Source organism: Acidobacteriota bacterium (assembly GCA_009861545.1).
Lineage (GTDB): Bacteria > Acidobacteriota > Vicinamibacteria > Vicinamibacterales > UBA8438 > WTFV01.
The window spans coordinates 115344-172606 of the sequence record VXME01000160.1 but is presented as its reverse complement, the minus strand read 5'-3'; the positions used below and the strand labels follow the sequence as shown (position 1 = coordinate 172606).

Sequence of the window (57263 nt, the reverse complement as noted above, 5' to 3'; positions counted from 1 at the left end):
CAACGGCCCGGTGGTCGAGGAAGGGCTCGGTCTCGACCGGTCGACGCGGCGGCAGGTGCAGCAGGGCCTCCAGGCGGCGGGCTTCGACCCTGGCGTCGCGGACGGCCTGTTCGGTCCGCGGACGCGGGTGGCAATTCGCAGTTGGCAGTCGGCGCGAGGCGCCCGGTCGACTGGGTCCCTGGACGGCTAGCGCCGAGAGGAGGCCCGAGGCCGAATTCGAGTTCGGCACACGAGGGATGAGTGTCCATGTTGTCGCGCCAGTTCGTCGTAGTGATCGGGGCAGTGTTGCTCGGCTGTTCCGTAGCGAATGCACAAACGTCTTCGAGGCTCACCTTTTCCCGCGTCCTTACCGATCCTGATCTCGGCCGGCTTGACTTCGTCCACGCCGTCGCAGATCTCAACGCTGATGGCCGCGACGACATCCTCGCGGGAGGGCGTACCGATTACTACGGCGGCGCGACTCGCGAGGAACGACTCACGAAGACGACGCTGCACGTGTTTGTCGGCATGGGCGACGGAGGCTTGAGGCACGCGCCGGAATTGGTCGAAGGGACGATCGACGTGCGCAAAGCGGTCGTAGTCGCGGACGATTTCAACGGCGACACGCGACCGGACCTCGCGGTCTTCGATGCCGGCGTCTACGTGGAAGATGGGGTCGGCGGATGGGACAACTACGGCAATCCGCCGCAGTTGTTCCTGAGCAGCCAGGACGGAGCGCTTCGGCCATCGGAAGCGCTGGCGGACGCGGTCAGGCAGGAACACGAATTGCGGCCGAGCCCCAGATACTCCGGGCTCGCAGACCTTCACGTCAAGACCGCGGCGTCAGGCGACATCGACGGTGACGGCGACATCGATTTGTGGGTCGAGAGCAGCGGTGGCGCCAACGTCATAGGCCACTTCATGGTGAACAATGGCGATGGCACGTTCACGCTCGACCCCGATCGCGCACCCTACGAGCTGCTCCACAACCCGCAACCGGAGTTCTGGCGGCACGTGGGAAACGACCTGGTGGACCTGGACAATGATGGCGACCTCGACCTCGCGCTCGGACAGATCCGGGACTTCGATCCGACCCACATCAACCAGTTCAGCATCGTCCTGGTGAACGACGGTACCGGGCACTATCCGGAACGCATTGAACTGCCGCATCCGGCGTTCTACGACGGCTACACGTCAGTCCCGTCGCTGACGCATTTCGACGTCAACGACGACGGGTTTCAGGACCTGTTGCTCGTGCACGAGCGCAACGGTGACACCCAGTCGGACGTGCTCTGGCACACGGGTCGCTACATTCAGATTCTCATCAATGACGGGACAGCGTCCGGCGTGCTCCGTCGCCGCAGACCCATGTCGTTTGTCGACGAGACGCCTACCCGGATGGGCGATCAGAGCGCCACCACTCTGGAGCGCTACATGGACGGCGCTCCACTGCACAACACCGCAGACCCGAGAATGCACGACGTTGACCGCGACGGCTGCGCGGATCTGGTCATGGCGCGAAGCCTCGGCCGCGTGGTCACCGAGTCGCCACTGGTGTACCGGAACAACGGGAGCGGCCAATTCCAGGCGATGTCTCCCGAGCCGTTCGCCGGATCGGACCGCCATTTCGGAACCTATGCCGTGCCTGCGGACGTGAACGGCGACACCGTGATCGACTTCGTAGTTCCGGTCCACCACAACGGGTCCGACAACCGCTACAGCACCGAGGATGACTTCACGACGTTCGTCACCCTGTTGAACACCACGTCAGCCGGCTCGATCCGCTGCGGATGACTGTCTGTCGACAAGGGCCGCCGGCATCGCTTGCCGGTTGCTCGACGGAGGAAAACGGTGAAAAGCCGGCTCCACGCGATTGTCCGCCGAACGAATAGGGACTTGGCCTGCGGGCTGCTCGCCGCAGCCTGCCTGCTGGCAGTTGCCTGCGGCGGGGATAGTGGCGGTCTCAGCGCGCCGTCGCCGGTCACGACGTCGAGCGTCTCCGTCACCTATCCCGAGAACCACGGCACGATCTACATCGGCGACGAGGTGCAGTTTCAGGCAAGCCTTTCGTCGAGCGGCACTGGCACACAGGCCGTCACCAATGCAGTCTGGGAGTCGGATGCCCCGGCCGTTGCGACCGTGTCGTCGTCGGGCCTCGTGACCGCCGTCTCGGCCGGCGAGGCGACGATATCCGCCCAGGTCCCGTCCGGCGGGCAAGGCTCGCTAAGCATCCGGGTCTTCCCGGAGTTCCATGGACATTGGGAGGGTGACCTGAACGTGACGAGCATAACCGTGCCGCCGGACTGGCAGGCATTGGACGAGGAGAACTGCAACAGCCTGCCTGACTGCGCTTCCTGGATACCCCTGACAGTCAACTTCACGCAGGACGGCGCAACGGTCACCGGGTCGGTGGCGAGCACGTTCACCGCGCCGCCGAACTACGAGTGGACCGTCCAGTCCGGGACGATCTCGATCGATGGGAGGCTCACCTTGACGTCCGACGAGGTCGCGTTCCGCCTGCCGAACGACACCGGCGAGATTCGGGCACGCTTGATGTCCTGGGAGTCACGGGCGGACACCCCCGGCGTCATGACCGGCACCACCGTCGTGCAATATTCGTCCGATACGCTGTCGGGCAACCCTGAGCTGGAAGGGTGTTTCGAGACAGACAACGTCATTCGGCGGTGCACCGGGTGGCGGCGGCAGCGTGGGGGGGCTAGTTCCAATGAGTCCCGCGGTCTTCTGTTTCGTACGGACCCAGCGATCACCCGGCCCTTCCGCGAACGGGACCGGTAGGTGTCGTGCTCAACAGCGTCACGGTCGCAATGAGATCGTCCGCGGTATCGAAAACGGTTGTCCGGTCCGAGGTTGCGCTCGAGCTCGTCGCCGCAGAACCCTCGAAGCGCAGGAACCGGAAGAACGACCGCAACGTCGACCGCACGGTCCGCATCGAGCCAGGAGAGAACCGTCCTCGTAGCGATGTGATGAACGCCACTACATCGGCCGGCGCGAGGCGAGCAGGGTCGAGCGGGTCCGCGCCAAGAGCGGCCCGGACGAGCATCCGGACGAGCCGGGCGCGGCCACGCAAAGTCTGTGGACGCAGACCGCGCGTACGTCGTTGGTGCTGGGTAGAACGCCTCGACCAGATCGTCGAGGGACCACGAGCTGGGAACGGTCATGAAATGCTCCTTTCCGGCCAATCAGGCCGGACAGAGCATCCCGACTATGCGAAGTCTCGGGGACCGATCAACTGACGCAAATCATTGGTTCTACAGGTACTTGAGCAAGCGGAACCCGGAGCAACTCCGCATAGTCCCGAGCTCCGCATAGCCCCGCTTTGGCGGACAGCGAGGTAACTCAGCCGAGGATCCCTTTCTCCTCCGCGTAGCGGACGGCGTCGAGCCGCCGACGGACGCCGGTCTTGCGGTATATGTTCTTGAGGTGGTAGCGCACGCCGCCGTCCGTTATCCCCAGAGCGTTGGCGATTGTCTTGTTTCGGTGGCCGCGGCGGACTTCCGCCAGCACGTCCAGCTCTCGCGGGGTGAACTCCTGAGGTCGGGCGCGGGATGGCTCGCCGAAGTGCGACAGCACGGCCTCGGCGTTCTTCTGCAGACTCACGTCGAGACCCGTGCCGGGCAGACGTCGCAGCAGCGTGCGGGCTGTCTCTCCCTGGCTCACCAACGGCCGGACGTAGTCCACTCTGCTCATGAGGCGCAGGAACTCGACCAGTCGTGAGAGTGCGCGGTCCTCGCGACCCGCCCGGTGGGCAACCGTGACCGACAGCCCCAGGGCCCGCATCGCCGTGCGGGTCATTCCACGTTCCGATGCGGTGACCCACAGTGCGCTCGCCAGCTCCTCGGCGCCCCGAAGGTCGTCCTGCGCGACCAGCAGGGCCACGCGGGCGCACGACAGCGCCTCCATCCTGCGCCAGGACTGGCCGTCCAGATCGAGCAGTTCCGAAGTCTCACAGGGCAGGGCGTGTTCCTGCCAGACCTGCGCCGCCTCTGCGGTCCGGCCAACCCTGACCAGATAGTAGGCCAGCAGCGCCGACAGATAGGTCTCCAGGCTCCGGGCGCCCATCCTCCGGACGTCCTCGACCGTTCGGCCCAGGAACTCGATTACGGCTCTGCCGTCGAACTGCTCGAACGTCAGTTCCGCGCGGACCGCTACCGCAACCGCATAGATCTCGTTCCAGATTCCCCGCAGTTCGGTGAACCCCTGCAACTTGCGCTGCTGAATCGCCTTCACCCGGTTCCGCTCGAGATCGAGCTCGATGGCGAGGACATCGTTGCTCGTCGCCAGCCGGGGATCGGAAGGAAAGAAATCCCTCGTGGCCCGCCGGGCACGCTTGTACCATTCGATCGCCCCCTGCACGCGCCCTTGGACCATGTCCACCATCCCGAGGTAGATGCTCGCGAAAAGGTCCCCGTACCGCATGTCGTCTGCGAAACGGGCGCGCACCTTCAGTCCGTGGCGGCGGCTCTCCTCGAACTCGGCCCGATGGCAACAGGAGATGCAGCGCAGGAGATGCCGGGCGCTCGAAACGAAATGGCGGCGCTCGCCGGAACATTCGGCTGCCGCGCCGGCCGGCACCAACGAGTCGAGCGCACCGTGCAGAAAACGACACGTGCCGCCGGCGAGCACCGCCTGCGTCAAGACCCGGTCGACGGTGAGCGCTTCGGGATCCCCACCCTTCCGGTCGCGGGTGAAACCGTCAGTCTCCACTGCGATGGTCTCGTACAGCGCCGACGCTTCTTCGTGCCTCGACGCGAGCCTGAGATCGATGCAGCGCAGCAGTCCGAGGCGCGGAGACACCGCCGTGATCCTCGATGTCAGGAACCGGCCGGCTGCGGCCAGTCCGCCTATGCCCTCGCGCAGCCACAACCCGAACGCGCCGACATTCTCGATGAGCTCGCCGACGAGTCGGTAGTCGCCCGCCCGCGTGGCATGGCGCCAAGCCAGTTCCAGGTGGCCGTGTCGTGCGAGCACGCGCGCTATCCTCGTATGCAGGAAGCGCTTGCGCACCGGATTCTCGACCGCGAATCGACTGGCGCAGTACTCCTTGACCAACGGATGCAGACGCCACTCCGCATCGTTCCCGTCGACGGGCAGCCGAAGGCCGTCGAGCGAAGGCAGCGCGGAGACGCACAGGCGGGCGTCGCTCGAACCCAGCACCTCGTCCACGATGTCGGCATCGATCCAGTCGAAGACGGCCAGGTTGAAGAGAGACCGGCGGTCCTGGTTCGACAGCCCTCGGAGCAACCGGACGCCCACGTAGTTCTCGGAGAGTCCGACGATGTCCCCGCCAAGCGGCTCCACGCTGGCGGCGCGTCTGTTCTTGTCGACCATGAGCGCTACAGGCCATCCGGCCGTGCGCTCTTCGACTGCGACAAGTTGGCGGCGCGTTAGCGCCTCGTCGAAGAACCGGGCAATATCCGGCCGCGACAAGCGGAATTGCGATGCCTTGAGGACAATCGCGCTGCCGTCGAGGAGGCTCGGCGCGAGGTCGAGCCCCGGATTGGACCGGAACGCCATCGCGATGTGCAGGTTGCGGGGACTGCCCTTCAGAAGCAGACCGACCGATTCGACGGTGCCGGGCGGCAGCAGATCCACCTCGTCGAGTACGAGCAGGCACGGATCCGCGTGCAGCTCGATCGCACTGGCCAACATGCCCAGTCGCTGCATGAACGGCGACGACGACCAGGCGTCCTCGTTGCCGATCGCTGCGAGGTTCAGGCCCGCGTGCTCGAATGCGCGAGCGAGGTAGTGCCCGAACACGTCCGCGTTGTCGTCCTGGTCCAGCGAAAGCCAGGCGGCCACTACGCCCTTTCTCCTCTTTCTATGACTGACGTCCGCCAGCGCGGTCGTCTTGCCGAAGCCGCCGGGCGACTGAAGCACCGTCAGCCGCCGCTCCAGCACCCCGTCGATGCGCCGCAGCAGCGGTGCGGGGCGTACGTAGTCCGGGGGCGGCGGCGGCGGAATCACTCGCGCGCGCAGCAGCCAATGTGGAAGGATGCTGGGTCTGGCGGCGTTCGAGCCTTCGACGCCGCCTGGAGACACTGTGGACTCAGACGTTCGCGACATCGGGAACAACGACTTCCGGGCGCAGCAGCACTTTCTCTCTTACCCCTGAGGTTTAGACGCCCGCCGACCGAACCCGGTCGGCGCACGCGGAAGGGTGCTCGAATCCGTTCCGCTTCAGGCCGATGCGTTCCAGGAACCGCGCAACGTTACAGCACGGCGTGCAAGAACGACGGAGGTAAGCGAAGCCGAACACGGGCAGCCGGAGTACGGGAATACGAGAGTCGCTTGCTGCCGGTAGGAAGACAGGTGCGCCGGGTGTCGCAGAAGGCCTGCGAATCGTAGTGCGCGCGATCGCTCTGCAACTGCGCGATTGCCGTTGACAGGTGGGTTCGATGCGAGGGGAGGGAGGCCGGTCGAGCATGCAGTGCTACACTCGCTCCGCATCTCGCGAAAGTCCTCATGCACGACCTCGGCGTCCTGCGCGACCTGGCGATCATCGCCGGGCTGGCCCTGCCGGTCGTGGCTCTCGCGCATCGACTGCATCTGCCGCCGCTCGCGGGCTTTCTCGTCGTGGGCGTTCTCATCGGTCCGTCCGGCACCGCCCTGATTCCGGATCCGGAGGCGGTCGCGGCGCTGTCCGAGATCGGCGTCGTGCTGTTGCTGTTCGAGATCGGCCTCGAGCTGTCGCTCTCCGACGTGCTGCGCTGGGGCCGGTCGGTCGCGATCGCCGGCGGGGTGCAGATGGCCGGCATGCTGGCGCTGGCGGTCGCCGCCGGGACGGCCCTGGACATCCCCTTGGCGCGAGTGCTCTTCTACGGCGCCCTGGTTGCGATGTCGTCCACCGCGGCGGTGACGAAGCTGTATGCGGACCGGGGCGAGCTCGACACGCCGCACGGGCGGGAGGCGGTGTCGATCCTGCTCTTCCAGGACCTCTGCATCGTCCCGATCATGGCGCTGCTCCCGCTGCTCGCCGGGACCGCCGGCCGGCCGGGCGCGCCGTCGGTCTGGATGCAACTGCTGGTCAGCCTCGGTGCGATGGTCGCGCTGGTGGTCGGGGGGCGGTTCGCGGTGCGCTGGACGCTCGATCGGGTGGTGTCCGAGCGGAACCGCGATCTCTTCACGCTCTGCGTCGGCTTCTTCGCGATCGGCACGGCGCTGGTGAGCGCCGCGGCCGGTTTCTCGCTCGCCATCGGGGCGTTTCTGGCGGGGCTGATCATCTCCGAGTCGGAGTACGGCCAGCAGGCGCTCTCCGACGTCATTCCGTTCCGCGTGCTGTTCAGCGGCGTCTTCTTCACGTCGATCGGCATGCTGCTCGACCTGTCGCTGCTCGTCGAGCGGCCGCTGATCGTCGTCGGTGCGGCGGTCTCGATCGTCGTCCTGAAGACCGTCGTCGCGACCGGTGCGATCATGCTCCGCGGCCGGCCGCTCGACATCTCCCTCCGGAGCGGCCTGGGGCTGGCGCAGGTCGGCGAGTTCTCGTTCGTGCTGGCTGCCGCCGGACTCCCGCTGGGCCTGTTCGCCGGCGACGACTACCAGACCTTCCTGTCGGTGGCGGCGCTGTCGCTCATGGCGACGCCGTTTCTCATCGGGTCGGCCCGCGGTGTGGCTGAGGCCGTCGCGACGCGGCTCGCCGGTTCCGCGGGGCGCGCGCCAGGGCGCCGGACGGAGCACGAGGACGAGTCGGCCGCCGCCGGCTTCCGCGACCACGCCGTCGTCATCGGCTACGGCCTGGCGGGACGCTATCTGGCCCGCATGCTGCGCGCGGCGGGGATTCGTTGCGCCGTCATCGACCAGAACCTGGAGCTCGTGCGGCAGGCGCGCACCGACGGAGTACCGGCCGTCTACGGCGACGGCACCCGGCACGCGCTGCTCGAGCGCGTTGCGGGAGCCCACGCCCGCATCATCGTCTTCGCCATCCCTTCTTCGATGGAGGAACGTCGGGGCGTTGCCGCGGCGCGTGAACTGGCGCCCGCCGCCCGCATCGTCGTTCGCACCCGCTACGTGCGCGCCATCGACGAGCTCCAGCGGCTGGGCGCCGACGCCGTGGTGGTCGAGGAGTTCGAGGCGTCGCTGGAGCTGTTCAAGCGGGCGCTGGAGGGCTACGAGATTCCGGCCGGCCGAATCGCGCACGAGCTGGATGCGGTCCGCAGCGAGCACTACGGGCTCCTGCGCGGGACCGCCGCCCCGGACCTCGCGCTGGACGCGCTCCAGCACCTCGGCATCCACGACGCGCTCGAGCTGGTCGAGGTCGAGGACGGCTCGCCGGCCATCGGCGAGAACGCGCGGACGCTGGACCTCCGTCGACGGACGGGCGCCATCCAGGTGGCCGTGGTGCGAGACGGCGCGCCGATCTACCGCCGCGACGACGCCTTCCGCTACGCGCCGGGCGATACCGCGATCCTGGTGGGCGACCGGGAGGCGTTGGGCACGGCGGCCGCCTTGTTCCGTGGCGTGGCTCCTTGACGGCGGCCGCGCTCGGACGCCCGCGGCGCACCGTCGTGGCGGCGGGGATCGGTGGTTACGATTGCGCTGCGTCCGGACGCGGATCGCCTGCTACGTTCAGTTCCCGGCACGTTCGCGTTGCTGCGGATCAGCCGCGGGGCGGGAAACGCTGCGTTCTTCCTTCATCGCGTCCCACTCGTCGAGCGACCGGGGCCAGTCACCCCTGAGCAGCCTGGACATCGCGCGGTCGGCGAGCAGCTTGCCGCCGGTCTGGCAGGCGGGGCAGTAGTTCGACTCGTTGCTCGCGTAGGCGATGCGCTGCACGGGCGACCCGCACGTCGGGCACGGCTTGCCGTAGCGGCCGTGGACGGCCATTTCGGGATGGAACGCCGTCACCTGTTCCGGGAACCGGTCGCCGGTTTCCCGCCGCAGCCGCTCCGTCCAGGCCCGCAGGGTCGTCCGCGCCGCTTCGTGCAGCCGGGCGATCTCCGCCGCCGTCAGGCGGTGCGTCAGCTTGACCGGCGAGAGGCCGGCGGCGTGCAGAATCTCGTCGGAGTAGGCGTTGCCGATGCCGGAGAAGAGGCGCGGGTCGGTCAGGCTCCGCTTGAGCGTGTGGTTCTCGCGCACGAGCGCATCCCGGAAGGCGCCGGGATCGCAGGCGAGCACCTCGATGCCGCCGCGATCGTGCTCGCACAGGCCGGCGCGCCCCGCAACCAGGTGCAGCGCGGCGCGCTTGATGGAACCGGCCTCGGTCAGCAGCAGGGTGCCGCTGGAGAAGTCGAACGCGGCCAGGCCGAGCTTGCGCGGGATCCGCGTCCCGCGGTCGCGCCACCGCAGGCGGCCGGCGATCATCAGGTGCAGAACGAGGAACAGCTCGCCGGACAGGCCGATGACGACGCGTTTGCCGAGGCGCTCGACGGTGCGGACGGTCCGTCCTTCCACGGCGTCGAGGGGCGGCGCGACGGAGCGGAGAACGAACGGACGCAGCAGCCGGACACGCTCGATCCGCTCTCCGACGAGGCGCGCCGCGAGGCACTCGACGTAGACCTCCACATCGGGAAGCTCCGGCATGTGCGCAGTGTATGATGCTCGCGCCAATCACCATGGAGTACCGGATCCGCGAGTACGGGTTGCAGCAGGGCGCACTGGAAATCGAGTACATCGAGGAGTACTTCGGCGAGTTCCCGAGCAGGAAGACGGCTACCGAGGTGGTTCGGCGGCTGGACGAGCGCGATCACCAGATCCTGATGGCCGAGGCGCCCCTGCCCGACGATCCCGGCACGGTGGTGCCGGTTGCCTACAAGGTCTCGCACGAGATCCGCATCCACGAGACGGAGCCGAAGCTGGCCGATCTGGTGGCCCGGCTCCAGCCGACCGTCGAGTTCCAGGATCGCAAGGTGCTCTACAACTGGCTCGGCGGGACGCGCCGCGACTGGCGGGGGCGCGGGTTCTTCCGGGCCCTTACCGAAGAGCAGGAGGCGTGGGCCCACGACAACGGGTTCAGCGAGATCGTCGTCAAGACGAAGAACTGCTTCTACGACATGCGCAGCACCCTGGACCAGTTCGAGTTCAACGTGATCAAGTTCGAGCCGGACGCCGCCGACAGCCGCGAGTCGAAGGTCTATCTGAGCAAGCGCATCGGCCTGGAGGTGCTCGACCGGCACCGCAGCCGGCGGCAGGTGGTGCGGTCGGCGTAGCCGTGCCGATCCATCGCATCCGGGTCGCCGCCGTCGACGATCCCCGCCTGGACGACTTCCGCATCGTCTCTGACCCGGCGCTGATGCGTGATCGCGGGCTCTTCGTTGCAGAGGGGCGGCTGGCGGTCGAGCGCCTGCTGGCGTCGCGCTTCCGCGCGCGGTCGCTGCGGGTCATCGACGGCGCGCTGGATGGGCTGGCGCCGGCCCTGGCGGCCTGCGGCGACGAACGCCGGCCCGACGTCTACGTCGCCGACGCCGCGCAGTTGCGGCTCGTGACCGGCTTCCGGTTCCATCGTGGTTGCCTGGCCCTGGGAGAGCGTCCGAGGCCCGGGACACACGGCGCCGGGCTTCCGCGCGCCGCGCCGGGACGTCCGCTCGTCGTGCTCGAGGGCGTATCCGACCCGGACAACGTCGGCTCGATCTTCCGCAACGCGGCCGCGTTCGGCGCGGCCGGGGTGGTGCTGTCGCCGACCTGCGCGGACCCGCTCTACCGCAAGGCGATCCGGACGTCGATGGGAACGACCCTGCAGCTCCCGTTTCGGGTGGCGGGCGATTGGCCCGGCGTGCTGGCGCGGGTCCGGGACGATGGAGCGCGCGTGGTCGCTCTGACGCCGCTGGAACCGGCGACCGAGATCGAGGCGTTCGTGCGCCGCGGGCGCGGCTCCGCTGCCGGGCTCGCTCTGCTGCTCGGCAACGAGGGCGACGGCGTCAGCCGGGACGCGCTCGATCTGTGCGACGAGCGGGTCAGGATCGACATCGAGCCGGCCGTCGATTCGTTGAACGTGGTGCACGCCGCGGCGATAGCCCTGCAGCGCATCCGTGCGGTCACCGCGAGCCCGCCGTGAACGCCCGGGTTTCCCGGCGCCCGCGTCGAGCTCGACCGGCGCTCAGGGCAGCAGCCGGACCTCGCGATGACGGAAGCAGCCCACCAGGTGGTCGTTGACCATGCCGGTGGCCTGCATGTGGGCGTAGCAGATGGTGGGGCCGACGAAGGTGAAGCCCCGTTTCCTCAGGTCCCTGCTCATCGCGTTCGATACCGGCGTCTGCGCCGGCACTTCCTCCAGCGTCGTCCAGGCGTTCTGGGTCGGGCGGCCGTCGACGAAACCCCAGACGTAGCGGTCGAAGCTGCCGAACTCCTCCTGCACGGCCAGGAACGCGCGGGCGTTGTTGATGGCCGAGTCGATCTTCAACCGGTTCCGGATGATCCCGCCGTCGGCCAGCAGGCGCTCGACGTCGCGTGCATCGTAGCGGGCCACCGCCCGCGGGTCGAAGCAGTCGAAGGCGCGGCGATAGCCTTCCCGCCGGCGAAGAATCGTCAGCCAGCTCAGGCCTGCCTGCGCGCCCTCCAGCACCAGCATCTCGAAGAGGCGCCGGTCGTCGTGCAGCGGCACCCCCCACTCCTCGTCGTGATAGGGGACGTAGAGCGGGTCGGACGCGCCCCACGGGCAGCGGGCGGGCGGCCTCGGGCTCATGGAGCTGCCGGCGACTCCCCGCGGGCGAGCCGGTCCCTGGCTTCCTCCACCGCCCGGTGGAACACGAACAGGGCGTCGGCGTTCTCCTCGCCGTCCGTGAAGTTGTAGGTCCTTCCACCCCGCACCTTGAGCCGCAGGTTGTGCGCCATGTAGTCGACCGCGAACTCCTCGAGACCGTCCAGGCGGACCTCGAACGCGTCGTCGTCGTCGGTCTCGTAGGCGATCCCGCGCGTCGTGGCCACCAGGTGGCCCTCGCAGTCGCCGAAGCGGTGCTTGTGGACGACCCGGATGCGCTGGTCCAGCCGGACCTGCCGGAAGCGCACGTCGATGTTCGTCAGCCGGTCGGTGATCTCCACGTCCTCGGCATGGCCTTCGTAGCCGGGAGCCGAGACGTTGATGCGGTGGCGTCCGGGCTCGACGTCGTACGATTCGAACGGCGTCGTGCCGGCATAACGGCGGTCGATGAACACCTCGGCGCCGTCCACGTCGCTGGTGACGCGCAACCCGATGGAAGGCGGGGGCGCCGCTGCGGGCTCCGGCTCGGGCTCGGGTTCCGGCGCCGGGGCGGGGCCCCCGGGGGGGGCCCGCGCCGCGGGGGGGTTGGGGGGGGGGGGCGCCCCGGGGGGCGCGGGGGGGGGGGGGGGGGGGGGGGGGGGTGGGGGGGGGGGGGGGGGGGGGCGGGGCGGGGGGGGGGGGGGGCGCGGCCGCCCCCCGCCCCCCCCCCCCCCCCCGCGGCCGGTTCGGGCTCCGGCGCCACCGGTGCCGCCGGGGCGGGCCGGGACGAGGCCGGCGCGTCGGCGGCCACGCGGCGGTCGGCGTCCTCGGACGGTGTCAGAATCCCCGACTGGTACAGGTAGTAGCCTGCGCCGGCGGCCAAGGCCAGCGCGACGAGCAGGAACAGCCATCCCCGGCCCGAACGGGGTACTGGTTCGGGTTCGCTCAGCAGAGGCATCCGATCATGCTATTAGATCAGGGCGAGGTGTGCAGATGAAACTTGGTGCGTTGCTTCGAGTGCGGCGGGGCGCCCGCCGCGGATTCCATCGACTCGTCTGGCTGGCGGCGGTCCCCGTGCTGGGGTGGCTGTCTGCGCCGGCGCTGGCCGCTCAGGCCGGCGAGCCCTTCGTCACCCCGCTCACGCTCGAGGAGATGAGCGGCAAGCAGGCGGTCTTCGAGACCGATCGCGGCACGATCGCCATCGATCTGCGGCCGGATCTGGCTCCCAACCACGTCGGTCTGGTGATGCAGCTCGCCGGGGACGGGCACTTCGACGGCACCACCTTCCACCGCATGGTGGCCAACGGCATCGTCCAGGGCGGCGACCCGTTCACGGCCGATCCGGAACGCGCCGCGGAGTACGGCCAGGGCGGTCTCGGCCTCGTCGACGCCGAGTTCAGCGACGCCCGGCACGTGCGGGGCACGGTCTCGGCGGTGCTGGTTCCCGCACAGCCGGGCAGCGGCGGCTCGCAGTTCTTCATCTGCGTCGTCGACCAGCCGGGGCTCGACGGGCAGCACACCATCTGGGGCCAGGTGGCCGACGGGATGGATGTCGTCACCCGCATCTCCCGGACGCCGGTCGACGCCGCGGGCCGCGCCGCCGAGCGGGTCGCCGTGCACCGGGTGACGATCCGCGACAAGCCCCCGCCGGAAATCCCGCCGTTCACGACCGAGACCGACGCCGAGCTCGCCGCCTTCCGAGCGGTCCTGAACACCACCCACGGCCGCATCGCGATCGACATGTATCCGGACCGCGCCCCGAACCACGTCCGCAACTTCCTGCGGCTGGTCGACTCGGGCGTCTACGACGGCATTTCGTTCCACCGGGTGGTGCCCGGCTTCGTCATCCAGAGCGGCCACCTGCCGACCCGCCGCGAGCCGCTCACCGACCGCCAGCAGCGCTTCGTGCAGAACATGCAGCCGGAGTTCAACGACACGCGGCACGTGCGGGGCATCGTGTCCATGGCGCGCCTCGACGATCCGGCCAGCGCGTCTACGTCGTTCTTCATCGTGACCTCCGCGGCCCCGGCGCTCGACGGCGTCTACACCGTGTTCGGCGTCGTCGTCGAGGGGCTCGACGTCGTGGCGCGGATCGAAGCGGTGCCGACGGAAGGGGAGACGCCGGTCGACAGGGTGGAGATCCTCGATGCGGAGGTAGTGCGCCGGTAGCGGCTTCGATGTTCACCAGTAACCCGTCCTCCGGTCGCCGTGGAGGTGGCGACGGTCGGAGTGGATCGAACGCGGATGTGGCCCCGCGGTAACTGCAAGCACTATACTTGGTCGATGGAATGGCCGCCCTGGGTCACGCCGGCGATGATTCTCGCCGCCGCGCTGTGGATCGTTCGCGAGATCCGGACCTTGGGCGAACGACTGGCGCACCTGGAAGGCCGCATCACGGGTTGGCAGGACCGCAACGCGGGTGCCCCGACGATCCGGAGCGACGGTAGCGGTTAGCGGCCGCCGGTAGGGCCGTCAGCTCTCGGCGGCCAGCAGGTCCCGCGCCAACTTCTCGTACAGATCGACCGACTCGACCAGCTCGTCGATCCTGACATGCTCCTCCGCCGTGTGCGCCACGTGGATCGAGCCCGGCCCTACCAGCAGGGGCTTCCCCCACGACGTCAGGAACGGGATGTCGGTGGTGAACGAGAAGGGGGCGGTCTCGAACCCCGGCAGGGTCGTCAGTCGGACGGGCGGGACGATCATGACGTCGTCGATCGACACCGAGCCGGGCATCGACGCATCGAGCCGCTCGCGAACGCGTGCCGCCGGCTCGACCGTCCGGAAGTTGACGTCGGCTTCGGCCACGGGAGGGACGACGTTGGGGGCCACGCCGCCCGACAGGACACCGACCGTGTAGGTGGTCGCGCCGAGCACGGGATCGACCGGCAGCTCGAGGTCGCGGAGGGCGACCAGGGCGTCGAGGAGCTTCTCGACGGCGGAGTCTCCCAACTCCGGGTACGCCGAATGGACGGCACGGCCGGTGGCCGACAGGCGGACCCGGTAGGCGCCCTTGGTGGCGGCGCCGAGGCGGTTGTCGGTGGGTTCGCCGTTGATCAGGTAGCGCGAGCGGTTCGAGAGCCGGTTTGCGGCGCGGGCGCCGTGGCTGCCGTTCTCCTCGCCGACCACGACGAGCAGGCCCACGCGATTCTCGCCCGACTCGCGGAGCCGATCGAGGGCCATGATCTGGGCGGCCAGGATTCCCTTGGCGTCGCAGGCGCCGCGCCCGTAGAGCGTATCGCCCTCCAACCGGCTCGGAAAGTGGGGCGGCACGCAGTCGATGTGGGTCGAATAGACGGTTTCCGGCTCGGTCGCGCCGACGGTGGCGATGACGTTGACCCGGTCGTCGACCACCGGCTGCTCGGTGACCTGGTATCCCCGCTCGCGCAGGTCGCGGGCGAGCCACGTTGTCACCGCGGCTTCCCCGCCGCTGGTCGAGTCGATATCGATGAGGGTGCGGGCGAGGTCGACGATCGGGGCGGCTAGCGGATCCATGTTTCGAGCTCCGTGCGTGTGTCGGTGCGGTCGTCGCGGTACTTGACGATGACCGGTGTGGCGAGCGACAGCCCCCAGTCGGGCCCCGCGCCACTGGTGACGGCGCGCGCCCCGGGGACGACGACCGCACCCTCCGGCACGACCGTCGGCTCGCCCGCGGCCGGCCGGATGATGCGTCCCCGCGGCAGATCGTAGATCGGGGTGGAGCCGGTCAGCACGGTGCCGGCGCCGATGACCGCCCGGCGCTTGACGACGGCGCCCTCGTAGAGGCCGGTGTTGCCGCCCACCAGCGCGTCGTCCTCCACGATCACCGGCAGGGCGCCGACCGGCTCGAGCACGCCGCCGATCTGGGCTCCGGCGCTGACGTGGACGCCGCTGCCGACCTGCGCGCAGGATCCGACCAGGGCGTGGGAATCGATCAGGCTGCCGTCACCCACGTAGGCGCCGATGTTGATGTACATCGGCGGCATGCAGATGACCCCGCGGCCGAGAAAGGCCCCGTCGCGCACCGAGGAGCCGCCCGGTACGAGCCGCACGTTCGACCCGGTCGAGAGGGGGCGAAGCGGCAAGGTGTCCTTGTCCAGCCAGGGCGAGTCGGCGCTCGGGGAGTCGAACGCCACGACGTCGCCGCAGCGGAATCCGACCAGGATGCCCTGCTTGACCCAGGCGTTGACGCGCCAGCCGGTCGGCGACGACGGATCCGGCTCGGCGGCGCGCACGCGGCCCGCCGCGAGCTCTCTCCTGAGCGCCGCGAACGCGGCGCGGGCTTCTTCCCGGTCGGCCTCGGCCGCCCGGGCATGGAGTTGCTGAATGCGCTCGGCGAGTTCCATGTGCGTTTCGACTCGGTATCAATCTCCGCCTGGGGCGACGTGTTCAGGGCGTGGCCGCCGGCTCGGAGACACGGGATCTCATGCCGGCGAGGCCTGCCGCGCCGGTGAACCAGCCGCTCTCGACAGCCCGGTCGCCGCCAGCACCTCGGCGATGCGCGCGCGCGCGGCGGGCGCCGGCGGGGCCATGGGCAGACGGTAGTGCAGGTCGAGGAGCCCGAGCTCGGCCATCGCGGCCTTGACCGGGATCGGATTCGACTCGACGAAGTTCACCTGCATCAGCGGCAGCAGCCGCTCGTGGGTCGCGCGCGCGGCCGTGAAGTCGCCCGCCGCCGCCTGATCGACGAGCGCCGCCATGGCGTCCGGCGCCTCGTTCGAGGTCACCGAGATCACCCCCGTGCCGCCCAGAGCCATCACCGCGAGCGTGAACGCGTCGTCGCCGGAGAGCACGCAGAAGTCGTCCGGCACCGTGCGGCAGATCTCGCAAATCTGTCCGAGGTCGCCGGAGGCCTCCTTCACGCCGACGATGTTGGCGATCTCCACGAGCCGCAGCAGCGTGGCCGGGGCGATGTTGCAGGCGGTCCGGCCCGGCACGTTGTACAGCACGATCGGCAGGTCGGTGCTGTTCGCAATGGCGGTGTAGTGCCGGAAGAGCCCCTCCGGGGTGGGCTTGTTGTAGTACGGCGTGACCGAGAGGATGCCGGTTGCGCCGGCCCGCGCGAGGTCGCGCACGAGGTCGATCGCGGCCCGCGTGTCGTAGCCGCCCGCGCCCGCCAGCACCGGCACGGCGCCGCCGGCCTCATCGACCACGAGCTCGACGACGCGCACCTTCTCCGCGTGGGAAAGCGTAGGGCTCTCTCCGGTCGTCCCGCAGGGGACCAGGAAGTGCACGCCGCCGTCGATCTGCCGCCGCGCCAGCCGCCTGACCGCCGCCTCGTCCACGGCGCCGCTCGCCGTGAACGGCGTGACGAGGGCCGTGCCGCATCCCGCCCAGCGTGTCTGCATGGCGCCCCCCGCGAATCAGTCGATGCCGAGCACGTCGCGCATCGAGAACCAGCCGCGCCTGCCGCGCACCCAGCGCGCCGCTTCCAGCGCGCCCCGCGCGAACGTCGCCCGGTCGCGGGCCGCGTGGGTCAAGGTGATGGTGTCGAACGGACCATCGTACCCGACGGTGTGCATGCCGGGCATCCGGCCCGCGCGCGTCGACGAAACGTCGATGTTCCGCGTGTACCCCGCCGCCTGCATCGCGTTCCGCAGGGCAATTGCGGTGCCCGAGGGCGCGTCCTGCTTGGCGTCGTGGTGCGCCTCGTGGATCCAGCTCCCGAAGTCCTCGTAGCGGGCGAACAGCGCCGCGCTCCGCTCGACCACGGCCTGGAAGAGATTGACGCCGAGCGAGAAGTTCGCGGCGTGCACCACGCCGATCCCCGCCTCGGCTGCGATCCGCCTGGTCTCTGCTTCCTGCGCCTCCCAACCGGTGGTGCCGATGACGACGTCGATGCCGCGCGCGGCCAGCTTCGAGACGTTGGAACCGACCGAATCGGCCAGCGAGAATTCGATCGCCACGTCGGCGTCGGGCAGCGCCGGCGAGTCGATGCCCTCGCCGTGGAGGTTGTTGTGGACGTCGAGGCGCTCGACGACCTCGCAGCCGTAGTCGGCGCTCAGCGCGTCTATGGCCTTGCCCATCCGGCCGTAGCCGACCAGGACGATGCGCACGCTCATCGCGGCGCCGCTTCCCCGGACGCGGCCGCTTCCGTATCGTTCGCCACGCGGCGAATCAGCGACGCGCCCTTCCTGCGCTCCGCCGGCGTCCGGAATCCGAGGAGCGCGGAGTACTGTTCGCCGGCGATCTGCGCCGAGAGGAACCGCAGGCTGATGCCGGCCCAGGCGATGCTGTTGGCCACGGCGTAGGCGAGCCCGGGCCGGTTGATCCCTTCTACGAGGAGGGCCTCGGTGGGCGACTGGCTGAATCCCGCCGCGCGTGCGAGCGCCGTCGCCCGCCGGCCGGAGCCGGGGAGGATCTCCACCGTGGCGCGCTCTCCCTTGCCGGGGATGCAGCGCTTCATCACCGCGTGGAGATCGAGGCCTGCCTGCGCCAGCGGCTCCAGCACCGCGCTGAGAGCGCCCGGCTCGTTCCTGATCTCCGTCTGCCACAGCATGACCCGCTTGATGGTCACGGCCATGATCGGCGGCTCCGCGAGAGAGGCGCGCGGCGCGACTGCAACCAGTACATGTGACACGAATTATACTCGCGCGCCGAGGCCCGCCGGCCCGGACGCGGCGCCGCCGGGCGCCGTGGCGCGTCAGGACATCGAGGAGTATGCAGATGGCGATTCCCGGAACCATGCGCGTCGTCGAGATCACCGAGTCCGGTCCGCCCGAGGCGCTTGAGGTCGGGACCCGACCGGTGCCCGTTCCCGGTCCGGGCGAGGTATCGATCCGGGTCGCGGCGGCCGGCGTCAACCGCGCCGACACGATGCAGCGCAAGGGGAACTACCCGCCGCCGCCCGGCGCCTCCGACGTACTGGGACTGGAGGTGTCGGGAACGGTCGCGGCGGTGGGGCAGGGCGTTGCCGACCTGGCCGTGGGCGACCAGGTATGCGCGTTGCTCACCGGCGGCGGGTACGCCGAGTACTGCCTCGCGCCGGCCCCCCAGTGTCTGCCTATTCCCGCGGGCGTGTCGCTGATCGAAGCGGCGGCGCTGCCGGAGGCGTACGCCACGGTCTGGACCAACGTCATCGACCGCGGCCGGCTCGAGGCGGGCGAATCCCTGCTGGTGCACGGCGGGTCGAGCGGCATCGGAACCGTGGCCATCCAGCTCGCGCGCCTGTTCGGGGCGCGCGTATTCGCCACCGCCGGGACGCCGGCCAAGTGCGCGGCCTGCGTCGAACTCGGCGCCGAGCGCGCCATCGACTACCGCGCGGAGGACTTCGCGGCGGTTCTGGGCGAGGCGACCGGCGGCCGGGGCGTCGACCTCATCCTGGACATGGTCGGCGGCGCCTATCTGGAGCGCAATCTCGCGTCTCTCGCCATCGAAGGCCGCCTGGTGATCATCGCCCTCATGGAGGGGGCGCAGGCCGAACTCGACCTGGCGCGCCTGATGTCCCGCCGCCTGACCGTGACCGGGGCGACCTTGCGAGCCCGGTCGATCGCGCAGAAGGCGGAGATCATGACGGCCCTGCGCGCCCGTGTCTGGCCGCGGTTCGCGTCGGACGAGCTGCGGCCGATCGTGCACGCCACCTACCCGCTGGCCGACGCGGCCGAGGCGCACCGGGTCATGGAGTCGAGCGTCCACACCGGGAAGCTGCTACTGGTCCCGTAGGTGGATGTCGGGCGTCAATCGGTCGGCGGCGAGAGGGTTCCGGCGGTCCCGAACACGCGGTCGAAGTTGTCCGCGAAGATCGCCGCGCGGCCTTCCGCATCCAGGTCGATCGCGTCCAGCACGGCGCACTGGGCCTCGTGAATCGGCCGCTGCCAGCCCCGCGGAAAGAACGACGAGTCCGATCCGAACAGGATGCGCTGCGGTCCCAGCACCGCCAGCGCCCGGCGGAACACGTCGGTCAGGCTCAATCCGGGCGTGTACCTCGTCCAGCCGTTCGAGCTCGACGTATCGACGTGGATGTTCGCCGCGAGGTCGGCGGCCATCAGCGCCTCGCGGAGGAAGCCGGCTCCGAAGTGCGGGACGATCACCGGGACGTCGGGGAAAGCGCAAGCGACCTGCGCGACCGCGAGCGGATCGCCGAGCCGGACATCGAAGCGCGACGCCAGGCCGAGCTTGCGGCGGACGCCGACCGACAGCACGCCGCAGTGGACGAAGACGGCGCGGCCGTGGTCGGCCGCCGCCCGAAAGACGGCCGTGACGCATTCGTCGTCGAGGGCGAAACGGTGCATCGCGGGGAACAGGCAGGCGCAGCGCAGGCCGTGCTCCCCGAAGCCTCGCCGGACATCCGCCTCGGCGCCCGGCGCGGTGGGGTTCACCATGAACAGGCCGGCGAAGCGGGACGGATGCCGCACGACCGCGGCCGCGACGGACGTCTCGTCGCCGGGGACGCTGGCCATGAGGGCGGCGCGCCGCACGCCGTGGCGATCGAGCTCGGCCACCCAGCGGTCGGCCAGCCGCTCGGGGTCCCCCGGCGGGTCCCAGCCGAGCGCGGCCGGCAGATCGACCGCCGGGTCCGCCACCGGCGGGGCCGCGGGATCGCGGGCCAGGGCGTCGAAGAACCCGGCCGAGAAGAAGTGGCAGTGCGCATCGTTCAGGCGCTTTTCGTCCGTTTCGGTCATCGTGTTCTCGTCGAGCCTGCCGGCCGTCGGCAGGGTTCCGCCGCGGGACCGTGCGGCAGTATACTGGCCGTGGAGTCGAGATCATGGCAGCAGCTAAGGCCGGCCGGAACGACCCCTGTCCGTGCGGGAGCGGGCGCAAGTACAAGCAGTGCTGCGCCGACAAGCAGGACGGCGGAAGCGAGTTCGGCACCTACGCGCTCATCGCGGTCCTCGTGGCCATCGCGGGAGTGCTCGTCTACACCTTCACCGCGGACGGCGGAGGTTCGCGTCAGGTGTGGGATGCGGCGCACGGCCACTACCACACGGTGCCCTGAACCGGCGCGGCCACGGCGCCGCACGGCCGGCCCCGCGCGTGGCTGACGCCACGGGGAGGCGCAGTGCGTCCGGGCCGCCGTCCCCCGGGCCGGACCTCACGAGACAAGACATGGAATGCGTCAACCTCGGCCGTACCGGCCTGCGTGTCTCCCGCCTCTGCCTCGGCACGATGACCTTCGGGTCGACGGCCTGGCGTCCCTGGATCCTGCCCGAGGAGGCCAGCCGTCCGTTCATCCGACGCGCGCTCGACGCCGGCATCAACTTCTTCGACACCGCGGACATGTACTCCCGCGGCGTCAGCGAGGAGATCGTCGGCCGCGCGCTGAACGACTTCACGACGCGCGACCAGGTGGTCATCGCCACCAAGGCGTTCTTCCCCATGGGCGACGGCCCGAACGACCGGGGCCTGTCCCGCAAGCACCTGTTCGACGCCATCGACGCCTCGCTGCGGCGGCTCGGGACCGATTACGTCGACCTCTACCAGATCCACCGGTTCGATCCGCACACCCCGATCGAGGAGACCCTGGAGGCGCTGAACGACATCGTCCGCGCCGGCAAGGCGCGCTACATCGGGGCGTCGAGCATGTACGCCTGGCAGTTCGGGCAGATGCTGCAGGTGTCCGAGCGTCACGGTTGGGCGCGCTTCGTGTCGATGCAGAACCACTACAACCTCGTCTACCGCGAGGAGGAGCGCGAGATGCTCCCGCTGTGCCGCGCCGAGGGCATCGGGATCATCCCGTGGAGCCCGTTGGCGCGCGGGTTCCTGGCCGGCAACCGCGAGCGGTCCGGCGGGCCCGAAGAGAGCAAGGGCGGCGGCACGTTGCGCGCGCGGACCGACGAGTACGCCCAGTCGCTGTACTACGCCGACTCCGACTTCCGCGTCGTCGACCGGGTCGTCGAGCTCGCCCGCCGCCGCGGGATCACCCCCGCGCAGATCGCCCTCGCCTGGATCCTCCGACAACCGGGTGTCACCGCGCCGATCATCGGGGTCACGAAGATCGAGCAACTCGTGGACGCGGTTGCGGCCCTCGACGTGGCGCTGGACGACGAGGAGTGCCGCCGTCTCGAGGAGCCGTACTTGCCGCACCCGGTGCTGGGGCACCAGTAGCCGGCGGATCGGCCGCCAGCTACGCCGGATCCTGTCCCAGCCGGTCCATCCCGGCCTCGTAGATCGTCCGCACCTGCGTGGTGACGTCACGGTAGCGCGCCAGAAGCTCCGCTCCGGACATCGGCTTCCGCAACCGTCTCGCGAGCGGCTCCGCCCCGTCGGCGTCGGTCGAGATGGCGCCGCCGCCGGTGTCCGTGTGGATCCGCAGCACCGTTTCCAATTCGCGCAGGAACCAGTACGCGTTGCGGAGCGTGTCGGCTTCTGCCGGGCGGAGGAAATCGGTCTCGGGCAGCGTCTCCAGCAGCCAGCGGGTGCCGGCGACGCGGAACCCGTTGCGCGCCGGCCCTTCGCGGAGTTGCAGCACCTGTAGCAGGAAGTCGATGTCCGCGAGCCCGCCGCGGCCGCGCTTCAGGTCCAGGTGGTCGCCGGCCGCCTCGCGGGCCAGCTCGTGCTCGATGCGGGAGCGGACGTGCCGGGCGTAGCCGGGTATGTCGTCCGCCCAGGGCCCGTAGACGAAGCCGTCGACGGTTTCGCGAACCTGCGCGGCGAGCGTCGCATCGCCGCCGACGTGGCGGCAGCGGGTCCACGCCATGCGCTCCCAGGTCTCGGCCCTTTCGCGCAGATAGCGCTGGAAGGCCGGGAAGGGAATCGCGAGCGCTCCCATCTTGCCCTCGGGGCGCAGCCGCGTGTCGATCTCGTACGCCGAGCCGGCGGCCGTCCTCTTGGAGAGCAGGTCGTAGATGGCGCGCACGAACTTCTGGTGGCCCTGGAACCGCGCGGCGTCGGTCGTCTCGCCGGCGTAGACGAAGACCAGGTCCAGGTCGGAGTGCACGGTCAGCTCGCGGCTGCCGAGCTTGCCGAGGGCGAAGACGGTCCAGCCCGCGTCCGGGTCCGTTGCGTCCGGAGTGGGCGGGAGGTCCCTGGCCACCGCCCGCGCGGCGGCCTCGATCGCGCAGTCGGCGACGAGCGACAGCTTGTCGTTCAGCAGGCTCAGGCGCCGGCCGGTCAGCCACTCGGCGAGCACCTTGAACTCTTCTATGGCCTTGATGCGGCGGAAGGGATCGAAGCGCGACGGCAGGTCGTCGCCGTTCGTGATCACCTCGTCGAAGGCCGCAATCACCGCGGTGCGAAAGGCATCCCGATCCAGATCCACGGCGGTCAGGAAGTCGAGCAGCTCGGGGTAGGCGGCGAGTCGCGCGGCGAACAGGTCGCCGGCGTCGAGGCCGAGCAGCAGTCGGCGCCGCAACTCGTCATCCTCGAGCAGCGTGCGATACAGCGCGGCCGGCGCTCCGGCACGGGCGACGACCTTCTCGAGGCGGATCAGGACCTGTCCACGCGCACACAACGGCGCCTCGGTCGCAAGAATCGACGCCAGCAGATTCGCCAGGAGGTTGCGCGAGGAGGACCGGCCCTGCGCCGGCGCCGCGTCGAGAGCCCGGATCGCCTGCAGGGCCCCGTCGGGGTTCTCGACGCCGGCCGCGGCGAGTCGCGCCCGTCCCTGTTCGTCGTCGATCTCGCCGGCCAGCAGCCGGAACAGCTCGCGCCCGGCCAGCCCCTCCTCGCCCGTCTCGTCGTGGAAGAGGTTGGCATAGACGGCGTGGACGCGATCCCGGTGGCGGTCGAGCACGGCGGTGAGCGTCTCGATCTCGTCGAACCCGAGCCGCCGCGCCAGCGCCCGCAGGCCGCGCGCGCTGGCCGAGAGGCTGTGCGTCTGCTGGCCCTCGGCCGCCTGCAGCCCGTGCTCGATGTTCCGCAGGAAGATGTAGGCGGTCGAGAGATCCGCCTGCACCTCGGGCTCGATGAAGTCGTGGGCGCCGAGCTGGTCCAGGGCGGTCAGGGTGTGGCCGGTTCGCAGTGACGGCTGGTCGCCGCCGTAGATCAACTGGAACACCTGCGCGAACAGCTCCACTTCGCGGATGCCGCCGCGGCCCTCCTTGATGTTGAGGTCGAGGTCGCCGTGCCGCGCATGCTCGCGGTCGGCGCGCGCCTTGTAACGCGCGAGCTCCTCGATCGCGGCGTGATCGAGGTACTTGCGGTAGACGAACGGCGTGACCATGTCGACGAACCGCCGGCCGAGCTCCAGGTCGCCGGCGATCGGCCGCGCCTTCAGCATCGCGAATCGCTCGAACGTCTCTCCGAGGCTCTCGTAGTACTGCGCCGACTGCTTCAGCGAGTAGACTAGGTTGCCGCCCCCGCCCATCGGTCGCAGCCGCATGTCGACGCGGTAGAGGTAGCCCTCGGCGGTGTGGTCGGCCAGCAGGCTGGTGAGACGCCGGCCGAGCTTCTGGTAGCGTCCGTGGGCCGCGCGGGCCTCCTCGTCCGAAGCGTCGTAGACGTAGATGAGGTCGATGTCGGAGCTGTAGTTCAGGTCGCCGCCCCCGAGCTTGCCCATGCCGATGACCGCGAACCGCCCCGGCAGCGGACCCTGCCCGCCGGCCGCCTCCGCGGCGACGATGTGCAGCGTCCGGTCGACGATGGTGTCGGCCAGGTTGGACAACTGCGTGGTGGTCGTCTCCAGCGACTCCCGGTTGAGCATCCCGAAGAGGTCGCGCGCCGCCACGCGCAGCATCTCCCGCCGCTGGAAGCGCTTGAGGACGTTCACCTGCTGCTCGACGGTCTCCGCGTTGTCCACCAGCCGGTCCAGCTCGGTCTCGTAGTCGACGCGGTCGGGCGGCGCGGCGTCGAGCCGTTGCCGCAGCCAGTAGAGGTACTCCGGGTTGCGGATCAGGATCTCGCTCAGGAACGGCGAGGTCCCGAGGATCTGCATCAGGATGTCGAGCAGGCGCGGGTCGGCGGCCAGCTCGCGAACGAAGGCGGCCTTCGGGGTGCGCGCGCCCACGTAGCGGCAGAAGCCGACGAGCGCGGCGTCGGGGTCGGGCGTCGTCGACAGGATGTCGAGCAGCGTGGGGGCGAGATCGCCCAGCGCCAGCCGGCTGGGCAGGTCGTCGGCGAGTTGCTGCAGGTGCTGGTCGGCCGCCTCGCCGTCGCGCGGGCCGTAGCGTTCGAGGAAGCGGGCCGCGGCGTCCGCCGACAGTTCCTTCGCCAGGAAGACGTCGCGTGGCTTCAGGGTGTCCATGTCGACCCGACTCCTCGCGGGGGCTGGCGGCAGGGCATCCGCGGAATCATACCGCCGACCGATGTCGACGTCGGATCGGGGGCAGCGGAGACGGCGGGGAAGGAACGGGCGGGATCCCGAGGCGCACGTGCGTCGGGACCCCGCCGGACGGATGCGAGCTCCTAGATGTCGAAGTAGAGCGCGAACTCCCACGGATGCGGCCGCAGGCGGATCGCGTCGATCTCGTTCTCCCGCTTGTAGGAGAGCCAGGTCTCCACCACGTCCTTCGTGAAGACGTCGCCCTTGAGCAGGAACTCGTGATCCTTCTCCAGGGCGTCGAGCGCCTCGGCCAGATCGGCCGGCGTGCTGTCGATCTGGGCCTTGTCTTCCGGCGGAAGGTCGTACAGGTCCTTGTCGAGCGGCCCCGGCGGCGTGATCTTGTTCTGGACGCCGTCGAGGCCCGCCATCAGCAGCGCGCTGAATGCCATGTAGCCGTTGCACGTCGGGTCGGGAAAGCGCGTCTCGATCCGCTTCGCTTTCTCGCTGCTCGAATAGACCGGGATGCGGACCGCGGCGCTGCGGTTGCGCATCGAGTAGATCAGGTTGATCGGCGCCTCGTAGCCCGGGACCAGCCGCCGGTAGGAGTTGGTGGTCGGGTTGGTCAGCGCCAGCAGCGCCGGGGCGTGCTTGAGGACGCCGCCGATGTAGTGGAGCGCCGTGTCGCTGAGGTCGCCGTAGGTGCCCGCCTCGAAGAACTGGTTCCTGCCGTCCTTCCAGACGCTCTGGTGCACGTGCATGCCGGACCCGTTGTCCTGGAAGATGGGCTTCGGCATCAGCGTCACCGTCTTGCCGTGGCGCCGGGCCACGTTCTTGACGGCGTACTTGTACTTCATCAGCTTGTCGCCCATGCTGACCAGCGAGTCGAAGCGCATGTCGATCTCGGCCTGGCCCGCGGTGCCCACCTCGTGGTGATGGACCTCGATGTCGACGCCGATCTGCTCCAGGGTGAGCAGCATCTCGGTGCGCAGGTCCTGGTGGCTGTCCATGGGCGGCACCGGGAAGTAGCCTTCCTTGTACCGCGGCTTGTAGCCGAGGTTGCGCGAGTTGCCGGCGGCGTCCGGGTTCTCCGCGCGGCCGGCGTTCCAGAACCCCTCACCGGCGTCGATGTGGTAGTAGCCTTCGTTGTAGGTCTGTCCGAAGCGGATGTCGTCGAAGATGAAGAACTCGGGCTCGGGACCGAAGTAGGCGGTGTCGCCGATGCCGGTCGACTTCAGGTACGCCTCGGCCTTCTGGGCGATGTGGCGCGGGTCCCGCGTATAGGACTCGCCGGTGATCGGGTCCTTGATGTTGCAGATGAGACAGAGCGTGGTCTCGGCTGCGAACGGATCGATGAACGCGGTCGACGGATCCGGGAACAGCAGCATGTCGCTCTCCTGGATCTGCTGGAATCCGCGGATGCTCGAGCCGTCGAACCCGATCCCCTCCTCGAAGATGTCCGCGGAGAACTCCTTCGCCGACACGGTGAAGTGCTGCCACAGTCCGGGCAGGTCGACGAAGCGCAGGTCGATTACCCGGATCCCCTCGTCCTTGATCTTTGCCATCACGTCGTTCGCTGTCATTCGGTTACCTCTCGTTCTGCGAAATGGTGCCTACCCTGCGCGTGACGCCGAGCCGTTGCGGGCACGCCCGCCCGCTACACGACGTCCCGCTCACCCGTCCGAATAATCCGGCTCTGCTCGACCGGCAGCACGAAGACCCGCCCGTCCCCGATCTCACCTGTCCGCGCCGCATCCATGATGGCGTCGATCGCGGCCTCGACCATGTCGTCGGCCACCACGACCTCGATCTTGGCCTTGGGCAGCAGGCTGATGTCGTACTCCCGGCCCCGGTACACGGTCGTATGGCCGCGCTGGCGGCCGTGGCCGCGCACCTCGCTGACCGTGATGCCCGAGATGTCCTGCTTCGCAAGCGCGTCCTTGATGGCGTCGACCCGGTTGGGGCGGACGATGGCCTCGATCATCTTCATGGCGATATCTGTGCGCGGCTCATGCGCCGGCGGCGAGGGTCTCCTGCAACTCGTCGGTCAGCGCCCGCTGTTCCTCGTCCGAGAGCTTGGCGCGATCCTTGGTGATGTGGAAGACGTCGATGGCCAGCGTGCCCTCGGTCGAGATCAGCACGAGGTCGATGTTGCAGCCGCGGGCCGACAGGACGTGGCTGAGACGATAGAGCAGACCCCAGGCGTTCGCGGCCACCACCTCGAGTACCGTGAACCGCCGGGAGTAGTGATTGTTGAAACGTACGGTCGGCCGCATCGGTTGCTGCGGGCGGCCGGTCGAACGCGATCCCCAGCGCCCGCGCAGCTTGTCGGCGATGTCGACGTTGCCGGCGATGACATCCTCGAGCAGCGCCGTCAGCTCGTCGCGGGCCACCTGGTTCAGCCGCAGATACCCTTCCTGGTCCGCGAACTGAAAGATGTCCAGCACCAGGCCGTGCCGGTTGGTCATCGCCTGTCCGCGCAGAATGTCCATGCCGAAGTACGAGAGGACGCCGCACACGTTCGCGAACAGGCCGGGTTGATCCAGCGCGATCGTGCTGAGCTCCCACGCGGCGTCCTTCTGTTCCAGCAGCGACCGGACCTCCCGCGGCTCCAGCCCGCGCGCGAGCCGGACGTGCTCGTAGACCCGCGGTTGGTCGACCACGCGCAGGTAGCGCCGGGGGAGTCCCTCGATGAACGCATCGAGATCCGCCGCGGACACGTCGGCGGGCCGCTGGGCGCTCAGCTCTTCCCGGACCGCGTCCGCGTCCTCGATCGCGTCGTCACTGTAGCCGAGGGTCAGACGGTTGTAGGTCTCGACGTAGAGACGCCACAGCATCTCCTCCTTCCACGGCGTCATGACGCCGGGGCTGACCGCGTCGACGTCGGCGAGGGTCAGCAGGCAGAGCAGCTTCAGCCGCTCCTCGGTACCGACCAGTCGGGCGAACTGCGTCGCGGTCTCGGGATCCTCCACGTCGCGTCTGAACGCCAGCACGGACATCTGCAGGTGGTGCCGGATCAGGAACTCGACCGTCGCGATCGACTTCTCGGGGAGCCGGAGGCGGCGCAACGCCCCGATCGCCATGCGCACCCCCTCTTCCGAGTGGTTCTTGTTGGTCCACTTGCCGACGTCGTGGAACAGCAGAGCCAGCACCAGCAGCTCAGGCTGCTCCAGCTCGCGGAGCACCCCGGCGAAGCGCTTCCGGCTGTCCGTTCGCGGCGTGCACAGGTGCTCCACGTTGCGGATGGTGCGCAGCGTGTGCTCGTCGACCGTGTACTTGTGGTAGAAGTCGCGCACGACCAGGCAGTAGACCTTCTGGAACTCGGGGAACATCCTGCCCAGCAGGCCGCGCTCGTGCATGTCGGAGAGCCGTGCGTACAGACCCGGCCGCGGACGCAGCACCCGCAGCAGCCGGTCGCGTTCCTGGTCGGTGGGGAAGAAGCTCTCCGGCGCGTAGCGCTCCCCGTGGCGTTCGATGCAGGTGAGCACCTGCTCGGACACTTCCGCGTCTTCGTTCAGCGCAGCCTCGAACGGTCGGAGCCAGCTCTGCGGCTGGATCGAGGCGAGGGTGCCGTCGACGAACCGGATGCCGTCCCACGCGGTCTCGAGGTCGTCCCCGATCGGCTTGACGGTCCGGTTCCGGTCCGGGGGCGCCTGAGACGACTTGAGCACGGTCATCATGGAGCGGTCGATCCGCCGCGCATGGTGGTAGTAGGTGCTCATCAGCAGCTCGACCTGCCGCCGCTTCTGGTCGCCCGGCGATCCGAAGCGCTCCGCGACGACCTCCTGCATGCCATGGTCGAGGACGTTGACGTTGTGTTTTCGCTCCATGTGGACGATGGAGCGGACCCGCAACATGAAGTCCTCGGCCTCGTCTAGGCGTCCGACGTCGGTGTACGGCTCTCCCGGCGTGCCGCGGGCCATGCGGGCCAACAGCCGGATGGCGGTCGCGTCACGCAGCCCCCCCGGGGCGTCCTTGATGTCCGGCTCGAGCTGGAACACGGTGTGGTTGAACTGCCCGTGGCGCTGCCGCGCCAGATCGATCAGCGCCGCCCGCATCGGAGCGCGCCAGGGGGATTCGGCAGCCAGGCAGGCTTTGGCGGAGCGCTCGAACACGTTCGCGTCACCGACCAGAAACCGCGCGTCCAGCAGTGCGGCGAGGTACTCCGGGTTGTCCGCCTCCGGCTCGCCGAATTCCGCTACCCGGCGTACCTGGTGCCCGACCTCCAGGCCGAGGTCCCAGAGCGGATGCAGGATCGCCCGCAGAAACCGCTCCTCCGGTGCGCCGATCTCCCCGTCGACGACGATCAGCAGGTCGATGTCGGAGCACTGGCAGAGATGGCGGCGTCCGTATCCGCCCAGTGGAATCAGGGCGGTCGGCTTGTCCGTGAGCTGGCGGCCGGCCTCGTAGATGTCCTTCAGGATGTCGTCGATGCGCGTCGAGTAGCGGCGCAGGGTCCGGACCCCCGCCCGTGCCCGGGCCGCCGCCGCGCGGAGCTCCTCGCGGGCTTCGGCCAGACGTGTGGACAGGGTGGAGAGCGCTCCCCGTGACCGGGTGTCGCCGGGCGTGGCCGCGGGGTCTGACTGAAGCATCACAGCCTGGAGACTCGCGAAGTGTCAGTAGCCGATGGAGAGACCGAGCGAGCCGATGGCCTGATACTGGCGGCCGCCGTTGAGCGATTCCAGATAGCGGCCGAGCAGCAGCATGTGTGCGCCTCCCGAAAGCTCCCAACTGCCGAAGGATTCCGGGACGTTCAGAGGCATGCCGAGGACGAGACCCAGATCGAGGTAGCCGAAAGTGTCGTTGGTGAGCCCCCCGTCCTCGTAGTAGTTGTTGAGGCTCATGCCCAGGGTGAGCGGGACGCCCAACGACAGGGAACCTCCCGCGAGATCGAAGCCCGGCTCGATGCCGAGCTCGAAGTACACTCCCTCGCTCGCCCCGCCGTCAGCCTGCCCGTTAACCTCGATGGCCAGGGCGAGGTGGGGTTGCAGAGGCAGCGGAAGCATGGTCACGCCGGTATCGTCCAGGCCCAGGTTGATCCCGATTTCCTGGACCGTGCCGAAAGAGTGGCTCGGACTCATGTATGCCGTGTAGGAGACGCCGGCCTCCCAGTTCTCCAGCTCTAGGGTGAAACCGGTGAAGAAGTCCGACTCGTACCATGTGTGCGGACCGGACGTCGTGCCCCGGCCCGAGGAATGAAAGCTGTTCCACTGGCCGACGGTGAAACCGATGGAGTTGAGGCCCTCGCCTCCCTCGAGAAGCATGATCGTGGCGTCGGCATATGGCTGCACGATGACTCCGTCGCGCTCTTGCCTGATGCCGCGGAAGAAGTATGCATGACTCGTGTCGAGTCCCATGTTGAAAGCGATCCGTCCGCCGTTCGGCTGCGCGGACGCGGTTCGGGGCGTCGCCGCCACCGACCCGGCGATCACGAGTGCACATGCGTACGCCACCGCGACGCGACGTCGCTCGATCATCGAAACGTCCCTCCCCTCGCAAGGTCCATGGACGGCGTGCCGCGCCGTTGCTTGCCCCAACCGGCGTATCTTACCAAGATCCGGACGCATGGACCGGGTTTCCCATCCGCGGCGTCCCGCCGCGAGCGCCGGGCGGCTCGGCGCCGCAGAGTGCGGGAGCCGGAGGGCTGGCGTACCCTCCGGCGCCCACGTTTGTGACTCCGCCGAGGAGGAGGAAAGCAGAGTCGCAAATTCCTAGTAGCCGAGGCTGAGTCCGAACAGCGCAATGAGCTTCGCGCCGCTGTCGTCGCCGTTGATCTGCTTGAGACCCTCACCGAAGACCAGGGCGCTGACGCCGAGGCCCAGTCCCCATTCGCCGTACCCCTCGGGAACGTTCAGCGGGATGCCGATCGACGCACCGGCGCTGAAGAATCCGAAGGCATGGTTGACGCCGCCGGGATTGTAGTAATTGCTCGGGCTCAGGCCGATGGCAACCGGAAACGACAAGCTGACCGGAGCGTCGTCGAGCGGAGCGGACGGCTCGATGCCCAGCTCGAAATAGGTGCCCCCGCTGTCTCCCGCGGCATTCCCGGAGACCTCGAACGCGACCGTCGCGTACGGAGCGGCGACGTTGTCGAGGCTGAAGCCGAGCGCGAGCTCCTTGACGGTTCCCCAACTCCCGCGCGGGCTCATGTATGCGGTGTAGGTCACGTCGAGACCGACCGGGCCTGCCGCGCCGCCGATGCCGGCATAGAAGTCGGTCTCGTAGAAGCTGGCGGGAGCTCCGTCGAACGCGTTCGGGTCGTCGGTCGAGTGCAGGCTGCTCCAGGTGCCCGCGGTGATCGACGCCGCGCCGAAGCTGATGCTGCCGTCGAGGAACGGCTGCGCGATGAATCCGCCGGTCTCCTGGACGATGCCGCGGAAGTAGTACTGGTTGACGATGTCCACGCCGCTCGAGAGGCTCACGTTGCCGTTGTTGCCCATGTCCTGCGCGGCCGCGGGAGCGGCGGCCGTGCCGGCCGCTGCGGCGCAGGTGAACGCGAGAACGATGAAGCGACTGGTTGATCTGTGCATGACGTTGACGCTCTCCTCCAGTGGTGGGGCGCGGTGAGGCGGCCCCGGTTTCCGATTGCCAATCGGCCGGCCCCGGCGGACGCCCGGAAGGTTCCGAACGTCCGCCGCAGCCCGCGCCGGCCTACTAGTGCGTGATCTGGAATCCGCCGTAGGCCTCCATGCCGTGCTCGCCGACGTCGAGACCCATCCGCTCCTCTTCCTCGCTGACGCGGAGGCCGATGCTCTTGTGCAGCGCGAAGAAGATGAGCAACGCGCCCAGGAACGAGAGGGCGCCGTACGCCAGGACGCCGATCAACTGCGTGACGAAGGAATGGTCCGCGCTGAAGATCCCGACCGCCAGGGTGCCCCAGATGCCGCAGACGAGGTGGACGGAAATCGCCCCGACCGGATCGTCGAGCTTCGCGCGGTCGATGTAGAGCACCGAGCCGACGACGATGATCCCGGCGATGAGGCCGATCAGGATGGAAGCGTTGACGCTCACCACGTCGGCCCCCGCGGTGATGCCCACGAGGCCGGCGAGTGCGCCGTTGAGGACCATCGACAGGTCCGGCTTGTGCTGGACGGACCAGGAGGTGATCATGGCGCCGATGACGCCGGCCGCCGCGGCCAGCGCGGTCGTCACGAAGACCAGCGAGACCAGGCCGGGGTCGGCGCTCAGCACCGAGCCGCCGTTGAACCCGAACCAGCCGAGCCAGAGCAGGAAGACGCCGATGGTCGCCAGCGGCATGCTGTGTCCGGCGATCGGTTTCGCATGCGCGCCGTACTTCCCGATCCGCGGACCGAGCACGATGACACCGGCGAGCGCGCCCCAGCCGCCGACCGAGTGCACTAGGGTGGAGCCGGCGAAGTCGTAGAACCCCATCTGGTCCAGCCAGCCGCCGCCCCACTTCCACGAGCCGGCGATCGTGTAGAAGATCGCGACGTAGATCGTCGTGAAGATCAGGAACGAGTTCAGCTTGATCCGCTCGGCGACGGCGCCGGAGACGATCGTGGCGGCCGTCGCGGCGAACATCGCCTGGAAGATGAAGTCGGTCCAGTACGTATAGCCGGTGTTGTAGGCGCTGGTCACGCCTTCCGCGCCCGCGTCGATCCCGAATCCGGCGAACCCGACGTAGCCGTTGAAGTCGCCCGGATACATCAGGTTGAAGCCGACGAAGGCGTACGTGATCAGGCCTATCGAGATGACGCCCGTGTTCTTGAACAGGATGTTGACGGCGTTCTTCGCCTGCGTCAGTCCCGACTCGAGACAGGCGAAGCCGAGATGCATGATGAAGACGAGGAACGTCGCCACGAGCATCCAGGTGTTGTTGACGGCGAACATCTCGTCCGACACGTCCTGGGCGAGCGCGGCGTGCGGCAGCAGCGTGACGCCGAACAGCGCGAGCAGGAACAGGCGGCCGAATGAGCGGCGAGGTGTATGTTTCATCACGTTGTCCTTGTTGGTCGTCCTTGATTCCCCTAGAGTGCGGCCGAATCCGACTCGCCCGTGCGAATTCGGATCGCCTGCCCGATATCGCTGACGAAGATCTTCCCGTCGCCGATCTCGCCGGTGCGGGCGGACTCCGTGATCGATGCGATGGCCGAGGCGACGTGCTCGTCGTCGGTGACGATCTCGATCTTCACCTTGGGCACGAAGTCGACGGAGTACTCGACGCCGCGGTAGACCTCGGTGTGACCCTTCTGCCGTCCGAAGCCCTTGACTTCGGTGACGGTCAGTCCCTTGATCCCCGACTTCGAGAGCGCGTCGCGCACCCCGTCGAGCATGTGTGGCTTGATGATGGCCGTGATGAGTTTCATGAGCTGTCTCCAGAACGGGTTTCGGGCACGCCAAGAGCGACGCGAAGTGACAAAGCAAGATGCGGGCCAGATCGGTCGGATGGGGATCAATCGTTGGAAAGCGGGTGAATCCCCAACCGTCCGGGCCCGGCCGCTGGTGCGCGCCGGGCGCAGTAGTTCTACAAAAATGTAGCACGAAAGCCACGTTCTACATTTTTGTCAGTAGGAGAAATCGAACGAATTGGTCGATCCTGTCGCGCGAACGCCGGAAGCGGAGCCGGGGTCGTTTGTATTCGGTAAATGATGGATTATCGGTGGATAGTCGCGGGCAGACCGCGGTCCGACCGGGGTCTGTGGGAGATAAGGATTCAACAATAATGTCTCCATTATTTGGTGTGACGACATTATTGTCATGCGCCGTTTCTACCGAAATCGTCGGCAGTCGATCCCGTACTTCTTGACCTTGTAGCTGATGATGCGCTCGGTCGAATCGAGGAGCCTCGCCGTCTTGACCCGGTTCCCGCGCGTCGTCTTCAGTGCGTCCTGGATGAGGTCTCTTTCGTAGGCGCCGACCGCGTCGGAGAGCGAGACGCGGGTGACCGTGCCGGACGCCTCGCTGGTCTGCAGGCTCGGCGGCAGGTGGTGGGCATGGATCACGCTGCCGTCGCAGACGAGCAGCGCCCGCTCGATGCTGTTCTCGAGCTCGCGGACGTTGCCCGGCCAGTGGTACGCCATCAGCATGTCGATGGCCGGGGTGGAGATCCGCTTGACGCTCTTGCCGTGCTCCACCGTGTACTTCTCCAGGAAGCTGTCCGCGAGGAGAAGGATGTCGGTCTTGCGTTCGCGCAGCGGCGGCACGAAGATGGTGAAGACGTTGAGCCGGTAGTGCAGATCCTCGCGGAACGTGCCGGCCGCGATGGCCTTCTCGAGGTCGGCGTTGGTGGCTGCGATCAGGCGCACGTTGGCCTTGACGGGCGTCACGCCGCCGAGCCGCTCGAACTCCTTCTCCTGCAGCACGCGCAGGAGCTTGACCTGTGTGGACAGGTTGATGTCGCCGATCTCGTCGAGGAACAGGGTGCCGCCGTCGGCCAGCTCGAAGCGCCCCTTCTTGCGGGCCGCGGCGCCGGTGAACGCACCCTTCTCGTGGCCGAAGAGCTCGGCTTCGATCAGGGAATCGGGCAGGGCGGCGCAGCTCACCTTGATGAACGGCTTCTTCGCGCGCGGGGAGTTGTAGTGGATGGCGTGCGCGATCAACTCCTTGCCGGTGCCGGACTCGCCGCGGACCAGCACCGTCGTGTTCGTGCCGGCTACCTGCGCGATCTGCTCGTACACCTGCCGCATGGGCCCGCTGGTGCCGATGATCTGGGAGAAGTCGTAGCGCTCCTTCAGCTCCGCCTTCAGGTGCGTGTTCTCGGCCAGGAGCCGCTGGCGTTCGACCTCCGCCGCCTCCTTCAGGCGGATCGCCTGCCCGAACATGCTGGCCACGACGCGGCAGACGTGCAGGTCGCGGTCGTAGTGACGCGCGCGTTCGAACGGGAAGTCGATGTTGAGCGCGCCGAGCGGCGTGCGCGCCCCGGGGATGGGCACGCACATGAAGGTGATCTCGGAACGCGCGCCCTGGGGCCGGCGGCCGGTCCGGTGCAGGAAGGCCGGCTCCCGGCTGATCTGTGGAATGACGACAGGCTTGCTGCTGGCGACCACGCGACCCGTAATGCCTTCGCCCATCTCCCATTCGGCGTGCCTGCCTTCATCGGGCACGCCGGCGGAGTTCTCGACCCGCAGACGCCCCGTGTTCGCGTCGGCGAGAACCACCGCGCTGCGGATCACGCCGTAGTCGTGGTCGAGGATCTCGAGGGCCCGCTGCAGGCCGGCACGCGGAGTCCTCCCGACGGTGAGAGCCTGATTGACCTCGGCCAGCATCACGAGCGGTTTCACGTCGCTCGACTGGCCCTTTAGCTTCGTCATCGACATGGGGCGCGACTCGCCGGAGGCCGGGGACGCCAGCCGTTCACGGGACCTTGCGGCGCTTGCGGTACGCGATCGAGTAGCCATCCCCCTGTGGCAATTCAAAGAACGTGCCAACACGAGTGCGGCTACTGCCGTGGAAATCGGCCGGCGGTGCGCGTTCGAACCGGCGACGACGTTGTACGGCGCCCGGCGGCGGAAATCTCAGACGGGCGCCGGCAGGTCGGATGTTCCCATCAGCCAGGCGTCGATGCCCCGCGCGGCGCTGCGGCCCTCGGCGATGGCCCAGACGATGAGCGACTGGCCGCGCTGCATGTCGCCGGCGGTGAACACGGACGGCACGCTGGTCATCCAGTTCTCGTCGCGCCAGACGTTGCCGCGGTCGGTCAGCCGGACCCCGAGCTCGGTGAGCAGACCGGGCCGTTCCGGTCCCAGGAAGCCCATCGCGAGCAGGACCAGGTCGACTTCCATCTCGAACTCGCTGCCCGCGACCCGGTCGAACGTCGGCCGGCCGTTCTCGCGACGCAGCGCCACCTTGATGCCGTGCAGGCGTTCGACGCGGCCGTCGTCGGTGCCCGAGAAGCGCTCGGTCGACACGGAGTACACGCGGTCGCCGCCCTCTTCGTGCGCCGCCGACACCCGGAAGACGTTGGGCCAGGTCGGCCACGGGTTGTCCGGGTCCCGCTGCTGCGGCGGCTCGGGCAACAGCTCGAACTGCGCCACGGATGCCGCTCCCTGCCGGTGCACCGTGCCGAGGCAGTCGGCCCCGGTATCGCCGCCGCCGATGATGACGACCCGCTTGTCCTTTGCGTCGATCGCGTCGGCGGCGGGCACGGCGTCGCCTTCGTTGCGGCGGTTCTGCTGCGTCAGGTACTCCATCGCGAAATGGATGCCGCGCAGTTCCCGCCCCGGAACCTTCAGATCGCGGGGCCAGCCGGCGCCGCCGGCGAGCAGCAGCGCATCGTGCTCGGCGAGGAGCCGCTCGCCGGGGACGTCCGCGCCGACGTTGACTCCGGTTCGGAATTGCACCCCCTCGGCCGCCATGACGTCGACGCGGCGATCGAGGAAGCGCTTCTCCATCTTGAACTCCGGGATGCCGTACCGCAGCAGGCCCCCGATCCGGTCCGCCTTCTCGAACACCGTGACCGTGTGGCCGACCCGGTTGAGCTGATCGGCGGCGGCGAGCCCGGCCGGTCCGGACCCGACGACGGCCACCGACTTGCCCGTGCGCACCGGCGCCGGCGCCGGCGCGATCCACCCTTCGTCGAAGGCATGCTCGACGATGGCCAGCTCCACGGACTTGATGGTCACGGCGTCGCCGTCGATTGCCAGCACGCACGATCCCTCGCACGGGGCCGGGCAGAGCCGTCCCGTCCATTCCGGGAAGTTGTTCGTCTTGTGCAGCCGGTCGATTGCGCTGCGCCACTTGCCGCGGTAGACCAGGTCGTTCCAGTCCGGGATCAGGTTGCCGAGCGGACACCCCTGGTGGCAGAACGGAATGCCGCAATCCATGCAGCGGGCGCCCTGCGCCTGCAGGTCCGGCGTCGCGTACGGCAGGTAGACTTCGTTCCAGTCGGCGACCCGCTCGCTCGCCGGCCGCTTCGGCGCCGCCTGCCGTTCGATTTCGAGGAACCCTTTCAGTTTGCCCATCGGTCTCCGTGTCACTGCGCGCCGATCAACTCGGCGAACTGCGGCTGCCGCGCCTGGGCGCGCGCTCGCGCCTCGGCCTGCAGCACGCGCTTGAAGTCCCTCGGCATCACCTTCACGAAGCGGTGCCAAGCCGTGTCCCATGCAGCGAGCAGTCCATCGGCGACGGCGCTGCCGGTCAGCTCCAGGTGGCGCGCCAGCAGTCGCTCGACGAGCTCGGCGTCTTCAGCCGCGAGCGCTTCGAGATCGACCATGCCCGGATTGCAGCGGCGCTCGAAGTCGCCTTTCGCGTCCAGCACGTAGGCGATGCCGCCGCTCATGCCGGCGGCGAAATTCCGTCCCGTCGAGCCGATCACCACCACTCGTCCGCCGGTCATGTATTCGCAGCCGTGGTCTCCGACCGCCTCGACGACCGCGTGCGCTCCGCTGTTGCGGACCGCGAATCTCTCGCCCGCGACGCCGCGTACGAACGCCTCGCCGCCGGTGGCGCCGTAGAGCGCCACGTTGCCGATGATGATGTTCTTCTCCGGCGTGAAGGTCGATCGCGCGGGCGGATGAATCACGAGCCGGCCGCCGGACAGTCCCTTGCCGAAATAGTCGTTCGCGTCTCCGGCCACCGTCATCGAGACGCCCCGCGGCACGAACGCCCCGAAGCTCTGGCCCGCCGACCCGGTGAACGCGATGCGGATGGTGTCGTCGGGCAGTCCTTCCGCGCCCCACCGGCGGCTGATCCGGGCGCCGAGCATGGTCCCGACGGTCCGGTTGACGTTGCGGATCGGCAGGGCGATCTCCACCGGACGGCGGTGCTCGATGGCGTCCGCGCAGCGCTCGATGAGCGTGTTGTCGAGGGCCCGGTCCAGGCCGTGGTCCTGCGGCTGCACCGAGCGGCGGCCGATGGTGTCCGCCACCTCCGGCTGGTGCAGAATCGTCGACAGGTCGACGCCGCGCGCCTTCCAGTGGTCGACCGCCTTGCGGACATCGAGCCGGTCGGCCCGGCCGATCATCTCGTCCATCGTGCGGAAGCCGAGCTGCGCCATCAGCTCGCGAATCTCCTCGGCGACGAACCGGAAGTAGTTCTCGACGAACTCCGCCTTGCCGGAGTAGCGCTCGCGCAGCTTCGGGTTCTGCGTCGCGATGCCGACCGGACAGGTGTCGAGGTGGCAGACGCGCATCATGATGCAGCCCGTGACCACGAGCGGGGCCGTCGAGAAGCCGTACTCCTCGGCGCCGAGCAGCGCGGCGATGACCACGTCGCGGCCGGTCTTCATCTGCCCGTCGACCTGCACGACGATCCGGTCGCGCAGGTCGTTGAGCACGAGGACCTGCTGGGTTTCCGCGAGGCCCAGCTCCCACGGCACGCCGGCGTGCTTGATGCTGGTCAGCGGGGAGGCGCCGGTGCCGCCGTCGTGCCCGGAGATGAGCACGACGTCGGAGTGCGCCTTCGAGACGCCGGCCGCGACCGTGCCGACGCCCACCTCGGCGACCAGCTTCACGTGCACCCGCGCTTCCGGGTTCGAGTTCTTCAGGTCGTGGATGAGCTGCGCCAGGTCTTCGATCGAGTAGATGTCGTGATGCGGCGGCGGCGAGATCAACCCGACGCCCGGCGTGGAGTAGCGCACCTTCGCGATCCACGGATAGACCTTGAAGCCGGGCAACTGCCCGCCCTCGCCCGGCTTGGCGCCCTGCGCCATCTTGATCTGCAGGTCGTCGGCGTTGACGAGATACTCGCTCGTGACGCCGAAGCGGCCCGAGGCTACCTGCTTGACGGCGCTGCGGCGCAGGTCGCCGTTCTCGTCCGGGGTGAACCGGGTCGGATCCTCGCCCCCTTCGCCGGTGTTCGACTTGCCGCCGAGGCGATTCATGGCGATGGCCAGGGTCTCGTGCGCCTCGGCGCTGATCGAGCCGTAGGACATGGCGCCGGTGGAGAAGCGCTTGAAGATCGCCTCGGCCGGCTCCACCTCCTCGATCGGGATCGGCGCGGCCGCCGGCTTCAGCTCGAGCAGGCCGCGCAACGTCGCCCGTTGCCGGCTCTGATCGTTGACGAGCCCGGCGTACTCCCGATACACGGCCACCTGGTTGCTGCGGCTGGCGTGCTGCAGCTTGAAGACCGTCTCCGGGTTGAACAGGTGGTACTCGCCGTCGCGGCGCCACTGGTACTCGCCGCCCGAGTCGAGCTCGTCGTCCTCGCGGCCGCGCTCGATGAACGCCCGCGCGTGGCGCCGGACGACCTCCTCGGCCACCGTGTCGATGCCGATCCCGCCGATGCGCGATGCGGTCCAGGTGAAGCAGCGGTCCACGAACGCCTTGTCGAGTCCGACCGCCTCGAAGATCTGGGCGCCGCGATAGCTCTGGAGCGTGGAGATGCCCATCTTGGACATCACCTTCAGCACGCCCTTGGTGCAGGCCCTGATGTAGTTGCGGATCGCCTGTGCCGGGTCGACGTCCCGCACCTCGCCGTCGGCGCGCAGCTCCTCGATGGTCTCGAAGGCGAGATACGGGTTGACGACCGCGGCGCCATAGCCCACGAGCAGGGCCATGTGATGGCACTCGCGGGCTTCGCCGGTCTCGACGATCAGCGAGCAGCGCGTGCGGGAGCCTTCCCGCACGAGATGGTGGTGGACGCCGGCGGTGGCGAGCAGGGCCGGCACCGGCGCGTGCTCGCGATCCACCCCGCGGTCGGACAGGACGAGCAGCGTCGCTCCGGCGGCGACGGCTTCGCTGGCCGCCCGGCACAACGCTTCCATGGCCTGCTCGAGGCCCGCCGCGCCGGCGCCGGGGTCGAACAGCATCGGCAGCGTCGCCGAACGAAACGCGGGATCGTCCAGGTGCCGCAGCTTCGCGAGATCGTCGTTCGTGATCACCGGTGCGTCCACCTTGACGTGGTGGCACGATCGCGCATCGGGCGCCAGCAGGTTGGCCTCGGCGCCCAGCGTCGATCCCATGTCGGTCACCAGCTCCTCGCGGATCGCGTCCAGCGGCGGGTTGGTCACCTGCGCGAAGAGCTGCTTGAAGTAGTCGTACAGGAGCCGCGAGCGATCCGAGAGAACGGCGAGCGCGGTGTCGGTGCCCATCGAGCCGATCGGCTCGGCGCCGGCCTGAGCCATCGGCGCGATGAGGATCCGCAGATCCTCCTCGGTGTAGCCGAAAGCGCGCTGCAGCGTGCGGACGGGTTCCCGCGGCCCGGCCGAAACGCCGGGGGCCGGCGGCAGGTCGTCGATGTGGACCAGTTCCTGCTTCAGCCACGCGGCGTAGGGCTTCTCGCGGGCGAGGCCGCGCTTGATCTCCTCGTCGTCGACGATCCGTCCCTGCGCCGTGTCGACCAGGAAGATGCGGCCCGGATGCAGCCGTTCCTTGACCAGCACGTTCTCCGGCGGGATGTCGAGGACGCCCACCTCGGACGCCATGATCACCATGTCGTCCGTCGTGACGTAGTAGCGCGAGGGCCGCAGTCCGTTGCGATCGAGCACGGCGCCGATCACGGTGCCGTCGGTGAAGGCGATCGACGCCGGACCGTCCCACGGCTCCATCAGCGACGCGTGGTACTCGTAGAACGCCTTGCGTTCCGGGCTCATCGACTCGTGATTGCTCCACGGCTCCGGGATCATCATCAGGACCGCGTGGGCGAGGGGGCGGCCGGTAAGGGCCAGGAACTCGAGCACGTTGTCGAACGTCGCGGTATCGCTCTGGCCCTCGCGGATCAGTGGAAACACCTTCTGCAGGTCGTCGCCGAAAAGGTCCGACCGGCACAGCGCCTCGCGTGCGCGCATCCAGTTGATGTTGCCCCGCAGCGTGTTGATCTCGCCGTTGTGGGCGCAGTAACGGTACGGGTGGGCCAGCGGCCACGAGGGAAACGTGTTGGTGCTGAACCGGGAGTGGACGAGCGCCAGCGCCGACTCGACGTCCGGGTCCGCCAGGTCGGGGAACATCCGCTCGACCTGGTCCGCGATCAGCATTCCCTTGTAGACGATGGTGTTCGACGACAGGCTGGCGACGTAGAAGAGGTCGCGCTCGCGAAGCTGCAGGCCATCGACCTCGTGCGCCGCGCGGTTGCGGATGACGTACAGCTTCCGCTCGAACCGCGCCGCCGCGTCGGGGGCGGCGTCGAGGGCCGGCCCGCGGCCGATGAAGATCTGATGAATCACCGGCTCGCCGCTCCGCGCCGTGGCGCCGAGGTGTCCGCTGTCGGTCGGCACGTCGCGCCAGCCGAGCAGGCGCTGGCCCTCTTCGTCGACGATTCGGCCGAACGTGTCCTCCACCTGCCGCCGCTCGGCCGCGTCGCGCGGCAGGAACACCATGCCCACGCCGTAGGCCCCGGGCCCCGGCAGCTCGAAACCGGCGGCGTCCGCCGCCTTGCGGAAGAACTTGTGCGGAAGCTGCAGGAGCATGCCGGCGCCGTCGCCCGTGTTCACCTCGCAGCCGCACGCGCCGCGGTGCAGGAGATTGACGGATACCTCGAACGCCTGCCGGACGAGCTTGTGCGATCGCTCGCCCTTGATGTTCACGACGAACCCGACGCCGCACGAGTCGTGCTCGAAGCGCGGGTCGTACAGGCCCTCGGCCCGCGGCAGCGTGCCGGCGGGACGGGCGTTGGGGCGTGAATTCTGCATGATCGCCTTCATCGTTCGAGATCCGGAGACTCCGCCGCCGGCTACTGCGTGCCCGTAACGGATGCCGCGTCGGCGCCCGCGGCGCCCGCATAGCGATCCTGGGCAGCGGCGGGGCGGTCCGCCGATGCATCGCCGGTCTGTCCCGCGCCGTCGAGCCGCAGCAGCCGGATGAACTGCTTCACGGCCGGATTCAGTCGCCGCCGCCGGCGGTGGACGATGCTCAGCGGCCGCACGAAGGCGGCCTCGCCGTCGAGCTTGTCGAGGGGGACGGCCACCAGCGTCTGGCGCTCCACTTCGCGCCGCAGGGTCGACTCCGGAAGAATCGCGACTCCCGCGCCGTCCTCCACCGCCTGCTTGATGTTCTCGATAGTGTCGAACTCGGCGACGACGTCGACGTCGACGCCGTGCCGTCGCAGATAACGGTCGAGCTCGCGCCGGACCGGCAGTCCCCGGTCGAACGTCACGAACGCGGCGCCGTCCAGCTCCCGCGGTCCAATCGCCGTCGTCCGTTGTGCGAAGCGGTGGGCAGGGGGACAGGCGACCGCCATGGTTTGCTGCCGCCACGGGACGACCGTCAGGTCGCGGCCCGGCGTGGCGAACGCCAGCAGTCCGACGTCCGACTGATCGTTCTGGATGCGGGTCGGGATCTCGTCCGGATGCATGTACTCGATGTCGACGTGCGCGCCGGGTACCGCTGCGCGAAACCGGTCGACGTACTGGCTGAGATCGTGGAGTCCGACGGAATAAATGGACGCGAGCCGGACCGTGTAGCCGGACGGGTCCTGTCGCCGCTGCACCGCTTCTTCGAGCTCGTGGTAGCGGTCGACGATCTCCTGGCAACCCTGGAAGAAGAGCTTGCCCTCCGGCGTCAATTGCCACGGGCGGCGCGACCGGTCGATCAACTGCGCGCCGAGCCGCCGCTCGAGCTGCCGCACCGCCTGACTGGCCGCGGACTGGCTGACCGAGTTGGCCAGCGCGCCCCGCGAGAAGCTCTGGTGCCGAACCACGTCGCAGAAGATGTTGAGCGCCTCCAGATGCATGAACCCGCCACTGTACCTACGTCCACTGCTAATGGCAAGCACTCCCTCTATTAGCGCAACTGATTCATAGGCTGCTGGGCCGGGCGGGGCGCGTGAAAACGCCGTTCCTGGGTTCGGACGATAATGCCGGCGTGGACGAGCGTGTCATCGTGCAGGGTGGTTCCCTCGCTCCGCCCGGCGACTGGCTGTCCGAGGCGCCGCATCTCGTCAGAGCCGTGCTCGACGACCGGGTGCGCATTCGCGGAGTTCCGAGTCACAGGGGCGTCATCGCGGCCGTACGTGCAATCGACGAGGCTCCGCTGCAGCGGCGCCGGAAGCTCTGGTGGACGATCCGCCGGGGTCTCGGCCTCTACGACCCCGAGGTGCTGCGCAACGAAGCGATCGGGGTCGGGTTGCTCGCATCCGTCCACGACCGGCCCCCGCACGCGCAACCGGAGCTCGAAGACGCAGCCCAGCTCTCGCTGTTCGCGGCTGCGCGCGACGAGAGGTCGAGCTCGGACTGACCGCACGTATTGCAGGTGCAGTTCAGATTGTCGTGATATTTTTAGATTCATGTTCGAGCGAAGCCTGTCCCTTCCCGATGCGGGACAGGAGTCCTTCTTCTTGTGGGGACCGCGCCAGACCGGCAAGAGCACACTCCTGAAGCGGCGCTATCCCGAGGCTCGCCGCATCGACTTGCTCAAGGCCGACGAGTTCCGGCGCTATGCCGTCCATCCAGAGCTGCTGCGCCAGGAGATCGAGGCGGAAGCGCCCCAGCCCGGACGGCAGGTCGTCATCGATGAAATCCAGAAGGTCCCGGCGCTGCTCGACGAGGTGCACTGGCTCATAGAGAACCGCGGCCTGCACTTTGCGTTGTGCGGGTCGAGCGCGCGCAAGGTGAGGCGCGGCGCCGCCAATCTGCTCGGTGGGCGGGCGCTGCGCTACTACCTTCACGGCTTGACGGCGCGGGAGATCGGAAACGACTTCGACCTGCCGCGGATGCTCAACCACGGCTATCTGCCGCGGATGTACGAGGCCGGCCGGCCGCGTCGCTTGCTCGATGCCTACATCGCGGACTATCTCCGGGAGGAGATCGCCGCCGAGGGTCTCGTGCGGAACCTGCCGGCGTTCGCCGGCTTCCTGGATGCGGCGGCGCTCGGCGACGGCGCGATGGTCAACTGCTCGACCATCGCCCGCGAGTGCGGCGTTTCCAGCAACACGGTCAAGGGCTATTTCCGGATCCTGGAGGACACGCTGCTGGGGCGGAGCCTGCCGGCGTGGCGCAAACGTCCCAAGCGCCGCACCATCGGCGCGCCGAAGTTCTACTTCGCGGATGTCGGCGTGGTGAATCGCCTCGCGCGCCGGGGCGAGCTGCTGCCCGGCTCCGTGGGCTATGGCCAGGCATTCGAGAACTGGGTGTTCCACGAGCTCTCCGCCTTCATCGACTACCGGGAGTGGGACGGCGACGTTGCCTACTGGCGGCTGGCGGGCGGCACCGAGGTCGACTTCGTGCTCGGCGACATGCACCTCGCGGTCGAGGCGAAGGCCACGTCGCGGGTCACCCGGGATCACCTGAAGGGGCTGCGCAGCCTGGTGCTCGACCATCCGGAGGTCGGCCGGCGGGTCGTGGCCTGCCTGGAGCCCCGCGCCCGGCGCACCGAGGACGGCATCGATATCCTGCCGGCAGAGATCTTCGCGCGCAGGCTGTGGGCTGGCGATTTCCCGTAGCGGGGCCAGCATCGGATCCACGACGCGCGACGCCTTCGACGAGGAGGAGGCCCGTCTCTACATGCAGTGGGGACGACTGCAGTACGATCGCCGGCCCGTTCCCGGCTCGTCGCTCGACGACTTCGACCGCCGCCGTCTCGTCAAACTACTTCCGTGACCTGCGCCGTCAGTACTGCCCGCCGCCGGACGACGCGGAGGCTTGGCGCGGGCTGCTCGTCAACTCGGAGCTGATGGTCGAGCATCAGGGATGCGGTCGTAGCCAGTGAAGCTGGACAGCATCGGTCGTCCCCGGGCGGGTCTTCAGCCCTCCACCCTCCGATGTCACTCTACCCTGGACGACAGTGCGTCGAGTGGGACGGCCGCGGTCGTCTTCAGTGTGAAGCCGAGGCGGGCCGGATCGTTCAGCGGTCGCACCTCGACGTCAGCGTCGCCGAACAGACGACCCCCGAACGCGGCCAGCTCCTCCCGTAGCGCGGACTCGGTATCGGAGGTGCGCGGCGCGACCAGGCGGTCGTTGGACGCGAACTCGATCTCGTTGCCCGGGAACGTGATGCCGCCGCCGGTCATGCGGGACGTGTCCTGCTCCAGGCGACGCGCCGCGGCGACGAGCGCCGCCGCCGCCACTGCCAGTCGCTCGCCGAACGTACCGTCGAGTGGTTGCTTGCGGGTGTACGACAGGCCCGGCCGCCCGCCGGTCTCGTCGAGCGCGTAGTTGGCCTCGTGCGCCGCGAGCAGCACGCTCGGGCCGTCGACGAGGTGCGTGTAGTCGGCGACGTCGATCAGGAGTCCCGGTACGGCGTGCTCCTGTATCCACGTGTGGAAGACCGGAATGATCGTGCTCGGCGCGCCCGCCGACGCGGGCTCCGCGAAGATCTTCAGACTGAAACGCTGCAGCGCCGCGGCGTCGAATGCCATCGGTTACGCCCGCTCCTCGGCGGCGGCCGGCATCCCGGCGGCCGGCCGCGCGGCGAGCCGCGCCTGGCACGCGTGGCAGGCTTCGAGGAAGAGCTGCGCCTCCTCGATCAGGTGGTGCACGGCGTCGGGGGCGAGCCGCGGGCCCGACTCGTGCCGGCGGAACAGGTACATGGCGAACTTGCCGCCCGCGTACTTGTCGAAGAAGACCTGCGTATCGAAGAACCGCGTCCGGAACTCGCGGACGATGGCGTCCGCATCGTCGCCGATGTCGATGAACTCCGACTTGATCAGTCCCCGCGCGCCCAGCAGCATCGCGCCGTAGGCCAGCTCGTCGGCCTGTGCGATGGCCTGCTCCTCCAGCCGCGACTGCGCCTCGAAGATGCGCGCCTCGGCCGCGGCGAGGTCGAACTCGGTCAGCGACACGACCTCGCCCGCGCATTCGCCGACACCCATGTCGCCGAGGGTGAACTCGCGCGGATCGCCCCAGTCGGAGTAGAACGACGGGTCGTCGTCGTGGGACGGGACGGGGGCCAGATCGGCGAACATCTCGCGCAGGGCGCGCTTGCCGATGCGGCGCGTGTAGTCCTGGAACGACTCGTCCTCGCGGCGTTCGGCGACGAACCGTCCGGTGATGCGCTCGACGACCTCGGGAATGCGCTTGGACGGCACGGCGCCGGACGCGAGGCCGTACGCGCCGGCGTTGTCGAGCCACTTGCCGCCGAGCACCACCTGGAAGTGGGGCACCGCATAGCCGCCGATGTTGCGGCTGACCCCGTAGAACCCGAGGTCGGCGATGTGATGCTGGCCGCACGAGTTGAAGCAGCCGCTCGTCTTGATGCGCAGCCCTTCGACGGCCGGGTCGAAAGCGCCCGCGGCGGCCCGCTCGGAGAGCCGGGACGTGAGCTCGGCCGCCAGTCCGCGCGACGAGGCGATGCCGAGCTTGCAGGTGTCGGTGCCGGGGCAGGCGGTGATGTCGGCGAGGGTCCCGGCCCCTGCCCCGCCGAGCCCGACGGCCGACAGCTCGCGATACAGTGCGGGCAGGTCGGCCTCGCTGACCCAGCGCAGGACGATGTTCTGCTCGACCGTCGCCCGCACCGCGCCGCCGACGTACTGTCTGGCGAGGGCGGCCAGACGCCGCATCTGGTGGGCGGTCAGGTCGCCGAGCGGCAGCGCGACGGTGACCGTCGCGTAACCGGTCTGGCGCTGGCGGTAGACGTTGGTCCGCGCCCACCCCGCGAAGCCGTTCGACCCGGCGCCGCCGCCCGCCGCGGCGGGCCGGAGCGGCTGCTCGGCTTCCGGCGGCGCGCCGGAGAGGTGCGCGGTCCAGCGCGGGTCGTCGGGCAGGGCGGCGCGCTCTTCGAGGACGAGCCGCCTGAACTCGTCGAGTCCCAGGTGCGCCACCAGGAACTTGATGCGCGCGCGGGCCCGGTTGCGCTTCTCGCCGAGCCGGGCGAAGACGCGCGAGATGGCCTGCGCGATCGGCAACAGCTCCTCGACCGGCAGGAACTCGTCGAACAGCCGGGCCTGGTGCGGCACCGCGCCGAGACCTCCCCCGACGTAGGTCTCGAAGCCGTGCCGCTCGACGCCGTTCTCGTTTCGGGTGACCGCGATCAGACCCAGATCGTGCATCGAGACGAGCCCGCAGGCGTGCTCGCGGCAGCCCGAGAACGCCACCTTGAACTTGCGCCCGAAGTCCTGTGCGTCCGGGTGCCCGAGCAGGAAGCGCATGCACGCCTCCGCGTGCGGGGTGACGTCGAAGGTCTCGTCGCGGCAGACCCCGGCCAGCGGGCAGGCGGTGACGTTGCGGACGGTGTTGCCGCACGCCTCGCGGGTCGTGATGCCGACCGCCGCGAGGCGGCGCATCAGGTCCGGCGTGTCGTCGAGATGGACGAAGTGGAGCTGGATGTCCTGGCGCGTCGTCACGTGGCAGACGCCGTCGCTGTACTCCGCGGCGAGGTCCGCCAGCGTGTCCATCTGGTCGGGCGTCAGCCGGCCCATCGGGATCTTGATCCGCTGCATCCCGGGCGCGTCCCAGACCGTCTCCGGTCCCTTGGTGAGGCCGTCCGACGGATACGGCAGCGTCTTCGGGCCGGTGCCGTCGTTGCGCTGTCCGTTGTCGTAGCGCTGCCCGTAGACGCCGCGGCGCAGGCGCGTCTCGGCGAACACCTTCTCGTCGATCTTGTCCTGCCGCCGGAGAGCGATCTGGCGCTCGAACGTGTCTATCTCGGCCGCCAGCGCGGCCGGAATACGGTCGGCGAGTGCTTCCTTCCAGGTCATGTCACACATTCCTTGCCTGCACGCGTGGGCCGTCGAGAGTCCGCGGCGCGTCGGTTCGCGCCGGCGTCCGTGTCCCGCCGATGAGCGCGCTCAGGTTCGCCACCTCGCCGACCACGATGGTGCCGGGTGCGTCTGCCGGGGCTTCGAACCGGGCGGTTCCGAGCTCGCCGAGGCTTCCGGTCCAGAGGTGCATCCGCGGTGTCGAAGCGGCCAGCGCGACGGCTGCCGGCGTATGCGCGTTCCAGCCGTGGTCGAGCAGCGTCGCGGCGATGCGCGCTCGATTCCGCAGGCCCATGAGGACGATCACCGTCATCGATCCGGGGGCCATCGCGCCCAGGATGGGCTCGAATGCTCCAGCCGCATGGCCGGAGACCACCGTGAACCCGGCGGCGAGTCCCCGGTGCGTCACCGGAATGCCCGCCAATGCAGGCGCCGCGACCGCGGCCGTGACGCCGGGAACCACCTCGAAGGGAATGCCGGCCGCCCGAAGCGCCAGCGCTTCCTCGCCACCCCGCCCGAGCAGAAACGGGTCGCCGTTCTTCAGCCGCACCACACGCTTGCCGCGCCGTGCGCCGCGGATCATCACCTGGTGGATCGTGTCCTGGTCCACCGAGGGCCGTCCGGCCCGCTTGCTGACGGAAAAGTGCTGCGCCCGCGTCGCCAGGGCCGTGACGTCCGCCGGAACCAGCCCGTCGTACAGCAGCAGGTCCGCCTCGGCGAGGCGCCGCGCCGCCTTCAGCGTCAGCAGCTCCGGGTCTCCGGGACCGGCCCCGACGAGCGACACGAATCCGAGCCTGCCGCCGTGCGGCGCCGGTGCGTTCTTGCCGGTCGTCATGACGTCGAGGTTCCCGGCGTCACGGTATCGGACGCCCTGCAATCGTCGTCGCTGTCGCGGGAATAGAGCCTGACGAGCGCCTCCAGCAGTTCCGGTCGCCGCGCTTCCATGGGTACCTGCCCGGCTCGCCACCGCTCGCGCATTCGCACGGCCTCGGGCAGCCAGCGCTCGATCTCCTCCTCGGGGAGGACCGCGTCGATCCCTTCGCGCAGCAGCCCGGCCAGGGCCGGGGCGCGCCCGTCGGTCGAGATGGCGAAGGTCACGCCCGCACGCCGCACGACGCCGCCCAGGTAGAGGCTGGCGTTCGGCGGATCGTCGACCGCGTTGACGAACACGCGCCGCGCCTCGGCCGCCAGCGCCACCTCGCGGTTGACCGCCGGCGTCGCCGCCGCCACCACCAGCCACGCGCCGTCGAGGTCGGACGGCCGGAACTCGCGCTCGACCGGCGTCACGTTCTCTGCTTCCGCTTCAGCCTCGGCGACCCACGCCGGCGCGACGACGGTAACGTCGGCCCCCGCGTCGAGCAGTCCGCGCAGCTTCGACGCCGCGACGGGGCCGGCCCCGACCACCACCACCCGCCGGCCGTCGAGCTTCAGAAAGGCGGGGTAGAGGTGCATCCTGCCATCGCTCCTGTTGCGCGGGCCGTTGCTCAGCGCGCGGCCACAGCCGGGCCGTGCAGCCCGCACTCCGTCTTCACACTGTGCCGCCAGCGGCCCGCGCGGTCGTCCTCTCCAGGCCGTACCGGGCTCGTGCAGGGGAGGCAGCCGATGCTCGGGTAGCCCAGATCATGCAGCGGATTGTACGGCACGTCGTGTTCCAGGATGTGGCGCCAGACGTCGTGCTTCGTCCAGCCGACCAGCGGATTGATCTTCGCTATTCCGAACTTCGGATCCCACTCGATGGCGCGCGCGTCGGCGCGCTGCGGCGTCTGGTCGCGCCGGATGGCGGTGATCCAGGCGTCGACGCGGGCCAGCTCGGCCGCGAGCGGCGCCACCTTGCGGATCGCGCAGCAACGGTCGGGATCCCGTTCCCACAGGCGTTCGCCGTGCGCGAGCGCCTGCTCCTCCAGGGCCAGCTCCGGTGAGATACGGCGGATCTCGATATCGTACCGCTTCTCCAGGCCGCGCCACAGGGCGTAGGTCTCCTCGAAGAACAGGCCGGTGTCGAGGGTGAACAGATCGATGGGCAGCCGCTGGCGCCCGATCAGATCGATCAGGACGCAACCCTCGGGTCCGAACCCGGTGGCGAACGTCAGCCGGTCGGCGTAGCGTTCCACCGCCCAGCGCAGCACGTCGCCGGCGGGCCGGCTCTCGAGCTCCGCAGCGCAGCCTGCGAATTCTGCTTCCAACCGATCCGGAGTCCGGTCCAGGCTGACGTCGACGGTCACGAGGCGTCTCCTTCTTCTTGGGCGATGCGAAGCCCGGCTACATTCCAAACACGGCCAGCGGCACGCCGATGGCGACGAGCACGACGGCCAGGGCGGCGCGCAACGACCGCTCCTCGACTCCGGTCGCCAGCCGCGCCCCGGTCAGCACGCCCGGTATCGCGCCGGCAAGCACCGTCCCGGCCAGCGCTACGTCTACCCGCCCCGCGCTCGCGTGGCCCAGCGTCGCCACGGCCGAGAGCGCGAGGGCATGGACCAGATCGGTTCCCACGGTCTCTCGCGCCCGCAGCGGGTACCCGAGCGCCAGCACGCAGAGAAGCAGCGAGCCGCTGCCGACGCTGGTCATGCTCACCAGGACGCCGGTCACGAAGCCGAGGCCCGCCGTCACCGCCGTCGCCGGCGTCCCGGTCGGCCGTGGTCGGCCGGCCAGGGTCAGACGCAGCAGGAGCGCCGCGCCGGCGGCCGCGAGCACGACGCCCAGCGCGTGGGTCAGCCAGGTCTCCAACCGGTCGAGCGGCATGCGGTTGAGGATCATCATCCCGACCAGCGCACCCGGAATCGATCCGGCGGCCAGGCGTCCGACGGTCGACCAATGCACCTCGCGACGCAAGGCGTAGAATCCGCCGCCGAACAGCTTCATGCCACTGGCGACCAACACATCCGAACCGATGGCGATCGAAGGGGGCACACGGGCGAACAGAATCAGCGCCGGCGTCAGCAGGGCGCCGCCGCCGGTCGAGGTGGCGCCGACGAGCAGGCCGGCAGCGAATCCAATGGCGGTCGGGGCGAAGTCGGTCACGTCGGGTTCCACTCACGATTCAAGGGCACAAAAAAAGCCCGGAGGGCGCTTGCCCCCCGGGCCTCGGTGTCGTGCGTCGTGCTCTAGTCTCAGTCTACGTAGGCGTGCAACGCGGTACGACCGTCGGCGCGGGGGAGCCCTCGGGTCCCCGTACAACAGCAACAACAGGCGCAGACGTTCGTCGGGATCGTCATCGCGGTGCGTACGCTCGCCATTTTAGCCTGCCGGGGTGGTCGACCGTCAAGGGAGTGGCGGACAAGGTTCGCCCAGGCTCCCGCGATCGGGGTGATCGCGGGGCGACGCTCGATACCATGCGCGCGGGAGAGGACCGCAGTCGCGTGCTAGGGTACGAGGTTCGCTACGTTCGCAAACCTGCCAGTAGAGAGGAAGCACTCGTCTTGTCCGACCATCTGATCGCCCCGCACGGCGGGGCACTCGTCAACCTCTTCGCCAGCGAGGATCGGTGCGCCGAGCTGAAGGCGGAATCACGCGACTGGCCGTCTCTCGATCTCTCCCCGCGCCAACTGTGCGACCTGGAGCTGCTCGTCAGCGGCGGGTTCTCCCCGCTCCACGGGTTTCTGCGGCAGCGCGACTACGACCGCGTGTGCGCGCAGATGCGCCTCGACGACGGGACCCTGTGGCCGGTACCGATCACGCTCGACGTTCCGGAATCGCTGGCGTCGTCGCTGTCGCCCGGAGCGCGCCTGGCGTTGCGCGACGAAGAGGGCGTCATGCTGGCCGTCCTCGACGTCGAGGACATCTGGCAGCCGGATCGGCCCGCGGAGGCGGCGGCGGTCTTCGGCACGACCAACGCCGAACATCCGGGCGTGGCCCACCTGCTCGACCGGACGCAGCCCTGCTGCCTCGGCGGCCGGGTGACCGCCGTGCAGCCGGTCACCCACTACGACTACCGCCTGCTGCGCCATACCCCGGCCGAGCTGCGCGCGGAGTTCGCCAAGCTGGGCTGGACCAGGGTGGTCGCCTTCCAGACGCGCAACCCGATGCACCGGGCGCACCAGGAGCTGACCCTGCGGGCGGCCAAGGAGGTCGAGGCGAGCCTGCTGATCCACCCGGTGGTCGGCCTGACCAAGCCCGGTGACGTGGATCACTACACGCGCGTGCGGTGCTACCAGGCGTTGCTGCAGCGCTATCCGTCCAGGACGGCGCTGCTGTCGTTGCTGCCGCTGGCGATGCGCATGGGCGGTCCGCGCGAGGCGGTCTGGCACGCGATCATCCGCAAGAACCACGGCTGTTCCCACCTCATCGTCGGGCGCGACCACGCCGGCCCGGGCAGCGACTCGGCGGGCAATCCGTTCTACGGCCCGTACGACGCACAGGAACTGCTGCGAGAGCACGAGGCCGAGCTCGGGGTGACGATGGTCCCGTTCAGGATGATGGTCTACGTCGAGGACCGCGATTCGTACATGCCGGTCGACGAGGTTCCGGAGGGGACGCGCACCCTGAACCTCTCGGGCACCGAGCTGCGGCAGCGTCTCGCCGGCGGGAAGGACATCCCGTCCTGGTTCACCTTCCCCGAGGTCGCCCAGGAGTTGCGGCGCAGCCACCCGCCGCGGGAGCGGCAGGGGTTCACGGTCTTCTTCACCGGGTTGTCGGGATCGGGGAAATCGACCATCGCCAATGCGCTCCTGGTCAAGTTCCTGGAGTTCGGCGGGCGGCCGGTGACGCTGCTCGACGGCGATCTGGTGCGGAAGAACCTGTCGAGCGAGCTGGGCTTCTCGAAAGAGCACCGCGACATCAACATCCGGCGCATCGGCTACGTGGCGTCGGAGATCACCAGGAACGGCGGCATTGCCGTCTGCGCTCCCATCGCGCCGTACGACGCGGTGCGCAAGGATGTGCGCGCGATGATCGAGCCGGCCGGCGGCTTCGTGCTGGTGCACGTCGACACGCCGCTCGACGTGTGCGAGCAGCGCGACCGCAAGGGCCTGTACGCCAAGGCGCGGGCCGGCATCATCAAGGAGTTCACCGGGATATCCGATCCCTACGAGGCGCCGGCGGACGCCGAGCTGGCGATCGACACCACCGCGCTGACGCCCGACGAGGCGGCGCAGCGGATCATCCTGCACCTGGAGAAGGCGGGTTACGTCGGCGCGGCGGATTGAAGCCGGCGAGGAGCCACGTGCGATGAGCCGGGTATTCGAGCCGTCGGAGCGCTTCCGCGAAGCCGTTGCGTGCTTCGACCGCGCGAACGCCGAGGATCCCAACGTCGAAACGGTGGACGGCGTTTCCCATCCGAAGGAGCTGCTCTACGCGCAGCGGATGTCCGATGCGCTGGAGCGCTTCGCGCCGGACGCTTCCGAGGTCGTCCGCCTGGCGGCGCGCTGCCAGCACATCAGGCGCTGGACCGTTTCCCGCGACAGCTACCCGCAGGGGCGCGACGGCTACCGCCGCTGGCGGACCGATCTGGGTGGTTTCCACGCCGAGACCGCGGGCGGCATCCTGCGCGAGATCGGCTACGAGGAGGCCGCCGTCGGGCGCGTTCGGGCGCTGCTCCGCAAGGAGCGGCTGAAGGCCGATCCCGAGGTGCAGCTCCTCGAGGACGTCGTCTGTCTCGTCTTCCTACGCCACTACCTCGCGCCCTTCGCGGCGCAGCACGAGGACGAGAAGGTCGTCGGGATTCTGCGGAAGACGTGGCGGAAGATGTCGGAACGGGGACGGGCGGCCGCGCTCGACCTCGACCTCGCGCCGGAGCTGCGGGCCCTGGTGACCCGCGCCGTCGGTTGACCGGAGAGCGGCGTCGTCCGGCGCTCGCCTACCACCCGAACTTCCGCCGCACCGCCACGCGCTCCGGCGACACCTGCACGTCGAGATCCCGCGTCACGCGGTTGTCCGGCAGCGTCAGGAGCACCGCCCCGAGGCCGACCGCGCCGATGCCGGCCCAGGCCAGCTTGGGGCGCGTGAACGTGGCGTCGGTCGTCGCATCGCGGACGTCCGTGTCGAACGGCCAGTCCGGGCTGACGAAGACGCATTGCGTCGGCTGGTGCTGATACGTGTGTTTGCTGTAGCCCTCCGGGCAGATGTCGGTCTCGTAGTCGAACGCCGCGATCACGAGACCCGCCCCCGCCAGGAGGGACACGATTCCGGTCGTCTTGCGCGACTGCGCCGCCGCGGGCGATGCCGTGGACAGCAGGACGAGAACGCACGCCGCAACCATGAGGATCCTCTTCATCGCCGTCATCCCTCCTTGGGGATCGTCTTGTCCGGCCGTCGCGCGGAATCTCATTCCCGGGGTGCACGCTCCGTCGTCGTCATCCGCCAGATCGCGGCGGCGATGCTGCCGACGACCGAGTGCATCACCGCGGACATCGCACTCGGGATGGCCACCAGCGGATTCGCGAAATTCTGCCGCGCCAGGACGACACCGAGCCCGGAGTTCTGCATCCCCACTTCGATCGCCGCGGTGCGCGCCGCCTGCTCGCGGCCCGTCCACAGGCGGGCGGCGCCGTAGCCGAGCACGAACCCGCCGGCGTGCAGGAAGAGCACGGCGAGCAGCAGGCGGGCGCCCGCCTCGATGACCTGCTCACGCCCGCCGCCGATGACCGAGGCGGCAATCAGCACGATGGCGACCACCGCCACCAGCGGCGCCACCGGCAGCACGCGGCGGCAGGCGACGGGAAAGCGCGCCTTGAGCACGGCGCCGGCCACGACCGGCAGGACGACCACCTGCACGGTGTCCAGCAGCAGGCCCCCCGCCGGTACGTCGATCCGGCTGCCGGCGAGCAGCGCGGTCAGCGTCGGGGTCATCAGCACCGCCAGCAGCGTCGAGGCGGTCGTCATGGTTACCGAAAGAGCGACGTCGGCGCGGGCCAGGAACGCAATGACGTTCGAGGCGGTGCCTCCGGGGCAGCACGAGACCAGGATGAGGCCGACGGCGAACGGCGTCGGCAGGTCGAGCAGCCAGCCGATGCTCCAACCGAGCAGCGGCATCACCGTGTATTGCAGCGCGACACCGGGCAGGACGCTGGTGCGTTCGCGGGCGATGTGCCGGAAGTCCTCGAAACCGACCGTCATGCCCATGCTCAGCATGATGACGCCCAGGCCGACGGTGATGAACGGCCCGCTGAACCAGGTGAACAGCTCGGGCCGGACCAGGGCGATGCCGCTGGCGAGGAGCAGCCAGAGGGGAAAGGCGTTGGTGAGGACGGTCAGTACCGACAATCCGCGCATTGTATGGTTTCTCGATGAGCTTTCAACCGGATCTGTTGCAAGGCAAGGCGGCGCTGGTGACCGGCGGCGGCACCGGCATCTGCCGCGGCCTGTCGCTGGCGCTGGCCGCGCACGGCTGCGACGTGGCGATCACCAGCCGCCGGGCGGAGCACCTGGAGCCCACCCGCCGCGAGCTCGAGGCGCTCGGGGTCCGGGCGCTGGCGGTCGCGGGCGACGTCCGGGATCCGGCCGCGGTCGACGCCGCGGTCGCGCAGACGGTCGACGCGTTCGGGCGGCTCGACATCCTGGTCAACGGCGCCGCCGGCAACTTCCTCTGCCGGGCCGAGGACCTGTCGCCCAACGCGTTCGGGGCGGTGGTGGACATCGACCTCAAGGGGACGTTCCACGTGTGCCGGGCGGCGCTGCCGCACCTGAAGAAGCAGGGCGGGGTCGTGCTGAACATCAGCGCCACGCTGCACTACTTCGGGACGGCGGCGCAGTTGCACGTGTCGGCGGCCAAGGCGGGCGTCGACGCCCTGACCCGCGTGCTCGCCGTTGAGTGGGGCGAGTACGGTATCCGGGTGAACGGCATCGCGCCGGGGCCGATCGCCGACACCGAGGGAGTGCGCAGACTGCTCGTCGGGCCGGCGAAGGACCGCGTCGTCGAGATGACCCCGCTACGCCGCCTCGGCGCCATCGACGACGTCTCGAAGGCGGCGCTCTACCTCTGCTCGGACCTCGCGTCGTTCGTCAGCGGCGTCACCCTGGTGGTGGACGGTGGGCTCTGGCTGACGTCGAGCCGGATGGCGGAGGCATGGGATGCCGCCGTCGCGGCTGCGAAGGACCGGTCGTGATGGACGGCGCTCGACGATGTGCCCCGGGGAGCGCGCACGGCCCCCGGGGGCGGGTCGCGGACGGCAACGCCGGTCAGACGCGCTGGTAGTCCGGCCTCCAGTTCTCGATCGCCTGCTTGATCGTCTTCTGATCGGCCTTCTCGTCGAGCGCCCGGCGGACCAGGGCCGGCAGCTCGTCGTCGTCGGCGAAGCGCAGCGCGACGCACTGCGCGGTCGTTACCTCCTCGATGCGCGGCTTCAGGTCGTCCGGCAGCAGGCGCGCCATGCGCATGCGCTCCTCGAGGCGGATGACGCGGTCCTGGGCCTTGAGCGCGTTGACGCGGGCGAAGAACAACGCCAACATCAGGCCGACAGCCACGCCGGCGCGATTCAAGGTCTCGACCGTGATTCCGTCCAGCAGCCCGACCAGGGCCAGGACGAGGTTGATCCCCAGCAGGGGCATGGCCACGTAGTGGAACAGCGGTACCCACTTCACGTGGTTCGCGTAGTTCTGGGGGCGCTTTTCGGACATGATTGATCTCCCGGGAGCGTGTGGGTCGATCGTCGGGGGACGAGTCGGACGGGCTCCCACCATCCACTATATCCGGCCGGCCGCCGTGCCCGCGGGCGCTCGCCGCGGACCGGAACAAGACGCGGCGCGGGCGGCCGAGGAGGAGCGATGAGTGAACTCGCGAAGCAGCAGTGCGTCCCATGCCGGGGCGGCGTGCCCCCGTTGACCGGCGCGGAGTTGGAGGCGTTCCGGACGAAGCTGGGCGGCGACTGGAACGTCGTCGAGCAACACCACCTGGAGAACGTCTACAAGTTCGACGACTTCCGGCAGGCGCTCGACTTCACGGTCAAGGTCGGCGAGATGGCGGAGGAGCAGGACCACCACCCCGACATCTACCTGACCTGGGGGCGGGTCAAGGTCACGATCTGGACCCACAAGATCGACGGCCTGACGGAGAGCGATTTCGTCTTCGCGGCGAAGGCGGACGCGTTGCGATGACGGCGCCGTTCTCGTTGACGACGATACCGTTGGCGTTGCTCCTCGCCGGCAGCCCGATTGCGGCCGCGCTCGTGCCGGTCGGGGCGGCCTCCGCGGCCGCTCCCGTCGCGCGCGCCGCGGCGGGCCGGGAGGCGGCCATGCCACGACCGGCGGGTGCGCCGGCGTCGACCCCGAACGCGCAGCCGACCGCGCGACAGGAGCCGCCGCGCCCGCGGGTGCGCGACCTGGGCATCGAGGTCGGCGTCTTCCCGCCGGGTGAGTTCAACGCGATCACCGACGTGGAGGGGGTCCTGGTCGGCCACGCCACCATCGTCCGGGGCGACAGCGTCCGCACCGGCGTCACCGCGATTCGTCCGCACGGCGGCAACGTCTTCTTCGACCGCGTACCGGCCGCGATCCACACCGGCAACGGGTTCGGCAAGCTGCTCGGCGTCACCCAGGTCCGCGAGCTGGGCGAGCTGGAGACTCCCGTTCTCCTGACCTGTACGTTGTGCGTCTGGCAGGCGGCCGACGCCCTGGTCGGATGGGCGCTCGGCGCACCGGACATGCAGGGCGTGCGGTCCATCAACCCCGTCGTCGGCGAGACCAACGACGGCGGCCTCAATGACATTCGCAGCCGGCCGGTGACCGCCGGCGACGTGCGGGCGGCGCTCGAGGGCGCGGCGGCGGGGCCGGTCGAGGAGGGCGCGGTCGGGGCCGGGACCGGCACGTCGGCGTTCGGCTGGAAAGGCGGGATCGGCACGAGCTCGCGGGTGCTCCCCGCGTCGCTGGGCGGCTACACCGTGGGCGTGCTGGTGCAGTCCAACTTCGGCGGCATCCTGCAGATTCTGGGTGCGCCGGTGGGGCGGGAGCTGGGCCGCTACGCGTTCAGCGCCGAGGTCGGCGGGAACGGCGACGGCGCTCCCCCGGATCCCGGACGGGACGAGAGCGAGAACCAGTCGCAGGGATCGATCATGATGGTCGTGGCCACCGACGCGCCGCTGTCGGAGCGCAACCTGGAGCGGGTGGCGCGCCGCACCGTGATGGGGTTGGCCCGGACCGGGTCGTTCGCCG

At 69.3% G+C, this 57263-nt stretch carries 48 protein-coding genes (2 of these 48 cut by a window edge); 17 read left to right on the top strand and 31 right to left on the bottom strand.

The window, feature by feature from the left end:
• The 3 genes in view from F4X11_25385 to F4X11_25375 are tightly spaced (at most 56 nt apart) and all read left to right on the top strand, a layout consistent with a single transcriptional unit that may run on beyond the window.
• Positions 1 to 190, top strand: the 3' portion of a protein-coding gene (locus F4X11_25385; GenBank protein ID MYN68312.1) for a peptidoglycan-binding protein. Its footprint begins 56 nt before the window's first position; only the last 190 of its 246 coding nucleotides appear in the window; its start codon lies off the left edge, out of view; its stop codon occupies positions 188 to 190.
• A gap of 56 nt (positions 191 to 246) precedes the next feature.
• Positions 247 to 1773, top strand: coding sequence for a VCBS repeat-containing protein (locus F4X11_25380; GenBank protein ID MYN68311.1), 1527 nt, complete (start codon positions 247 to 249; stop codon positions 1771 to 1773).
• The gene (locus tag F4X11_25375; GenBank protein MYN68310.1) at positions 1774 to 2775 is read left to right on the top strand and encodes an Ig-like domain-containing protein; all 1002 of its coding nucleotides are present in this window, start codon (positions 1774 to 1776) and stop codon (positions 2773 to 2775) included.
• Here the strand turns inward: F4X11_25375 and F4X11_25370 are convergent.
• A complete protein-coding gene (locus F4X11_25370) occupies positions 2744 to 3127 on the bottom strand; it encodes a hypothetical protein (GenBank protein ID MYN68309.1) in 384 nt (127 codons plus the stop codon). The two genes, F4X11_25375 and F4X11_25370, sit on opposite strands and share 32 nt — an antisense overlap.
• 209 nt (positions 3128 to 3336) lie before the next feature.
• Complete coding sequence (locus F4X11_25365) at positions 3337 to 6039, bottom strand: hypothetical protein (GenBank protein MYN68308.1); 2703 nt, start codon at positions 6037 to 6039, stop codon at positions 3337 to 3339.
• 423 nt (positions 6040 to 6462) lie between these two features.
• On the opposite strand from F4X11_25365, the gene F4X11_25360 reads away from it, so the two are divergent.
• Complete coding sequence (locus tag F4X11_25360) at positions 6463 to 8466, top strand: hypothetical protein (GenBank protein ID MYN68307.1); 2004 nt, start codon at positions 6463 to 6465, stop codon at positions 8464 to 8466.
• A 96-nt stretch (positions 8467 to 8562) separates the two neighbouring features.
• Here the strand turns inward: F4X11_25360 and F4X11_25355 are convergent, their stop codons facing one another.
• On the bottom strand, positions 8563 to 9516 hold the full coding sequence (locus F4X11_25355) for a formamidopyrimidine-DNA glycosylase (GenBank protein MYN68306.1): 954 nt from the start codon (positions 9514 to 9516) through the stop codon (positions 8563 to 8565).
• Here F4X11_25355 and F4X11_25350 point away from each other — a divergent pair.
• Entirely contained in the window at positions 9515 to 10987 is a 1473-nt protein-coding gene (locus F4X11_25350) for an RNA methyltransferase (protein MYN68305.1), read from the top strand. The two genes, F4X11_25355 and F4X11_25350, sit on opposite strands and share 2 nt — an antisense overlap.
• Positions 10988 to 11029: 42 nt before the next feature.
• Here F4X11_25350 and F4X11_25345 read toward each other — a convergent pair whose 3' ends face one another.
• Both F4X11_25345 and F4X11_25340 read right to left on the bottom strand, forming a co-directional pair.
• Positions 11030 to 11614: a DNA-3-methyladenine glycosylase I gene (locus F4X11_25345; protein ID MYN68304.1), complete on the bottom strand. Its 585-nt coding sequence runs from the start codon at positions 11612 to 11614 to the stop codon at positions 11030 to 11032.
• The gene (locus F4X11_25340) at positions 11611 to 12519 is read right to left on the bottom strand and encodes a PEGA domain-containing protein (protein MYN68303.1); all 909 of its coding nucleotides are present in this window, start codon (positions 12517 to 12519) and stop codon (positions 11611 to 11613) included. The genes F4X11_25345 and F4X11_25340 overlap by 4 nt, the downstream gene beginning before the upstream one ends.
• Before the next feature lie 82 nt (positions 12520 to 12601).
• Here F4X11_25340 and F4X11_25335 point away from each other — a divergent pair, with 82 nt between their 5' ends.
• Together F4X11_25335 and F4X11_25330 are read left to right on the top strand one after the other, a co-directional pair.
• Entirely contained in the window at positions 12602 to 13777 is a 1176-nt protein-coding gene (locus F4X11_25335) for a hypothetical protein (GenBank protein ID MYN68302.1), read from the top strand.
• Between the two features lie 75 nt (positions 13778 to 13852).
• Positions 13853 to 14062 carry a hypothetical protein gene (locus tag F4X11_25330; protein ID MYN68301.1) on the top strand — a complete coding sequence of 70 codons (210 nt, stop codon included), beginning with the start codon at positions 13853 to 13855 and terminating at the stop codon, positions 14060 to 14062.
• Positions 14063 to 14080: 18 nt separating this feature from the next.
• On the opposite strand, the gene F4X11_25325 is transcribed toward F4X11_25330, so the two are convergent.
• From F4X11_25325 to F4X11_25310, 4 genes are all read right to left on the bottom strand, one after another.
• Positions 14081 to 15100: a M20/M25/M40 family metallo-hydrolase gene (locus F4X11_25325; GenBank protein MYN68300.1), complete on the bottom strand. Its 1020-nt coding sequence runs from the start codon at positions 15098 to 15100 to the stop codon at positions 14081 to 14083.
• A complete protein-coding gene (locus tag F4X11_25320) occupies positions 15088 to 15930 on the bottom strand; it encodes a 2,3,4,5-tetrahydropyridine-2,6-dicarboxylate N-succinyltransferase (GenBank protein MYN68299.1) in 843 nt (280 codons plus the stop codon). The genes F4X11_25325 and F4X11_25320 overlap by 13 nt, the downstream gene beginning before the upstream one ends.
• A gap of 78 nt (positions 15931 to 16008) precedes the next feature.
• Positions 16009 to 16932 (bottom strand): 4-hydroxy-tetrahydrodipicolinate synthase, encoded by a 924-nt coding sequence (locus F4X11_25315; GenBank protein ID MYN68298.1) that lies wholly within the window; start codon positions 16930 to 16932, stop codon positions 16009 to 16011.
• Positions 16933 to 16947: 15 nt separating this feature from the next.
• Positions 16948 to 18270: a hypothetical protein gene (locus tag F4X11_25310; protein MYN68297.1), complete on the bottom strand. Its 1323-nt coding sequence runs from the start codon at positions 18268 to 18270 to the stop codon at positions 16948 to 16950.
• Here F4X11_25310 and F4X11_25305 point away from each other — a divergent pair.
• Complete coding sequence (locus F4X11_25305) at positions 18251 to 19246, top strand: NAD(P)H-quinone oxidoreductase (protein ID MYN68296.1); 996 nt, start codon at positions 18251 to 18253, stop codon at positions 19244 to 19246. The genes F4X11_25310 and F4X11_25305 overlap by 20 nt on opposite strands.
• A 14-nt stretch (positions 19247 to 19260) precedes the next feature.
• On the opposite strand, the gene F4X11_25300 is transcribed toward F4X11_25305, so the two are convergent.
• Positions 19261 to 20205: an amidohydrolase family protein gene (locus F4X11_25300; GenBank protein ID MYN68295.1), complete on the bottom strand. Its 945-nt coding sequence runs from the start codon at positions 20203 to 20205 to the stop codon at positions 19261 to 19263.
• Between the two features lie 83 nt (positions 20206 to 20288).
• On the opposite strand from F4X11_25300, the gene F4X11_25295 reads away from it, so the two are divergent.
• Positions 20289 to 20519 (top strand): hypothetical protein, encoded by a 231-nt coding sequence (locus F4X11_25295; protein MYN68294.1) that lies wholly within the window; start codon positions 20289 to 20291, stop codon positions 20517 to 20519.
• A gap of 110 nt (positions 20520 to 20629) precedes the next feature.
• Complete coding sequence (locus tag F4X11_25290) at positions 20630 to 21628, top strand: aldo/keto reductase (GenBank protein ID MYN68293.1); 999 nt, start codon at positions 20630 to 20632, stop codon at positions 21626 to 21628.
• A 19-nt stretch (positions 21629 to 21647) separates the two neighbouring features.
• On the opposite strand, the gene F4X11_25285 is transcribed toward F4X11_25290, so the two are convergent.
• The 12 genes from F4X11_25285 to F4X11_25230 all read right to left on the bottom strand — a co-directional run bounded on the left by F4X11_25285 (position 21648) and on the right by F4X11_25230 (position 42284).
• A complete protein-coding gene (locus F4X11_25285; GenBank protein ID MYN68292.1) occupies positions 21648 to 24704 on the bottom strand; it encodes a hypothetical protein in 3057 nt (1018 codons plus the stop codon).
• A gap of 161 nt (positions 24705 to 24865) precedes the next feature.
• The gene (gene glnA / locus F4X11_25280) at positions 24866 to 26302 is read right to left on the bottom strand and encodes a type I glutamate--ammonia ligase (GenBank protein ID MYN68291.1); all 1437 of its coding nucleotides are present in this window, start codon (positions 26300 to 26302) and stop codon (positions 24866 to 24868) included.
• 74 nt (positions 26303 to 26376) lie between these two features.
• Positions 26377 to 26709, bottom strand: a complete 333-nt coding sequence (locus F4X11_25275) for a P-II family nitrogen regulator (GenBank protein MYN68290.1) — start codon at positions 26707 to 26709, stop codon at positions 26377 to 26379.
• 19 nt (positions 26710 to 26728) lie between these two features.
• Entirely contained in the window at positions 26729 to 29311 is a 2583-nt protein-coding gene (locus F4X11_25270) for an HD domain-containing protein (GenBank protein ID MYN68289.1), read from the bottom strand.
• Positions 29312 to 29335: 24 nt separating this feature from the next.
• Entirely contained in the window at positions 29336 to 30196 is an 861-nt protein-coding gene (locus tag F4X11_25265; GenBank protein ID MYN68288.1) for a hypothetical protein, read from the bottom strand.
• Positions 30197 to 30430: 234 nt separating this feature from the next.
• Entirely contained in the window at positions 30431 to 31249 is an 819-nt protein-coding gene (locus F4X11_25260; protein ID MYN68287.1) for a hypothetical protein, read from the bottom strand.
• Positions 31250 to 31373: 124 nt separating this feature from the next.
• Positions 31374 to 32582, bottom strand: coding sequence for an ammonium transporter (gene amt / locus F4X11_25255; GenBank protein MYN68286.1), 1209 nt, complete (start codon positions 32580 to 32582; stop codon positions 31374 to 31376).
• 125 nt (positions 32583 to 32707) lie between these two features.
• Positions 32708 to 33046, bottom strand: coding sequence for a P-II family nitrogen regulator (locus F4X11_25250; GenBank protein ID MYN68285.1), 339 nt, complete (start codon positions 33044 to 33046; stop codon positions 32708 to 32710).
• Between the two features lie 402 nt (positions 33047 to 33448).
• Positions 33449 to 34990 (bottom strand): GAF domain-containing protein, encoded by a 1542-nt coding sequence (locus tag F4X11_25245; protein ID MYN68284.1) that lies wholly within the window; start codon positions 34988 to 34990, stop codon positions 33449 to 33451.
• A gap of 204 nt (positions 34991 to 35194) precedes the next feature.
• Positions 35195 to 36640: a glutamate synthase subunit beta gene (locus tag F4X11_25240; GenBank protein ID MYN68283.1), complete on the bottom strand. Its 1446-nt coding sequence runs from the start codon at positions 36638 to 36640 to the stop codon at positions 35195 to 35197.
• Positions 36641 to 36651: 11 nt separating this feature from the next.
• Positions 36652 to 41244 (bottom strand): glutamate synthase large subunit, encoded by a 4593-nt coding sequence (gene gltB, locus F4X11_25235; GenBank protein ID MYN68282.1) that lies wholly within the window; start codon positions 41242 to 41244, stop codon positions 36652 to 36654.
• 41 nt (positions 41245 to 41285) lie between these two features.
• Positions 41286 to 42284 (bottom strand): LysR family transcriptional regulator, encoded by a 999-nt coding sequence (locus F4X11_25230; GenBank protein ID MYN68281.1) that lies wholly within the window; start codon positions 42282 to 42284, stop codon positions 41286 to 41288.
• Positions 42285 to 42415: 131 nt separating this feature from the next.
• Between F4X11_25230 and F4X11_25225 the strand changes: the two genes are divergently transcribed.
• Together F4X11_25225 and F4X11_25220 are read left to right on the top strand one after the other, a co-directional pair.
• A complete protein-coding gene (locus tag F4X11_25225) occupies positions 42416 to 42787 on the top strand; it encodes a hypothetical protein (GenBank protein MYN68280.1) in 372 nt (123 codons plus the stop codon).
• 49 nt (positions 42788 to 42836) lie between these two features.
• The gene (locus tag F4X11_25220) at positions 42837 to 43991 is read left to right on the top strand and encodes an ATP-binding protein (protein ID MYN68279.1); all 1155 of its coding nucleotides are present in this window, start codon (positions 42837 to 42839) and stop codon (positions 43989 to 43991) included.
• A gap of 321 nt (positions 43992 to 44312) precedes the next feature.
• Here the strand turns inward: F4X11_25220 and F4X11_25215 are convergent, their stop codons facing one another.
• The 6 genes from F4X11_25215 to F4X11_25190 all read right to left on the bottom strand — a co-directional run bounded on the left by F4X11_25215 (position 44313) and on the right by F4X11_25190 (position 50213).
• Positions 44313 to 44906 carry a hypothetical protein gene (locus F4X11_25215; GenBank protein MYN68278.1) on the bottom strand — a complete coding sequence of 198 codons (594 nt, stop codon included), beginning with the start codon at positions 44904 to 44906 and terminating at the stop codon, positions 44313 to 44315.
• A gap of 3 nt (positions 44907 to 44909) precedes the next feature.
• A complete protein-coding gene (locus tag F4X11_25210; GenBank protein ID MYN68277.1) occupies positions 44910 to 47192 on the bottom strand; it encodes a nitrite/sulfite reductase in 2283 nt (760 codons plus the stop codon).
• Positions 47185 to 48018: a uroporphyrinogen-III C-methyltransferase gene (cobA, locus tag F4X11_25205; GenBank protein MYN68276.1), complete on the bottom strand. Its 834-nt coding sequence runs from the start codon at positions 48016 to 48018 to the stop codon at positions 47185 to 47187. The genes F4X11_25210 and cobA overlap by 8 nt, the downstream gene beginning before the upstream one ends.
• On the bottom strand, positions 48015 to 48635 hold the full coding sequence (locus tag F4X11_25200) for a bifunctional precorrin-2 dehydrogenase/sirohydrochlorin ferrochelatase (protein ID MYN68275.1): 621 nt from the start codon (positions 48633 to 48635) through the stop codon (positions 48015 to 48017). Before F4X11_25200 ends, cobA begins: the two co-directional genes overlap by 4 nt.
• Positions 48636 to 48667: 32 nt before the next feature.
• Positions 48668 to 49366 carry a phosphoadenylyl-sulfate reductase gene (locus F4X11_25195; protein MYN68274.1) on the bottom strand — a complete coding sequence of 233 codons (699 nt, stop codon included), beginning with the start codon at positions 49364 to 49366 and terminating at the stop codon, positions 48668 to 48670.
• A 76-nt stretch (positions 49367 to 49442) separates the two neighbouring features.
• The gene (locus F4X11_25190; GenBank protein MYN68273.1) at positions 49443 to 50213 is read right to left on the bottom strand and encodes a sulfite exporter TauE/SafE family protein; all 771 of its coding nucleotides are present in this window, start codon (positions 50211 to 50213) and stop codon (positions 49443 to 49445) included.
• A 299-nt stretch (positions 50214 to 50512) separates the two neighbouring features.
• On the opposite strand from F4X11_25190, the gene F4X11_25185 reads away from it, so the two are divergent.
• Together F4X11_25185 and F4X11_25180 are read left to right on the top strand one after the other, a co-directional pair.
• Complete coding sequence (locus tag F4X11_25185; GenBank protein ID MYN68272.1) at positions 50513 to 52324, top strand: bifunctional sulfate adenylyltransferase/adenylylsulfate kinase; 1812 nt, start codon at positions 50513 to 50515, stop codon at positions 52322 to 52324.
• A gap of 22 nt (positions 52325 to 52346) precedes the next feature.
• Positions 52347 to 52946 carry a DUF4202 domain-containing protein gene (locus F4X11_25180; protein MYN68271.1) on the top strand — a complete coding sequence of 200 codons (600 nt, stop codon included), beginning with the start codon at positions 52347 to 52349 and terminating at the stop codon, positions 52944 to 52946.
• Positions 52947 to 52974: 28 nt separating this feature from the next.
• On the opposite strand, the gene F4X11_25175 is transcribed toward F4X11_25180, so the two are convergent.
• Positions 52975 to 53391: a hypothetical protein gene (locus tag F4X11_25175; GenBank protein MYN68270.1), complete on the bottom strand. Its 417-nt coding sequence runs from the start codon at positions 53389 to 53391 to the stop codon at positions 52975 to 52977.
• Between the two features lie 50 nt (positions 53392 to 53441).
• Positions 53442 to 54389: a bile acid:sodium symporter family protein gene (locus F4X11_25170; protein MYN68269.1), complete on the bottom strand. Its 948-nt coding sequence runs from the start codon at positions 54387 to 54389 to the stop codon at positions 53442 to 53444.
• Positions 54390 to 54403: 14 nt separating this feature from the next.
• Here F4X11_25170 and F4X11_25165 point away from each other — a divergent pair, with 14 nt between their 5' ends.
• Positions 54404 to 55222 carry an SDR family oxidoreductase gene (locus F4X11_25165; GenBank protein ID MYN68268.1) on the top strand — a complete coding sequence of 273 codons (819 nt, stop codon included), beginning with the start codon at positions 54404 to 54406 and terminating at the stop codon, positions 55220 to 55222.
• Positions 55223 to 55295: 73 nt separating this feature from the next.
• On the opposite strand, the gene F4X11_25160 is transcribed toward F4X11_25165, so the two are convergent.
• On the bottom strand, positions 55296 to 55733 hold the full coding sequence (locus tag F4X11_25160) for a hypothetical protein (GenBank protein MYN68267.1): 438 nt from the start codon (positions 55731 to 55733) through the stop codon (positions 55296 to 55298).
• 147 nt (positions 55734 to 55880) lie between these two features.
• On the opposite strand from F4X11_25160, the gene F4X11_25155 reads away from it, so the two are divergent.
• Both F4X11_25155 and F4X11_25150 read left to right on the top strand, forming a co-directional pair.
• Positions 55881 to 56210, top strand: a complete 330-nt coding sequence (locus F4X11_25155; GenBank protein MYN68266.1) for a 4a-hydroxytetrahydrobiopterin dehydratase — start codon at positions 55881 to 55883, stop codon at positions 56208 to 56210.
• Positions 56211 to 56347: 137 nt separating this feature from the next.
• Positions 56348 to 57263: the 5' portion of a P1 family peptidase gene (locus F4X11_25150; GenBank protein MYN68265.1), read on the top strand. 266 nt of this gene lie beyond the right edge of the window; the window shows 916 of its 1182 coding nt (coding positions 1-916); the start codon lies at positions 56348 to 56350; its stop codon lies off the right edge, out of view.

Excerpts from the sequence above, each read along its gene's own strand:
- F4X11_25290 (MYN68293.1), top strand. The coding sequence starts at position 20,630 with ATGGAATGCGTCAACCTCGGCCGTACCGGCCTGCGTGTCTCCCGCCTC.
- F4X11_25245 (MYN68284.1), bottom strand. The coding sequence starts at position 34,990 with ATGACGAAGCTAAAGGGCCAGTCGAGCGACGTGAAACCGCTCGTGATG.
- F4X11_25165 (MYN68268.1), top strand. The coding sequence starts at position 54,404 with ATGAGCTTTCAACCGGATCTGTTGCAAGGCAAGGCGGCGCTGGTGACC.
- F4X11_25210 (MYN68277.1), bottom strand. The coding sequence starts at position 47,192 with ATGTGTGACATGACCTGGAAGGAAGCACTCGCCGACCGTATTCCGGCC.
- F4X11_25265 (MYN68288.1), bottom strand. The coding sequence starts at position 30,196 with ATGATCGAGCGACGTCGCGTCGCGGTGGCGTACGCATGTGCACTCGTG.
- gltB (MYN68282.1), bottom strand. The coding sequence starts at position 41,244 with ATGCAGAATTCACGCCCCAACGCCCGTCCCGCCGGCACGCTGCCGCGG.
- F4X11_25170 (MYN68269.1), bottom strand. The coding sequence starts at position 54,389 with ATGCGCGGATTGTCGGTACTGACCGTCCTCACCAACGCCTTTCCCCTC.
- F4X11_25340 (MYN68303.1), bottom strand. The coding sequence starts at position 12,519 with ATGGCTGTTCCTGCTCGTCGCGCTGGCCTTGGCCGCCGGCGCAGGCTA.
- F4X11_25260 (MYN68287.1), bottom strand. The coding sequence starts at position 31,249 with ATGCACAGATCAACCAGTCGCTTCATCGTTCTCGCGTTCACCTGCGCC.
- F4X11_25360 (MYN68307.1), top strand. The coding sequence starts at position 6,463 with ATGCACGACCTCGGCGTCCTGCGCGACCTGGCGATCATCGCCGGGCTG.
- F4X11_25200 (MYN68275.1), bottom strand. The coding sequence starts at position 48,635 with ATGCACCTCTACCCCGCCTTTCTGAAGCTCGACGGCCGGCGGGTGGTG.
- F4X11_25330 (MYN68301.1), top strand. The coding sequence starts at position 13,853 with ATGTGGCCCCGCGGTAACTGCAAGCACTATACTTGGTCGATGGAATGG.
- F4X11_25270 (MYN68289.1), bottom strand. The coding sequence starts at position 29,311 with ATGCTTCAGTCAGACCCCGCGGCCACGCCCGGCGACACCCGGTCACGG.
- F4X11_25315 (MYN68298.1), bottom strand. The coding sequence starts at position 16,932 with ATGCAGACACGCTGGGCGGGATGCGGCACGGCCCTCGTCACGCCGTTC.
- F4X11_25215 (MYN68278.1), bottom strand. The coding sequence starts at position 44,906 with ATGGCATTCGACGCCGCGGCGCTGCAGCGTTTCAGTCTGAAGATCTTC.
- F4X11_25155 (MYN68266.1), top strand. The coding sequence starts at position 55,881 with ATGAGTGAACTCGCGAAGCAGCAGTGCGTCCCATGCCGGGGCGGCGTG.
- F4X11_25285 (MYN68292.1), bottom strand. The coding sequence starts at position 24,704 with ATGGACACCCTGAAGCCACGCGACGTCTTCCTGGCGAAGGAACTGTCG.
- F4X11_25220 (MYN68279.1), top strand. The coding sequence starts at position 42,837 with ATGTTCGAGCGAAGCCTGTCCCTTCCCGATGCGGGACAGGAGTCCTTC.
- cobA (MYN68276.1), bottom strand. The coding sequence starts at position 48,018 with ATGACGACCGGCAAGAACGCACCGGCGCCGCACGGCGGCAGGCTCGGA.
- F4X11_25310 (MYN68297.1), bottom strand. The coding sequence starts at position 18,270 with ATGGTTCCGGGAATCGCCATCTGCATACTCCTCGATGTCCTGACGCGC.
- F4X11_25325 (MYN68300.1), bottom strand. The coding sequence starts at position 15,100 with ATGGATCCGCTAGCCGCCCCGATCGTCGACCTCGCCCGCACCCTCATC.
- F4X11_25350 (MYN68305.1), top strand. The coding sequence starts at position 9,515 with ATGTGCGCAGTGTATGATGCTCGCGCCAATCACCATGGAGTACCGGAT.
- F4X11_25230 (MYN68281.1), bottom strand. The coding sequence starts at position 42,284 with ATGCATCTGGAGGCGCTCAACATCTTCTGCGACGTGGTTCGGCACCAG.
- F4X11_25320 (MYN68299.1), bottom strand. The coding sequence starts at position 15,930 with ATGGAACTCGCCGAGCGCATTCAGCAACTCCATGCCCGGGCGGCCGAG.
- glnA (MYN68291.1), bottom strand. The coding sequence starts at position 26,302 with ATGACAGCGAACGACGTGATGGCAAAGATCAAGGACGAGGGGATCCGG.
- F4X11_25345 (MYN68304.1), bottom strand. The coding sequence starts at position 11,614 with ATGAGCCCGAGGCCGCCCGCCCGCTGCCCGTGGGGCGCGTCCGACCCG.
- F4X11_25250 (MYN68285.1), bottom strand. The coding sequence starts at position 33,046 with ATGAAACTCATCACGGCCATCATCAAGCCACACATGCTCGACGGGGTG.
- F4X11_25275 (MYN68290.1), bottom strand. The coding sequence starts at position 26,709 with ATGAAGATGATCGAGGCCATCGTCCGCCCCAACCGGGTCGACGCCATC.
- F4X11_25355 (MYN68306.1), bottom strand. The coding sequence starts at position 9,516 with ATGCCGGAGCTTCCCGATGTGGAGGTCTACGTCGAGTGCCTCGCGGCG.
- F4X11_25335 (MYN68302.1), top strand. The coding sequence starts at position 12,602 with ATGAAACTTGGTGCGTTGCTTCGAGTGCGGCGGGGCGCCCGCCGCGGA.
- F4X11_25185 (MYN68272.1), top strand. The coding sequence starts at position 50,513 with ATGCGCGCGGGAGAGGACCGCAGTCGCGTGCTAGGGTACGAGGTTCGC.
- F4X11_25240 (MYN68283.1), bottom strand. The coding sequence starts at position 36,640 with ATGGGCAAACTGAAAGGGTTCCTCGAAATCGAACGGCAGGCGGCGCCG.
- F4X11_25175 (MYN68270.1), bottom strand. The coding sequence starts at position 53,391 with ATGAAGAGGATCCTCATGGTTGCGGCGTGCGTTCTCGTCCTGCTGTCC.
- F4X11_25160 (MYN68267.1), bottom strand. The coding sequence starts at position 55,733 with ATGTCCGAAAAGCGCCCCCAGAACTACGCGAACCACGTGAAGTGGGTA.
- F4X11_25380 (MYN68311.1), top strand. The coding sequence starts at position 247 with ATGTTGTCGCGCCAGTTCGTCGTAGTGATCGGGGCAGTGTTGCTCGGC.
- F4X11_25180 (MYN68271.1), top strand. The coding sequence starts at position 52,347 with ATGAGCCGGGTATTCGAGCCGTCGGAGCGCTTCCGCGAAGCCGTTGCG.
- F4X11_25305 (MYN68296.1), top strand. The coding sequence starts at position 18,251 with ATGGCGATTCCCGGAACCATGCGCGTCGTCGAGATCACCGAGTCCGGT.
- F4X11_25300 (MYN68295.1), bottom strand. The coding sequence starts at position 20,205 with ATGACCGAAACGGACGAAAAGCGCCTGAACGATGCGCACTGCCACTTC.
- F4X11_25295 (MYN68294.1), top strand. The coding sequence starts at position 20,289 with ATGGCAGCAGCTAAGGCCGGCCGGAACGACCCCTGTCCGTGCGGGAGC.